This is a genomic window from Flavobacterium aquidurense, from assembly GCF_001404985.1.
GTDB lineage: Bacteria > Bacteroidota > Bacteroidia > Flavobacteriales > Flavobacteriaceae > Flavobacterium > Flavobacterium aquidurense_B.
In genome coordinates this window covers 115,343-167,477 of record NZ_JRLF01000008.1, presented here as the reverse complement: position 1 = coordinate 167,477, position 52,135 = coordinate 115,343, and the positions used below count along the sequence as shown (strand labels likewise).

At 35.1% G+C, this 52,135-nt stretch carries 39 protein-coding genes and 1 riboswitch; of the genes, 21 read left to right on the top strand and 18 right to left on the bottom strand.

All coding sequences use genetic code 11. The features are described 5' to 3' along the window. The 3 genes from RC62_RS06025 to RC62_RS06015 all read left to right on the top strand — a co-directional run. Positions 1-2,160, top strand: a 2,160-nt coding sequence (locus RC62_RS06025) for a gliding motility-associated C-terminal domain-containing protein (RefSeq protein ID WP_157472387.1), incomplete at its 5' end; no start/stop codon positions are given. A gap of 58 nt (positions 2,161-2,218) precedes the next feature. Next, on the top strand, positions 2,219-3,127 hold the full coding sequence (locus RC62_RS06020) for a type IX secretion system membrane protein PorP/SprF (protein ID WP_055093584.1): 909 nt from the start codon (positions 2,219-2,221) through the stop codon (positions 3,125-3,127). 2 nt (positions 3,128-3,129) lie between these two features. Further along, entirely contained in the window at positions 3,130-5,070 is a 1,941-nt protein-coding gene (locus RC62_RS06015) for an OmpA family protein (protein ID WP_055093582.1), read from the top strand. A gap of 434 nt (positions 5,071-5,504) precedes the next feature. Here RC62_RS06015 and RC62_RS06010 read toward each other — a convergent pair whose 3' ends face one another. Both RC62_RS06010 and RC62_RS22835 read right to left on the bottom strand, forming a co-directional pair. Beyond that, positions 5,505-6,356, bottom strand: coding sequence for an outer membrane beta-barrel protein (locus tag RC62_RS06010; protein ID WP_055093581.1), 852 nt, complete (start codon positions 6,354-6,356; stop codon positions 5,505-5,507). Positions 6,357-6,405: 49 nt separating this feature from the next. Continuing rightward, positions 6,406-12,690 (bottom strand): T9SS type A sorting domain-containing protein, encoded by a 6,285-nt coding sequence (locus RC62_RS22835; protein ID WP_055093579.1) that lies wholly within the window; start codon positions 12,688-12,690, stop codon positions 6,406-6,408. Positions 12,691-12,785: 95 nt separating this feature from the next. Here RC62_RS22835 and RC62_RS06000 point away from each other — a divergent pair, with 95 nt between their 5' ends. Then, a complete protein-coding gene (locus RC62_RS06000) occupies positions 12,786-13,796 on the top strand; it encodes a hypothetical protein (protein ID WP_055093577.1) in 1,011 nt (336 codons plus the stop codon). Positions 13,797-13,811: 15 nt separating this feature from the next. Here RC62_RS06000 and RC62_RS05995 read toward each other — a convergent pair whose 3' ends face one another. The 8 genes from RC62_RS05995 to RC62_RS05960 all read right to left on the bottom strand — a co-directional run bounded on the left by RC62_RS05995 (position 13,812) and on the right by RC62_RS05960 (position 20,384). Continuing rightward, the gene (locus RC62_RS05995; RefSeq protein WP_055093574.1) at positions 13,812-14,366 is read right to left on the bottom strand and encodes a phage tail protein; all 555 of its coding nucleotides are present in this window, start codon (positions 14,364-14,366) and stop codon (positions 13,812-13,814) included. A gap of 470 nt (positions 14,367-14,836) precedes the next feature. Beyond that, complete coding sequence (locus tag RC62_RS05990; protein WP_055093572.1) at positions 14,837-15,361, bottom strand: 4'-phosphopantetheinyl transferase superfamily protein; 525 nt, start codon at positions 15,359-15,361, stop codon at positions 14,837-14,839. Next, positions 15,358-15,612: an acyl carrier protein gene (locus RC62_RS05985; protein ID WP_055093570.1), complete on the bottom strand. Its 255-nt coding sequence runs from the start codon at positions 15,610-15,612 to the stop codon at positions 15,358-15,360. The genes RC62_RS05990 and RC62_RS05985 overlap by 4 nt, the downstream gene beginning before the upstream one ends. Position 15,613: 1 nt before the next feature. Continuing rightward, complete coding sequence (locus tag RC62_RS05980; RefSeq protein WP_055093567.1) at positions 15,614-16,888, bottom strand: beta-ketoacyl-[acyl-carrier-protein] synthase family protein; 1,275 nt, start codon at positions 16,886-16,888, stop codon at positions 15,614-15,616. Then, positions 16,885-17,322, bottom strand: a complete 438-nt coding sequence (locus tag RC62_RS05975) for a 3-hydroxyacyl-ACP dehydratase FabZ family protein (protein WP_055093596.1) — start codon at positions 17,320-17,322, stop codon at positions 16,885-16,887. Before RC62_RS05975 ends, RC62_RS05980 begins: the two co-directional genes overlap by 4 nt. A 172-nt stretch (positions 17,323-17,494) precedes the next feature. Then, positions 17,495-18,547 carry a type III polyketide synthase gene (locus RC62_RS05970; RefSeq protein WP_055093565.1) on the bottom strand — a complete coding sequence of 351 codons (1,053 nt, stop codon included), beginning with the start codon at positions 18,545-18,547 and terminating at the stop codon, positions 17,495-17,497. Next, positions 18,544-19,257: a methyltransferase domain-containing protein gene (locus RC62_RS05965; protein WP_055093562.1), complete on the bottom strand. Its 714-nt coding sequence runs from the start codon at positions 19,255-19,257 to the stop codon at positions 18,544-18,546. The genes RC62_RS05970 and RC62_RS05965 overlap by 4 nt, the downstream gene beginning before the upstream one ends. Next, entirely contained in the window at positions 19,254-20,384 is a 1,131-nt protein-coding gene (locus RC62_RS05960) for an NAD(P)/FAD-dependent oxidoreductase (RefSeq protein ID WP_055093560.1), read from the bottom strand. The genes RC62_RS05965 and RC62_RS05960 overlap by 4 nt, the downstream gene beginning before the upstream one ends. Before the next feature lie 232 nt (positions 20,385-20,616). Further along, positions 20,617-20,828: riboswitch (cobalamin riboswitch) on the top strand. Between the two features lie 114 nt (positions 20,829-20,942). Here RC62_RS05960 and RC62_RS05955 point away from each other — a divergent pair. The 4 genes from RC62_RS05955 to RC62_RS05940 are packed head-to-tail and all read left to right on the top strand — an operon-like array spanning position 20,943 to position 27,680. Continuing rightward, the gene (locus tag RC62_RS05955) at positions 20,943-22,991 is read left to right on the top strand and encodes a TonB-dependent receptor (RefSeq protein WP_055093558.1); all 2,049 of its coding nucleotides are present in this window, start codon (positions 20,943-20,945) and stop codon (positions 22,989-22,991) included. Further along, a complete protein-coding gene (locus RC62_RS05950) occupies positions 22,988-24,133 on the top strand; it encodes a DUF5074 domain-containing protein (RefSeq protein ID WP_055093557.1) in 1,146 nt (381 codons plus the stop codon). Before RC62_RS05955 ends, RC62_RS05950 begins: the two co-directional genes overlap by 4 nt. Before the next feature lie 20 nt (positions 24,134-24,153). Continuing rightward, the gene (locus tag RC62_RS05945) at positions 24,154-25,371 is read left to right on the top strand and encodes a cell surface protein (RefSeq protein WP_157472384.1); all 1,218 of its coding nucleotides are present in this window, start codon (positions 24,154-24,156) and stop codon (positions 25,369-25,371) included. 26 nt (positions 25,372-25,397) lie between these two features. Continuing rightward, positions 25,398-27,680, top strand: coding sequence for a DUF5074 domain-containing protein (locus RC62_RS05940; protein WP_055093555.1), 2,283 nt, complete (start codon positions 25,398-25,400; stop codon positions 27,678-27,680). Between the two features lie 272 nt (positions 27,681-27,952). On the opposite strand, the gene RC62_RS05935 is transcribed toward RC62_RS05940, so the two are convergent. Next, positions 27,953-28,471 carry an NADPH-dependent F420 reductase gene (locus RC62_RS05935; RefSeq protein WP_055093553.1) on the bottom strand — a complete coding sequence of 173 codons (519 nt, stop codon included), beginning with the start codon at positions 28,469-28,471 and terminating at the stop codon, positions 27,953-27,955. A 439-nt stretch (positions 28,472-28,910) separates the two neighbouring features. Here RC62_RS05935 and RC62_RS05930 point away from each other — a divergent pair, with 439 nt between their 5' ends. Continuing rightward, on the top strand, positions 28,911-29,159 hold the full coding sequence (locus RC62_RS05930) for a hypothetical protein (RefSeq protein ID WP_055093551.1): 249 nt from the start codon (positions 28,911-28,913) through the stop codon (positions 29,157-29,159). Between the two features lie 81 nt (positions 29,160-29,240). Here the strand turns inward: RC62_RS05930 and RC62_RS05925 are convergent, their stop codons facing one another. Beyond that, a complete protein-coding gene (locus tag RC62_RS05925; protein ID WP_055093549.1) occupies positions 29,241-30,824 on the bottom strand; it encodes a Na+/H+ antiporter in 1,584 nt (527 codons plus the stop codon). Positions 30,825-30,858: 34 nt separating this feature from the next. Beyond that, positions 30,859-31,755, bottom strand: coding sequence for a helix-turn-helix domain-containing protein (locus tag RC62_RS05920; protein ID WP_055093547.1), 897 nt, complete (start codon positions 31,753-31,755; stop codon positions 30,859-30,861). Between the two features lie 177 nt (positions 31,756-31,932). Here RC62_RS05920 and RC62_RS05915 point away from each other — a divergent pair, with 177 nt between their 5' ends. The 4 genes from RC62_RS05915 to RC62_RS05900 all read left to right on the top strand — a co-directional run bounded on the left by RC62_RS05915 (position 31,933) and on the right by RC62_RS05900 (position 35,525). After that, the gene (locus RC62_RS05915) at positions 31,933-32,910 is read left to right on the top strand and encodes an aldo/keto reductase (protein WP_055093592.1); all 978 of its coding nucleotides are present in this window, start codon (positions 31,933-31,935) and stop codon (positions 32,908-32,910) included. A gap of 13 nt (positions 32,911-32,923) precedes the next feature. Continuing rightward, the gene (locus tag RC62_RS05910; protein WP_055093545.1) at positions 32,924-33,307 is read left to right on the top strand and encodes a nuclear transport factor 2 family protein; all 384 of its coding nucleotides are present in this window, start codon (positions 32,924-32,926) and stop codon (positions 33,305-33,307) included. Between the two features lie 24 nt (positions 33,308-33,331). Next, positions 33,332-34,312, top strand: a complete 981-nt coding sequence (locus RC62_RS05905) for an aldo/keto reductase (RefSeq protein ID WP_055093543.1) — start codon at positions 33,332-33,334, stop codon at positions 34,310-34,312. A 157-nt stretch (positions 34,313-34,469) separates the two neighbouring features. After that, positions 34,470-35,525, top strand: coding sequence for an NAD(P)-dependent alcohol dehydrogenase (locus RC62_RS05900; RefSeq protein ID WP_055093541.1), 1,056 nt, complete (start codon positions 34,470-34,472; stop codon positions 35,523-35,525). A 111-nt stretch (positions 35,526-35,636) separates the two neighbouring features. Here the strand turns inward: RC62_RS05900 and RC62_RS05895 are convergent, their stop codons facing one another. Next, positions 35,637-37,145 carry an ATP-binding protein gene (locus RC62_RS05895; protein WP_055093539.1) on the bottom strand — a complete coding sequence of 503 codons (1,509 nt, stop codon included), beginning with the start codon at positions 37,143-37,145 and terminating at the stop codon, positions 35,637-35,639. 371 nt (positions 37,146-37,516) lie between these two features. Between RC62_RS05895 and RC62_RS05890 the strand changes: the two genes are divergently transcribed. The 6 genes from RC62_RS05890 (at position 37,517) to RC62_RS05865 (ending at position 48,263) form a co-directional block, all read left to right on the top strand. After that, positions 37,517-38,074, top strand: a complete 558-nt coding sequence (locus RC62_RS05890) for an RNA polymerase sigma-70 factor (RefSeq protein WP_055093537.1) — start codon at positions 37,517-37,519, stop codon at positions 38,072-38,074. A gap of 114 nt (positions 38,075-38,188) precedes the next feature. Continuing rightward, complete coding sequence (locus RC62_RS05885; RefSeq protein ID WP_055093536.1) at positions 38,189-39,109, top strand: FecR family protein; 921 nt, start codon at positions 38,189-38,191, stop codon at positions 39,107-39,109. Between the two features lie 259 nt (positions 39,110-39,368). Next, complete coding sequence (locus tag RC62_RS05880) at positions 39,369-42,707, top strand: SusC/RagA family TonB-linked outer membrane protein (RefSeq protein ID WP_245176793.1); 3,339 nt, start codon at positions 39,369-39,371, stop codon at positions 42,705-42,707. A 20-nt stretch (positions 42,708-42,727) separates the two neighbouring features. After that, a complete protein-coding gene (locus RC62_RS05875) occupies positions 42,728-44,263 on the top strand; it encodes a RagB/SusD family nutrient uptake outer membrane protein (protein WP_055093532.1) in 1,536 nt (511 codons plus the stop codon). Positions 44,264-44,800: 537 nt separating this feature from the next. Next, entirely contained in the window at positions 44,801-46,624 is a 1,824-nt protein-coding gene (locus RC62_RS05870; RefSeq protein WP_055093530.1) for an alkaline phosphatase, read from the top strand. Between the two features lie 589 nt (positions 46,625-47,213). Beyond that, positions 47,214-48,263: a beta-ketoacyl-ACP synthase III gene (locus RC62_RS05865; protein WP_055093528.1), complete on the top strand. Its 1,050-nt coding sequence runs from the start codon at positions 47,214-47,216 to the stop codon at positions 48,261-48,263. 70 nt (positions 48,264-48,333) lie between these two features. Here the strand turns inward: RC62_RS05865 and RC62_RS05860 are convergent, their stop codons facing one another. The 3 genes from RC62_RS05860 to RC62_RS05850 form a co-directional block, all read right to left on the bottom strand. Then, positions 48,334-48,552 (bottom strand): hypothetical protein, encoded by a 219-nt coding sequence (locus RC62_RS05860; RefSeq protein ID WP_055093526.1) that lies wholly within the window; start codon positions 48,550-48,552, stop codon positions 48,334-48,336. A gap of 144 nt (positions 48,553-48,696) precedes the next feature. After that, the gene (locus tag RC62_RS05855) at positions 48,697-48,912 is read right to left on the bottom strand and encodes a hypothetical protein (protein ID WP_055093524.1); all 216 of its coding nucleotides are present in this window, start codon (positions 48,910-48,912) and stop codon (positions 48,697-48,699) included. Positions 48,913-49,233: 321 nt separating this feature from the next. After that, positions 49,234-49,884, bottom strand: coding sequence for a DUF1349 domain-containing protein (locus RC62_RS05850; RefSeq protein ID WP_055093522.1), 651 nt, complete (start codon positions 49,882-49,884; stop codon positions 49,234-49,236). Positions 49,885-50,047: 163 nt separating this feature from the next. On the opposite strand from RC62_RS05850, the gene RC62_RS05845 reads away from it, so the two are divergent. Further along, complete coding sequence (locus RC62_RS05845) at positions 50,048-50,815, top strand: helix-turn-helix transcriptional regulator (protein ID WP_055093521.1); 768 nt, start codon at positions 50,048-50,050, stop codon at positions 50,813-50,815. A gap of 40 nt (positions 50,816-50,855) precedes the next feature. Here the strand turns inward: RC62_RS05845 and RC62_RS05840 are convergent, their stop codons facing one another. Next, the gene (locus RC62_RS05840) at positions 50,856-51,524 is read right to left on the bottom strand and encodes a response regulator (RefSeq protein WP_055093519.1); all 669 of its coding nucleotides are present in this window, start codon (positions 51,522-51,524) and stop codon (positions 50,856-50,858) included. Positions 51,525-51,832: 308 nt separating this feature from the next. On the opposite strand from RC62_RS05840, the gene RC62_RS05835 reads away from it, so the two are divergent. Beyond that, a complete protein-coding gene (locus RC62_RS05835; RefSeq protein ID WP_157472381.1) occupies positions 51,833-52,060 on the top strand; it encodes a hypothetical protein in 228 nt (75 codons plus the stop codon). Positions 52,061-52,135 lie beyond the last annotated feature (75 nt).

Below are 52,135 nucleotides of genomic sequence, written 5' to 3'. Positions count from 1 at the left end.
CCAGCAAACGGAGTTCTGGCATTAGCAGGAGTTCCGGTAACTGTAAATCAGGTTTTAACACCGGCTGAAGCAGCGCTACTTACTTATGATCCAAGTGGAACATTTACAGGTAATGATACTTTTACTTTTACTGCGACAGATGATCTAGGTGCTGTAGCTTTACCAAGTGCCACAATCACAATTCCGGTTGGGAATAATGCACCAGTTGCTCAAGATGATACTAATGCAGGTATTCCTTCAAGAGCAGGAGCAACGCCTGTCAATGCTTTAAAAGCTACAGATACTGATGGTACAATTGTAAGTTATACTGTTTTAAGCTTACCTTCTCATGGAGTTTTAGCCTTATCAGGAACACCGGTTTCAGTAAATCAAATACTTACACCATCAGAAGTTGCTATGCTTACTTATGATCCAAGCGGGGCATTTTCAGGTAATGATACCTTTACTTTTACAGCGACTGATAATAACGGAGCGATCGATGCAACTCCGGCAGTAATAACAATTACTATTGATAAAACAGTTCTTATTGCAGTATCTGATCCTATAAACTCAGTTGTAGGAATCAATAAAACGGTAACGGTTACAAATATTTTTAATAATGATACTTTAAATAATAGTCCATTAGATCCTTTAGACGTTAATCTATATATACCAACGCCGGATCCAACAGGAATACTAACTTTAAAACCTGACGGTACAGTAGAGTTAGCTCCAAATGCACCGGCTGGAACTTATTCATTGACATATGAAATTTGCGAAAAAGCGAATCCTTCTAATTGTAGTCCTGCTACAGTTTCAGTAAAGGTTGTTTCGCCTACTATGACGATAACAGCAAATAGTTATTGTTCTAATAATACACCATATGTGTCTTATAGTGTAACAGCAGATAATTTTACTCCAACAGATTTATTAACAATCAACTGGATAGATAGTGCTAATAACATCGTAGCAACACAAAGCAATATGCCACTTAATGGTAACGTATTGTGGCCTGGAGCAACTATTGATGGTAATAACAACCCAACAGACTGGCCGGGATGGGTATTAGTAAATGGACAATGGACACAAGGAAATGATGGTTTTGAATTGACAAGACCGGCTGTTACAATGCAGTTTACATTAAACCCTACAAAATCTGTGGTTGTAAATTATCCTTCGGCAATATCGGGCTGTAATGCAATGCCAACTTTTGGTATTCAGGCTGGTAATGATGATGATGTAACGCTTGCTGACGGACTTAATGGTGCATTAGAAGTGATCAACGTTCTTGCTAATGATAAATTGAATAGTGTTCCTGTAAAACCTTCAGATGTTATTTTAAAAGGTCTGGATTTACCAAAAGGAATTACTATTAATGCAGATGGTACGCTTGATGTAGCACCAGGTACAAAAGGTGGAAATTATACATTAACATATCAAATATGCGAAGTAGCAAATTCATCGAATTGCAGTACTGCAACAGTTAAGATTTTTGTTGAAGTTCCGGCAATTGCAATTGTAAAAACAGTGGTACTCAATGATACTAACAATAACGGATATGCTGAAGCAGGAGAGACCTTAACTTATGAATTCACGATTACGAACAAAGGTAATGTTGATCTTGAAAACATATTAGTCGCTGATCCTTTACCAGGAATCGTGATGAGCGGAGGCCCAATTACTTTAGGCGCTGGTCAAAGTGATAACTCCTCTATTACAGGAATCTATACCTTAACTCAGGCAGATGTAATTGCAGGAAGTATAAGCAATCAGGCAACTGCATCAGGAATTACGAAAAGCGGAATTATTGTGATTGACAAATCAGATTCAAGCGATGTGAATGGAGAAAAACCAACTGTTATAACATTAAGTGGTTGTGTGATCAAAATCTTTAATGCTGTTTCTGCAAATGGAGATGAAAAGAACGAAAGATTCTATGTACAAGGTCTGGAATGTTATCCTGATAATACGGTACAGATCTATAACCGTTGGGGAGTTTTAGTGTTCGAAAGAGATCATTATAATAATAATGACATCGCTTTTAGAGGTATATCAGAAGGTCGTGTTACTATTAAAGACTCAGATGGATTACCTGAAGGAACTTACTACTACATCATCAAATATAAAGATATGCAGTCTAATCCGCATCAGGAAGCAGGGTATTTATACCTTACTAAGTAACACTATACAAATTAAAATGGCTTAGTTACGGCTAAGCCATTATTTAAAAATAAAATAAATGAGAAAATTAGTTTTTATTTTAATGTTTTGTTCCGTTGCAGGTTTTGCTCAGCAAGATGCGCAGTTTACACAATACATGTATAATACCATTAATATAAATCCTGCTTATGCCGGTTCAAGAGGCGTTATGAGTGTTTTTGGATTGTATCGTACACAATGGGTTGGATTAGACGGAGCACCGGAAACAAGTAGTTTTTCTGTAAACACACCGGTTGGGAATAATGTTGGACTTGGAGTTTCATTGGTTAATGATAAAATTGGTCCCACAAATGAGAATAACTTATCGGCGGACTTTTCGTATTCGATTCCAACATCAGCAACAGCTAAACTTTCTTTTGGTATAAAAGGATCTGCTAATATTTTTAAACTGGATCCTACTAAATTAAGACCGGAAAATCAGGGAGATCCGCAATTTCAGGATTTCGAAAATAAATTTACACCCAATGTTGGGGCAGGAGTATACTGGCACACAGACAAAGCTTATGTAGGTTTATCTGTTCCAAATTTTATTCAGACCAATCGTTACGATGATAATGATATCGCGATATACAAAGACCGCATCAACTATTATTTTATCGCAGGTTACGTATTTGATCTGGATCGTTATGAAACGATAAAATTCAAACCGGCCTTATTAACCAAAATGGTCGAAGGTTCGCCATTGCAAGTCGATGCATCTGCAAATTTTATGTTCAACGATAAATTCGTAATTGGTGTTGCTTACAGATGGAGCGCATCGGTAAGTGCATTAGCAGGGTTTCAGATAACGGATAGTTTATACATAGGTTATGCTTATGATCGCGAAACAACGAAACTGGTAAATTATAATTCAGGATCGCACGAGATATTCCTGCGTTTTGAATTCTTAAATAAATATGGCCGAATAACTTCACCAAGATTTTTCTAATTATGAAAATTAAAAATTTAATTTATACTGCTTTTTTGTCTTCTGTTTTCTTTAACGGAATGGCCCAAAAAACAGTATTAAATAAAGCAGAGAAAGAGTACAATCAATATGCTTATGTAGACGCTATTTCTATTTATGAGAAAGTAGCCGAAAGCGGGTATAAAGAGGAGAAAATGTTCCAGAGATTAGGAAACGCTTATTATTTTAATGCTGAATTAACAAAAGCTGCAAAGTGGTATGATGCTTTATTTGCGTTCAATAATCAGCAGGAACCAGAATATTATTATAGATATGCACAGGCTTTAAAATCTGTTGGGGATTATGCCAAATCAGATAAGATGCTTGAGATTTTTAATGCTAAAGTCAAGACAGATTCAAGAGGAGTTTTATTTGAAAATAATAAAAACTACCTGGAACAGATTAAGTCAAATTCAGGCAGGTTCGAAATATCTGATGCCGGAATCAATTCGAAACAATCTGATTACGGAAGTACGGTTTATAATAATAAACTTGTTTTTGCTTCTGCAAGAGATACGGGAAATGTTGCCAGAAAAACATTCAAATGGACAAACAAATCATTTACTAATTTGTTTGCTGCCGAGTTAAAAGCAGATGGAAGTTTAGAAGATCCAATTCGATTTGAGAAAAAAATTAATTCGAAATTCAATGAGTCTACTCCGGTTTTTACAAAAGACGGAAAGACAATGTATTTTACAAGAAACAATTTCCTTCGTGGAAAAAAAGGAAAAGACAACAAGAGAATTACTTTATTAAAGTTATATAAAGCAGATTTTGTAAATGATAAATGGACAAATGTTATTGCTTTACCTTTTAATAGTGATCAGTATAGTATAGCGCATCCGGCTTTGAGCATTGATGAAAAAAAGCTGTATTTTGCCTCTGATATGCCGGGAAGTTTCGGACAATCTGATTTGTATAGTGTAACTATAAATGCAGACGGAACGTTTGGAAAACCTGAAAATCTTGGTGCCTCAATTAATACTGAAGGAAGAGAAACTTTCCCTTTTATCGCCGCAGATAATGAACTTTATTTTGCCAGCGACGGTCGTCCGGGATTGGGAGGGTTGGATATTTTTGTAGCAAAAATAAAAGAAGATTCCACTTTTGATCAGGTACAGAATATTGGAGAACCGGTAAATACTAAGTTTGATGACTTTGCTTTTATAATAGACAGTAATACACGAAAAGGTTTTTTCTCATCAAATAAAGAAGGCGGAATAGGGAATGATGATATTTATAAATTTACAGAGACAAGAAAACTGGATTGTGAAAAAAAATTATCAGGAACTGTATTAGATGCTAAAACGAATGAAGTTTTGGGTGATGCAAAAGTGATGTTGCTTGACGACAAATTTCAGCAAATTTCAGAGGTAGTTTCAGGTACGGACGGTACTTACAATTTCGATGTTAAATGTAACAAAACATATTCGGTAAGAGTCGCAAAGAAAGATTATGAAACCAATGAAAATACAATTACAATTCAGCCATCAAATGATAAAGCAGAATTAAATGTAAAACTGGATAAGCAAATTGAGCAAATTGGTGTTGGAACAGATTTAGCTAAAACATTAAATATTCCGATTATTTATTTTGATCTCGATAAGTCATTTATTACAGAAAGAGCTGCTTTTGAATTAGAGAAAGTTTTAGCCGTTATGAAACAATATCCAAATATAAAAATAGATGTTCGTTCTCATACAGATAGCAGACAAACTGAAAAATACAATATGATTCTTTCTAACAAAAGAGCAAAATCAACAATTGAGTGGTTGGTAAAACAAGGAATTTCGGCTGATAGAATGTCCGGAAAAGGATATGGGGAAAGCCAATTGAAAAATAATTGTTCTGATAATGTAGCTTGTACAGAAGAGGAACATCAGTTAAACAGAAGAAGTGAATTTGTAATTGTTTCAATGCAATAAATGGTATTCTGTTGTTATTAATTTTTTTAAAAATTGTTAATTTGAAAAGCTGCAAGTGATCCTTGCAGCTTTTTTTATGGCTATTTAGTAAAGGTGTCGCTCCGCTGGAGCTTGATTGACGCACACATTTCATTTTGCTATAGATATTGCGCTCCGCTGGAGCTTTGATTGACGCACACATTTCATTGGCTATAAATATTGCGCTCCGCTGGAGCTTTGATAATATGAATTCCATAGAATTTTTAAATTCCAGCGGGATGTCATATTTATAGAAAATAGAATACGTGCGTTTATTAAACCCCAGAGGGGTGAGATAGAATGTAGACGTATAATAAATCCATTAAAAAAACAGCATTTTTTACAAATAAAAAAGCCGGTTCCCCCCATGAAACCGGCTTAATTAATTCATCCTTACAGAATAAAACCATATAAATTTAACGTAAAGCGAATCTTAATTTGAGTCCGTATGATACCAATCTGACATTATTTGCGAACGGAGAGTCAAGTACGCTATTGTTTTTTAGTACAACAGGCAATTCCGGAGTATATTCTACCAGAGGTTTGTTGTTGCTTTTGTCGTAGATATTATTTAAACCATAGTCTAAATAAACTCCAATATAAATAGCACTTCTGTCTCCAATGCTTTGTTTTAAACCCGTTTCAAAAGTTGCTGAATAAGATACTTCTGTATCAATATCCTGTTTGCTTGTTTTTACATTGTTTGTGCTGGCAAAACCGGCAAATGCAGGAGAAAACAATGTAACATTATATTGCGGATAATAACCGCTGGTAGTCAGATTGTCCATTTTTGATTCGTAACTTCCACTTGTGGCAAATCCTATTTTGGCACCGGCAGCAAGATATAACTTTGATGATCCCTCAGTTTCAAACTGAATACCAATTGGAATATTTACGTATCCTAATTTTTGTTCTTCTCTTAAATTTGTTGCTCTGTATCTAAATTGAAAAGCCTCATCTTCGGAATCAACAGTATTATATTGTCCGCCAATAGACTGAAATTTTACATCAGAATTATAGGTCTGATATTCTACCCCAATTCCAATACTTAATCCTTCATTTAAATAGTAAGAATAACGAATTCCTGCATTTATTCCGTTTCCGGGTACGATGTCTCCTGGTGTATTATACTTTAGAAATGAAGAAGGTCCGCCAACTGAAATTGAAATTTCTTGTTTTTTGTCCTGAGCATAACTATTTAGGCAAGATCCTAAAAGTAGAGTAAGCATTGATATTGATGCTATATAGTTTCGTATATATTTTTTCATCTTAATTTTTTTTTAAGTCAGTGCTGTCCGAAAACAGCACTGACAGATTTTATTTATTTACTATTACTTTTAGAGTTTTCTTGATATTTGGAGTTTCCAGAACTACAATATACATATTGCTCTCAGCATCAGGTAACTGAATTTCAGTTTTTACCGTAGAAGATTTCAATGTTTTTACCAATTGACCAGAAACAGAATATAAGCTTATTTGCATATTTTCTAATTCATCCTCAGGGAAATCTGCTTCAACGGTAATCACTTTTCCTGTTTGAATAGGGTTAGGATAAAGCTTAGCTGATACTGGTTTTTGAATCGAAATTTTAGTACTGCAAGTGCTTAATACTTTTCCATCCTTAGTGGTCATTTTAACACTAAAGTCTGCAGATGTATCCAGGGTATTAGATAAATCATCTCCCGCTGAATAATACTGTCCGGTTCCTACCAATACACCATTTTTAAACCATTGATATGCTACAAATTCGTAACCGCCATTAGTTTGAGGGTTGTTGTTTACAAGCAATACATTATTGAATTTTTGATGAACAATGTCATAGAATCCAAAAGGTTTTTCTACTGTTATAATATAGTTTGCCGTTGTGCTTCCGTCCTGAGAAGTAACACCTACATTTTGTGTATAAATTCCCGGTTTAGGAGGTGTGATCGTAAAATTAGCCGATGGTGTTATAATAGCATTGGTTAGATTTGTGATCGCAACATTTACGTTGTTCTCACCACATTGCATTACATATTTAATTTCCTTCGCTGGATTTGGATACGATTTAGTTCCAATTTTAATCTCAGTAACGCTAACATCATTGTTTTTGATTACAAGAACTTGCGAAACATCTGCTGCAGGTAAATAATTAGCATTACCATCCTGATGTGCTACAATTAGTAATTCTCCTGATCTTAACAAATTAACCAATCCAAGTGCTGTAACATTAGCTGGTGGAAGCGAAGAAGTATAAGTAAAAGAATAACGAATTGGTAATCCTGAATTAGCAGCAGCTTCTAAATTGAAGGTGTTAAGTAAATCAAGAGTTTTTGGAGGAATCGCTGCAAAAGTAATAAGCTGAGCTGCTTTTTTAATAGTAAGCTGAGCTGTCAACGTAATTGGTGAACAATTAGGAGAACTTACTGCCGGAGATACTATCGCAGTAACTGTATAAACTCCTGCATTGATTGCACCATTAGTAGTACTTGCAGTTGGTGTAATAGAATAAACTACACTTGCTCCTGCAGGAAGATTCGCAACTTGTGCTGCATGAACACTTCCATTATAAGTAAATTCAGCATTGCTAAAAGTTACCAGATTTAAAGGAGAAGCTGTTACATTAACCGTTTGATTTTGATTTGAAACATTACCATGTCCGTCATCATAAGTCCAAGTGATTACATAACTGCCTGTAGTTGTGTAATTTAGAGGATCAGATGTTGTAGCATTTATAATTCCGGCACAATTGTCTGTTGCTGTAGGCACAGGAATCTGAGAGGCTGAAATTGAACAATCACTATTAATAGCTGGTAAATTTGCTACATCAGGAATTGGTGCTGTTACATCAGGGGTTGTTAATATGCTTACAGATTTTATAGCGTTACATCCGTTAGCATCTGTAACGATTACTGTATAATTTCCTTCAACTAATCCCGTTGCTGTTGCAGTAGAACCACCCGTTGGAAGCCATTGATACGTATATCCGGCAGTTCCGCCCGTTGCGTTTACAGTTGCAGACCCGTCAGCAGCTCCAATACAAGTTACATTATTTTGTGTAACTGTTGCATCAAGTACTGTTGGCTCAGTAACCATAACAGATTCAGTTATTGTACAGCTATTAGCATCCGTAATAGTTACCGTATAAGTTCCTGCGGCTAATCCAGTTGCTGTTGCAGCTGTACCACCAGTAGGAGACCATGAATACGTGTAAACACCAGTTCCGCCTGTTGCGTTTACAGTTGCACTACCATTACTTCCTCCATTACAAGTAACACTTGTAGCAGTAGTAATAGCGGTAAGAGCAGCAGGTTCTGTTAAAGTAAAACTTTGTGTTACCTGACATGCATTGGCATCAGTGATTATTACTGTATAATTTCCTGCTGTTAATCCAGTTGCAGTTGCAGCTGTACCACCAGAAGGGGACCATGAGTAAGAATATGCTCCGGTTCCTCCGGTTACATTTACTGAAGCAGTTCCGTTAGTTCCGCCATTACAAGCTAAATTAGTTTGAGATGGAGTCACTACTAAAGCAGCCGGTTCTGTAATAGTAAAGTTTTTAATTATTGAACAACCATTACCCGCAGTTATAGTTACTGAATAGTTACCCGCAGTAAGATTATTTGCTGTATCTGCTGTACCACCAAAAGGTGCCCATAGATAAGTAAAAGGTCCTGCTGCTCCAGAAGGAACTACTGTAGCAGATCCTGTATTAGAACCATTGCATAAAACATTAACCTGTGATGTAGTAGCAACTAAAGTATTTGTTGTAGTTACTGTAAAGTTCTTAACGATTGAACAACCATTATTATCTGTAATTGTAACACTAATGTTTCCGGCAGATAATCCTGTTACTGTTTGTGTTGTTTCACCATTAGACCATAAATAAGTATATGGTGAAGTACCTCCAACCGGACCTACAGATGCCTGACCCGCTGTTGAGCATGTTGCATTTATTAAAGTCGTAGTTGCATTTAAGGCTGCTGGCTGAATAATAGTAAAGTTTTGAAAGTAACTACATCCATTGTTATCTGTAATTATACAAGTATAATTTCCTGCTGTTAAACCTGTTGCCGTTGCAGCTGTACCTCCGGAAGGTGACCATACATACGTATATCCTGGTGTTCCTCCTGAAGCAACTACAGAAGCTGTTCCTGTGGCTCCACCATTACAAAGTACATTGGTTTGAGAAGATACTACTGTTAAAGCAGCAGGCTGATTTATAGTAACATTTACTGTATAGGTGCAAGTATTTGCATCTTGAACAGTAACCGTATAATTTCCGGCTGCTAATCCTGAAGCCGTAGCCCCTGTACCTCCTGATGGAGACCATGAATAAGTGTAAGGAAATGTTGCTCCCGTTGCTGTTACTGTTGCTACACCATTAGTACCTCCATTACAGGAAACATCTGTTTTTGAAACTGTTGCAGAGAATTGAGCAGGTGTGCTAATCGTGATATTTTTAACTAATGTACATCCGTTAGCATCTGTAATCGTACAGGTATAGTTTCCTGCAGGTCTGCCTGTAACTGTTGCTGTTGTACCTCCTAAAGGTGCCCATGCATACGTATATCCGGGTGTTCCTCCTGATACAGTAACGCTTGCAGAACCATTTGATCCTCCAAAACAACTAACTCCCGTTGAGGCTGTAGTTGCAGAAAGAATTGCTGCAGGCTGAGTAATAGTAAATGATTGAGTTGCCTGACATAAGTTGGCATCTGTAACGGTTACCGTATAAGTTCCGGCAGCAAGACCACTTGCTGTAGCTGCAGTTCCTCCAGATGGTGACCATGAGTATGTATATGTACCAGTTCCGCCAGTTGCATTAACTGTAGCAGATCCGGTTGCTTCTCCACGGCATCCTATATTCGTCATTGATACCGGTGATGCAACTAATGCTAGTGCCGGTTGCGTAATAGTAACAGTTGCTGTTGTCTGGCATGTATTAGCATCTGTAATAGTTACAGTATAAGTTCCAGCTGTTAGTCCTGTAGCCGTTGCTGCAGTTCCTCCTGATGGAGACCATGAATATGTATAGGTACCAGTTCCTCCTGTTGCTGTAACAGTTGCAGATCCGGTTGCAGCGCCATTACATAATATATTGTTTTGAGTAGTTGTTGCGGCCAATAGAGTTGGCTGTGTAATAGTAAATGCCTTTGTTGTCTGACATGAATTAGCATCTGTAACAGTTACTGTATAAGTACCTATTGAAAGTCCGCTTGCTGTAGCTGCAGTTCCTCCTGATGGAGACCATGAATACGTATATCCACCAGCTCCTCCGGTAGCTATAACAGTTGCAGATCCGTTAGATCCTCCGTTACAGCTAACATTGTTAATTGTTCCTTGAGAAGCGGTTAAAAGAGGTGGTTGTGTTATAGTAAAATTTTGTGTAATTGCACACGTATTAGCGTCTGTAATAGTTACACTATAGTTTCCTGCTGAAAGACCAAATATTGATGATGTTGTGGCACCATTTGACCATAAGTACGTATAAGATCCTGCACCTCCGGTTGGAGCAACAGTTGCAGATGCGTTGGCACCGCCATTACAGCTTACATTAGTTTGTAATGCATTAGCATTGATAACTGTTGATGCTCCAACAATAATATTGTTTACAGTTCTTGCACAAGCATTAGCATCAGTAATAGTTACACTATATGTACCAGCTATAAGTCCTGTTGCTGTTGCAGTAGTTGCTCCGTTAGACCATAAATAAGTATATCCCGGTGTTCCTCCTGAAGCTGTAATTGTAGCTGTACCATTAGTTCCTCCAAAACATGAAACTGATGTAGTAGAAGGTGTTCCGTTAAGAGCAGCAGCAGGTTGTCCTACAACAATGTTATTTATTATTCTTGTACAAGCATTAGCATCTGTAATAGTTACACTGTAAGTTCCAGCTGCAAGTCCTGTGGCTGTTGCTGCAGTTCCTCCTGATGGAGCCCATGAATATGTATATCCTGGTGTTCCTCCTGTAGGTGCAATGGTTGCTGTACCATTATTGCCTCCAAAACAAGAAGCTGCCGTTGTAGACGCAGTTCCGTTAAGAATTGCTGCAGGTTGTCCTACAATAATATTGTTTATAGTTCTTGGACAAGAATTAGCATCAGTTATAGTCACGCTATAAGTTCCTGCAATTAATCCTGTTGCAGTAGCCGTTGTAGCTCCGTTAGACCATAAATAAGTATATCCTGGTGTTCCTCCTGCAGGTACAATAGTTGCTGTACCATTAGCTCCTCCAAAACAAGAAACATTTGTTACGCTGGGAGTTCCGTTAACAGTTGCCGCAGGTTGTGCTACAGTAATATTGTTTATAGTTCTTGGACAAGAGTTAGCATCTGTAATAGTTACACTATAAGTTCCTGCACTTAGTCCGCTTGCCGTTGCAGTAGTTGCTCCGTTAGACCATAAATAAGTATATCCGGGAGTACCTCCGAAAGCCGTAACAGTAGCTGTACCATTAGAACCTCCAAAACAAGAAACTGCTGTTGTAGATGCAGTTCCGTTAAGGGCTGAAGGCTGTACTATTGTATAGGTTCTGGTAATTTGTGTTGATTCATTATCAGTAACAGTTACTGATATAGGCCCAACACCAAGTCCTGTTGCAGTAGCCGTTGTAGCACCATTAGACCATAAATAAGTATATGGAGTTGTACCACCAATTGCATTGACAGTTGCTGTACCGTTAGATCCGCTATTACAGCTCACATTAGTTTGTGGTGTAGATGAAGTTCCTAAAGCCGCTCCTGTAGTAAGTGTTAGTTCAGTTCCATAAGAAGTACCTGCACTATTCGTTGCATAAGCTCTGTAATAAATAAGTGATCCGGGAGTTAGACCAGTTACAGTATTTGCAAATGATCCAGTCCCGGTGCCAATTTGAAATTTATTGCTTAAAATAGTTGGATTAGGTGTTGTTGCCCAAACGATACCTCTTTGTATTGTGGCATCACCGCCATCTGCAGTTACATTTCCGCCAATTACAGCAGAAACTGATTTAACAGTTGTAGCTGCTGTCGTAGTAACAGTAGGAGCTACAGCTCCATTTGCAAATGTAAAATTATCAATAGCAAAATAATCGTAGTTCGCACTTAATTGAACTTCAAGCTGATCAATAATAATATTGGTATAATCGCCAGCACCATCTGTAGCGAAATTTGCGTATATAAAACCATTACCAGGTAAAGTATAACCAATATTAGCGCCTGTAGTATTTTTTACTATAGTAAATTGTGTAACACCTCCTAGTTTACCTCTAAAGGTAATAGATCCAGGAGCTCCATTGCTCGTAACTCCTGCATTTTGGTTAGCATCTCCTGAAACATAAATCCAAAAGTTGGAAACCTTAAAACTCCCTGCTGCCGCAGTAAAAGTACCAAATTGCCCTAAAGCTTCTGGCCCCGCAGAATCGGAAACCTGTATAAATCGGTTAGAAGTAGCATAACCAAGACCAAGACCATTATATACAGTAAATGTACCATAACTGCTGGTCAGATTAAATGTTTTGGGGCCGCTTGTAAAAGTTGCTACAGAAACGGGAGCACTTTCAAATGTTTCCAGTGTTGTTTGCGCAGTTATATGCTGCGTTGCAAAAAACAGAAAAATTAATAATAAGTAAAGTTTTTTCATAATGTTTTGATATTAGATTTATCATTTTGTATTCTTGTTATTTATTTTATAGTTATATCCCGAACTTCAATCATTAGAATTAAAGCAGAAATATTATGTATAAACAAGAGCTTGCGATCATTGTTCAATCTATCATTGCGTCAAATACTGTTGATGAACATATAAAACATGCTAAGGAACTCTCTGGTTTCTACGGTAAAATTTCTACAGTCCAGCATTCAAAAAACAATGAAACTCTTATTAAGGGCGGCATCGCTTTGTCAAGTTCAGGAGCTGCAGATTGTGTCGATGATTACCTTCGTACTGTCTTTTTTATTAAAGGCATTTACAAGGCTTTAACCAAGTTGAGCAATGATTTTCCTGAAAGAAGTATTAATATCCTATATGCAGGCTGTGGGCCTTATGCAACATTAATTCTGCCTTTACTTTCCTTATTTGATGAAGATAGAATTAATGCTATTTTATTAGATATCAATGCAAAATCAATAGAATCAGTATACCATCTTTTGTCGGTTATTGGTCTTGATCAATACCAATTGCAATTAATAGAAACTGATGCAACCACTTATACTAAACCTGAAAATTTTACTATAGATCTTGCCATTTCAGAGACCATGCATTATGCACTCACGAGTGAACCACAAGTAGCCATAACACGAAATATTGTTTCTCAATTACCGGCTCATGGAATTTTGATTCCGCAGGAAATAAGAATTGATCTCGCGTATACCTTTTTTGATTATGAGCCATCGCTTAAAAATGCGAAACAAGAGGTAAAGGGCCACAAACAAATGCAGCCCTATCCTCATAATGTATTTGTTGATAGATTATTTACAATAAACAAAGAACTTTTTGGCAGTGTAATTCACAATTCAAAAATTGAAAGTAACTTTTATGACCTGCCGGCACACTTTGATAATCATCCTGATATTTGCATTTTTACTGAACTTAAGATATTTGACAACATCGAGTTAAAAACCGCTGAGTCTTATATTACAAACCCGTATTGTGTTGTATCTCTTTACAGTATAAAGGATTATTCAGGCATTCAGTTCGTGTATGATTTTAGCGAAATGCCAAAATGGTCCTACACCCTAAAAGATTAATTGTAATAAACCCTATTAGTTTCTTGACGGAAAAATACCTTCCAGACAAATAATGTAACTTAATGCCACATAAGGCTGCATTACAGAAATAGGAATATTAGAACCCGTTGCACCAGTTGTAACATTACTTGTTAAATCAACACTTGGAGTTGCCGTTGCATATCCTAATGTTGGAGTAAAAACTCTTGAAACAACAGATCCCGGTATAGCTATCGACGCACCAGCTACAGGTGTTGAATCTGTCGCATTTGATGCACTTACAGATATTTTACCAGGTCCTGCGTGAACGTGTGCAGGTAAATTGCTTGTTAAAATAGAAACATTTGGTGCACCTGCAACTTGTCCAAGAACGTAGTTTGATCCACCACCATTTCCCCACCCAATAGCTGTAGAACCCTGAAGATTAGGCAGTGCAAAAGTCGTTTGCCCGTTACCACCGTACGTGGTTCCTAAAATAGCAAATAAGGCACTGTTTTGTGCGATAGATAATAGTTGTCCGTTACAAAAAGCCCAGCCTCTTGGCGCAAAATTTCCAGCAAATAGCTTTACGATTCCAATGAATTCATCCATAGTTTAATAGTATTAGGTTATTGATTATAGTTAATTGTTTTATCTGTATATATGTTGTAAGAAAACATCATGAAAGAATTTTTCTACAATGCTAAAGTAGTTTATATAAGTATCTCAGGAGCAAGGGTTTTTACGTGTTTTTAGGATTACTTTATATTTTTTTTAACTTTATTTTTTGTTTTAATTAGGTTAAAATTATGGATGCATTGATTAATGAAACATAAATATGTTACAGAACAGGTATTTTATGTCATGAAATCTCTATTTTGATGTCATGTAAATTTTAAAGGAAGAATTAGAACGAACTAATTTCTCTGCAATTGAGCGATCAACAGGTTTTTATAGAAAATAGAGTATAGAAAATAGAATGTAGAAAAAGTGAAGCTAATAAGATAATTAGCTTTGAAAAGTAAATAAAGTGGAAGGAATGCAGACAAATAATATGTGAAAGAAATATGTTTCGTATCTCTTTAAACAGATCTTTTATCTTTATTTTTTTTAATGATCACCACTTTTTCAAAACGACCGTGATGACTTATAGAAACATCTTTTGTATTATGCAAGGAAGATGAAGACAGATAAGGAATACCATCTTCATCTTTAAGAATGTCTTTTTTTTCAATCTCAATAACGTTATTCAGATCCTCAACAAAAGTAACCGCTATTGTATGCAGACTATTTGGGGTAATAGTTGTTTTTGTATGGTAAATAGTCTCACCACAGATAACCTGACCCGTACTATAATCATCTGTTATCGATGCAATAGTACAAACCAGTTTTTTAGGAATATATTCCCTTATTTTAGTTTCCCGGTTATAAATTTTATAGGCAGCTTCTTTCATGCTCCAAAGCAGCCAGATTATAATTTCAGGATTTGGGTTTTGAGCAATAATCAATTGTTCGGCAGGAGCAAAGAGCTTTTCAATAAAACCTTTGCGCTGCCAGTTGCTTTCCTGACGTGATTGTATAATATCGATCACATCGTTTCCTATCATTTTGCTGCAAGTTTGGCAGCTATAATTTCTACCGAAGTTTTAACATCAAGCATTCGTTCCATATCAGTATTATCAATTACAATATCAAATGTTTCTTCGATATCCAGTATAATATCGACCAGATTTGCAGAGTTGATACTTAAATCGTTTATAAAATCAGTATCTTCAGTAAGATTATCATAAGCTTCTGTATTTGTAGTATAAGGCTTTATGATCACTTTTAGTTGGGCAATAAGTTCTTCTTTAGTCATATTAATTATCAAATTTTTTAAATATTATACACGCATTTACGTCACCAAAACCAAAGCTTGCCTTAGCAATTATCTTCGGATTAGTGTTTATTGTTTTTAAAGGTATTTTTGATGCTGATACAAGTTCCGTAATTTCAGGATGAAGATCTTCGCAATTTATGTTACCAAAAATAAAACCTTCATATAATTGCAAAACGGCAGCTATACTTTCGATGCTTCCGGCGGCGCTAAGACAATGTCCCGTCATGCTTTTTAGAGAATTGATATAAGGAAAATCTTTGCCGTTTCGATTTAATGCTTTCGTCCAGTTTTCGATTTCCAGGCTGTCTTTTGTAGTTGCAGTAAGGTGCCCATTTATAGCATCGATATCATTAGCTGAAATTCCGGAGTTATTGATAGCACTTTTAATACATTGCTGAACCGCAGTGCTATTAGGAGCCGTCATACTTCCGTTACCGCGTTGTCCTCCTGAGTTTACATTTCCGCCTAATATTTCGGCATAAATTGTCGCACCACGTTTCAGGGCACTTTCCAGTTCCTCTATAACTAATGCTCCAGCTCCGCTGCCGGGTACAAAACCTGCTGCAGTTGCACTCATAGGGCGTGAACCTTGTTCAGGCGTTTCATTATATTTAGAACTGCAAACCCGTAAAGCATCAAAACCTGCCCAAATATAAGGACCGCTGTCACCGGTACTTCCTGCGAGTATTCTTTTTGCCTGTCCGGATTGTATACGGTCATATGCCATCATAATAGCTTCTGTTCCTGTTGCACAAGCAGATGAATTTGTAGTAACCTGATTGCCTAGTCCTAATTTTCCTCCCAGATAAGCACTTACCCCACTATTCATGGTTTGGGCTACAACAGTACTGCCCAATCTGCGGGTTTGTAATTCGTCTATTTTGTAAATGCTTTCGCGAAATTTATCGATTCCGGAAGTTCCGGACCCAAAAATAGTTCCGCTGTCCCAATCCGGTTCTTCGTTGTTTTCTATTGGTAATCCGGCATTTTTCCAGGCTTCAATTCCGGCAATAACACCATAAAGAATTCCGGTACTATTAAATCCGCGTAATTCAAGCTCAGTAAAATATTGATTTTTAAGTTCATCCGAAACTTCTGGTTGACCCGCAATCTGACACGAAAACTGTAATTCCTGTAATTGGGCATCATGTCTTATGCCTGATAATCCGTTTTTTATGGCGTGTGTAAACGCAGGAATACCAACCCCATTTGGAGCCGCCACGCCTAAACCTGTTATTACAACTCTCTTGCTCATAATTTGTTCGTGATCATTCCGGCCAATATGCCTTTGCAGACTTCTTGACCTGCTTCGTTTTTCATAATTACATCACACTTCAGTTTTCCAAACCTGAAAAAGGATTTATGTGAAGTTACCGTAACTTTTTCGTTTGGATAAACAGGTTTTAAAAACTGCATATCTGCCGATGTAAAAGCAATAACAGTTTCCTTATTAAAAGCATCACCCAGCAAATAAATTCCCAGACAAACCATACCAATCTGCGCCATGGTTTCGGTTAAAATTACACCCGGAGTTACGGGATTATCTTTAAAATGACCTTTATAAAAATCAAGATCTTCGGTATAAGTATAAGTTCCCGTAACACTGTTTTCATCTGCATGAAGTAATTCATCTACAAACAAAAAAGGTTTACTGTACGGTAATTTTGCTAAAATATTTTTTAAAGTCATAATTTGTTTCATTTAATAAGTTGAACGCTTATAAAACGGATTTTTTTTTAATTTGAAGTAAACAAAATTTCAATATTTTAAATTAATTAAATCTGTTTTAATCCGCGTCTTCGCGTGGCGAATCAGTAAAATCTGCGTCTAATTTTATATAACAATAATCAACACACAAATATTACCATTGTAATAAAACGCGTTGAGCCGAAAATCCCGGACCAAAACTTAACATTAATCCTCTTTCTCCGGATTCCGGATTTCCATCCATAATACGTTCTAAAACATATAAAACCGTTGCACTCGACATATTGCCATATTGCTTAAGCACTTCTTTTGTATGATCGATATTTTTACCCAATCCGGAGAACAGAGATTCAACCGTTGTAACTATTTTTTTTCCGCCCGGATGAAATATCATATGGTCAATATCCTGAATTTCAAGATTGTTTTTTTTCAGGAACGGGTGAATTATATCGCCAAAATGAGAAGCAATTGTATCCGGAACTTCAATATCCAGTACCATTTGCAAACCACTATTGGTCAATTTAAATCCCATCATATGCTCTGCATCATAAAAATGATACATTTCTTCATCCAGAATTTCTGGTCCCTGATCTTCTTCATAAGAGGATAGCAGGGCACAGACAGCTCCATCGCCAAAAATTGCAGCACTCACAATATTGGGCATAGAAAAATCGTCCAGCTGAAATGTTGCAGTAGGAGATTCAACCGCTATAACTGCAGCACGTTTTCCGGGATTTGCTTTCAGGAAATTTTTAGCATAAATAATACCTGATATTCCGGCAGCACAACCCATTTCGGTCACTGGAAGCCGAACAATATCCTGTCTCAGTTTCATTTTATTGATGAGGTAAGCATCTAATGACGGAATCATAATTCCGGTACAGCTAACCGTAATAATATAATCAAGCGTTTGCGGGTCCCAGCCTGATTTATCTAGTGCATTTTGCAATACCTGCTCGCCCAAAATAATAACTTCGCGACTGTATATATCATTTTTGTCTTCAAAAGATGTTGCAGTAAAAACCTCTTCGGGATCCATAATAGAGTAGCGCTTGTCTACCGCTGCTCCTTCAAATATTTTTTTTACTTTTTTTATAAAACGTTCGTCCTGTCCCTGCAGCCAAATATCCAGAAACGGAAGTATATCTGCAGTTTTACGCGAATATTGGGGTAGTTGCTTAGCAACAGTTATAATTTTTACACTCATTTTTTAGCAATTATCCATTGGTAACGAAAAGCCCATTTCCAGTTTATGGTATAGTTTTTTAAATTTAGTTTTTTGGAGAAATCCTCCAGTTCCTTTTTCTTAAATCCCCTTAATATAGATACAAGACCATCTTCACGAGACATTCTGTTTAAATTAAAAATAATACAAATCAATTCAAAGAGACGATAGGCTAATGTACTGCGATGTAAATCGTTAATAACAATCCCAATCCTGGCATTGCTATTAAAGGTAGTAATTATATTTAATATTTGTTCATCAGAAAAATGATGTAATGTAAGCGTACACAAAACAATATCATATTGAATCAAGTCAAAATCATCACTGAAAATATCCATACACATATATTCAATATTTGGGTATTGGGATGATAATGATTGCGCATAATTAACCGTAAAAGCATTTGCATCTATACCAATAAGTTTAAAGTCGAGATTATTCTTTTTTCCGTAATCAGCCATCATTCGCAGCATATCACCATTTCCGCATCCTATATCTGCAATTGTGATTACCTGAGAAGTATCTGTTTTTTTTAATAATTTTTTTATTCCGTGCAACGTAAGTTTATTGCCTCCTAATAATTGATTGATGTGGGCAATTTTATCAAGAGCTTCCTGTAATTCTTTTCCCTCCAGAAAAAAATCATCCATAATCTCAGTTTCCTGTGTTCTGTATTTGGTATTTATGCTCATGAATTTATCGATATGGATTTACCATGTGTTTGTTTTATTATTGCGGGCAGAAGTTTAGGCAGTGCAACCGTAATTGTAATTAAAGCATTTGTAATCGTTTTGTTTCTTAAAACTTTTGCTAAAATCCTACCCATAAATATGCGTTTACCAAAATGTTTTTTCCAGTCTTGCTTGTATTTTTTTTCCAGTTCTTCCCGTGATTTAATTTTTCCATTATAGAAATCCAATATTAATTCTGATGCTATTTTAGCGCTGTGTATTGCCATAGCCATTCCGTTGCCACATAAAGGGTGAATAAGTCCTGCCGTGTCGCCAACCATTAATATATGATTTTCAACAGGCAGCTTTTTATCAAAAGAGATTTGGCTTATTGTGATTGGTTTATCAAAAAGGAGGGAACTATTTTCGAAAACAGTTTTAAGATGCTTGTTTTTATACAATACATTTTGCTGATAATCTTCGATGTTTTTATATTGCTTAAAAGTAGCATAATCTGCCAGATAACAAATGTTTATAATATCATTTTCAACTTTTGAAACCCCGCAATATCCGCCTTGAAAATTATGAAGCGCGACAACATCATTATCGAGAGTACCTTTATAATGAGCCTTAACAGCTAACCAAGGTGATTTTTTAATAAAGAAATCACGCGATAATACCTGATCAATATTTGATCGTTTACCATAAGCACCCAGAACTATTTTTGCCTTTAAAATTTGACTTGGAGTTGTAATTGTAAACAAATCATTATCGAAAGAAACTGTGGTAACCGTTTCATTGATAATAGTACAGCCATTCTCGATTGCTTTTTGATAAAGAAAATTATCCAGTTCATATCTGCTGATGCCAAAACCTCCTAACGGAAGATTTGCCAAAGCCATTTTTCCGTTACGTGTTGAAAATTGAAATTTAGAAATAATTGTGGGACCTAATTTTGAAACATCGGCGTTAAGCCATTTTAGATAGGGCAGGATTTCATTAGAAACATATTCGCCGCATACTTTATGTTTGGGATAACCTGATTTTTCGATCAGTATTACTTTTAATCCCTTCTGGGATAAGTGTAAAGCTCCAGCCAAACCAGCAAGGCCTCCACCAATAATAAGTACATCCGGATTTGTTTTCATACTACAGCAATTTAACTATTAAATTTAAGAAGTAGTTATAATATTAAGAAGAGTTTATTTTAAAATTTTCATGTAATGCATCAATTTAGATAGGCGAGGAAATGTATTTGTAATGCATTTAGTTTAGAAATTATCGTTAGTATGATTTTGCATATTATGTAGTGGAATTCTTTTTTTATTGAAAGAATCATAATATTATACAATAACTTTTATTCTTTCTAAAGATAATTATATATTTGCACCAGATTTTGGTCTGTTGTTTTTGAAAGTAATTCAAAAGTAACAGTTAAAAGGGAATCAGGTGTAAATCCTGAGCAGACCCGCTACTGTAAGTTCTATATAAGTCTTTAAACGTTACTAATGCCATTGTTCGCCAACGCGGATGAGAAGGTTGTTTTAAAGATAGAATAAGTCAGGAGACCTGCCACAATCACATAGTTTAAGACTTTCGTGGAATAAAGTTGAACAACAAGAAATTGACCTGTTATTGTATAACGGGATTCTCTCTTTTTGCTTTTTGATAGGTACAGCCACGGAATTTATTTAATTAAATCAGTGATGTATAATACAAAAAAAATACTCTTATTCATTTTTATATTTTTTGTTCCGTTTGTGATTCATTCACAAGTATCTAACGATAGTTTGCGGGTTTTAAAAGAAGTAATCCTAAAAGGAAAACCGTATCAGGAAGTGATTCCGGTACAAAGCCTTTCAGGAAAATTACTCGAAAATTTAGCCAGCCATAACGTCGCTGATGCCCTGAGATATTTTGCGGGAGTTCAAATTAAGGATTATGGCGGACTTGGCGGACTTAAAACTGTAGATGTCCGTAACATGGGTACGCATCATGTAGGTGTTTTTTATGATGGTGTACAACTGGGAAATGCCCAAAACGGAGTTACGGATTTAGGCAAATATTCTCTCGATGATATGGAATCCCTGACGATGTACAACGGACAAAAAAGTGAAATTTTTCAGTCGGCTAAAGATTTTTCTGCGGCATCTACCATTTACTTAAGAACCAAAAGACCTGTTTTTGATGGTGATAAAAAAACAAATTTGTTAGTTAGGTTCAAAACCATGTCGATCAATTACTTTGATCCGTCGTTTAGACTAGAACAAAAATTAAGTGATAAAGTAAGTCTGAGTGTAAGCTCAGAATATATTAAGTCTAACGGACAATATAAATTTAGGTATAAAAGAAAAAATCTGGATGGTACCACAGCTTATGATACTACTGCCACCAGAATGAACAGTGATATAGAAGCCTTAAGATTTGAATCCGGTCTTTACGGAAAAATGAATAATGGTTCCTGGGACGCCAAAGTATATTATTATGATTCAGAAAGAGGCGCTCCGGGAGCAATTGTAGAGAATAAATTTTCAGACGGTTTCAGACAATACGACAAGAATTTTTTTGCACAGGGAACTTTAATTAAAGATTTTACTAAAAGATATAAATTTCAGGCCAAAGCAAAATATGCGTATGATTATACCCATTATGTAGCCAGGGATACTACCAATATATTAGGAGAAACCGTTACCGAAGGTGCACAATCTGATGACAGTTATTTCCAGCAGGAATATTATGTTTCAGCAGTTAATATGTACAGTATATTACCCACTTGGGATATTTCACTGTCTACAGATTTTCAGTACAACAGGCTAAATGCAACCCGAAGAGGCATACAAACCCAATTTTCATTTCCTGAGCGTTATACGGCATTATTTTCTCTGGCAAGTTCTTACAGATTAGGTGCATTTAAGGCTTTGGGTAGTATTGTAGGAACTCATGTTCAGGAAGAAGTGCGGTATAATGCAAAAGCACCGGATAAAACCGAATTTACTCCAGCATTATTTTTAGGATATACGCCTTTTAAAGCTTACGATTTTAATGTCAGGGCATTTGCAAAACGTATTTTCAGAATGCCCACTTTTAATGATTTATACTATACAATGGTTGGTTCTAGTACTTTAAGGCCAGAATATATGAACCAATATGATGTTGGTTTTACCTATAATATAGTGGTAGAAAAAGGTTTTTTTGATAAACTGTCCTTTCAGGTTGATGGATATTACACCAATACCAAAGATAAAATTGTAGCTGCGCCAACAGGAAACTTGTTCCGATGGATGATGACCAATATTGGGCAGGTAAAAGGAAAAGGAATTGAAACCGTACTTAATATGGGAATGCATATTGACAACGTAAACCTGACAACCAATCTTACTTATACCTATTCAGAAAGTCGTGATTATACCAAATTTGCAGGCTTGGAATTATCATCTTACGGAGACCAGATTCCTTACACACCGTGGCATAGCGGATCCGGAATTCTAAATGCAGATTACAAAACCTGGAATTTTAACTACAGTTTTATATACGTAGGGAAACGATACAATGGTAACGTCAATAATATAAAAGTCAACGAAGTGCAGCCTTGGTACACGCATGATCTGGCAGTACAGAAATCTTTTGCTTTTGAACATTACAAAATGAAAGGCGCAATAGAACTCAACAATGTTCTCAATCAACAGTACGAAGTAATTTATAATTATCCGATGCCGGGACGTACGCTAAAATTTATAATCAGTATTGAGCTATGAAAAAGACAGCCACAAAATTATTCCTCAGCTTATTTATAGTACTGGCTTTTGTTTCCTGCAGGGAAGAAGAAACCGTTTTTCCATCGTCTGACAAAAGCGTTGCCGCACCCAGAAGTGATGGCAATATAGAAGGTTTTTATCTTCTTAACGAAGGCAATATGGGAATGAACCGTGCCAGTATCGATGTGTTTAATTACAGAACAGGAAACTATACCACAGATATTTATTCGGAACGAAATCCTGAAGTTGTAAAAGAATTAGGAGATGTAGGCAATGATATAAAAATATATGGCAATAAAGTCTATGCCGTAATCAATTGTTCGAATAAAGTAGAAGTAATTGATAAATGGTCTGCAAAACGCATTAAAAAAATAGATATTCCCAATTGTCGTTATGTGGCTTTTTATAAAAACAAAGCCTATGTAAGTTCGTATTCAGGTCCTGTAGCGATTAATCCAAATGCTGAAATTGGTTTTGTTGCAGAGATCGATACCACATCATTAGAAATAAAACGCAAAGTCACTGTAGGATATCAACCGGAACAAATGGTCGTGCACAATGGCAAATTGTATGTAGCAAATTCTGGCGGTTACAGAGTTCCTAATTACGACAGAACCGTATCTGTAGTTGACCTTGAAACTTTTACCGAAACAAAAAAAATAGATGTTGGCATAAACCTTTCGAGTATGCAAATAGACAGCAGAGGCGATATCTATGTAAGTTCAAGAGGAGATTATTATACGATACCTTCTAATCTTTTTGTAATTGACAGTAAAACCGACGAGAAAAAACTACAGCTTGATATTCCCGTTTCCGGAATGTGCCTTGTAGATGATTTACTTTATTTCTACAGTGTATCGTGGAGTTACCTCACAAACAGCAATAAAGTAACATATGGAATTTTAGACACAAAAACGAAGAAAATAATTAGTGATAAAGTCATTACAGACGGAACAGATAAACAAATTATGATTCCGTACGGACTTCAGGTAAATCCGGAAACAAAAGAAATTTATATCACAGATGCCCAGAATTATGTCGTAACAGGTTACATCTATTGTTTTACGCCCGAAGGCAAATTAAAATGGAAAACTACTGCGGGCAATATTCCTGCACATATGGCATTTATAACTAAAAAATAAAAGCACAAAAATAAATTTTTATGAATACGAAAATAAATTCTTTTAAAATTTTAAAAATCATCTTAGGATCTGTTTTTTTACTGCAATTTATTGCCTGCGGAACTGATAATGAAGAAGATATGGTAATTGAGCCTCCTGTAGAAGTACTTAAAGAATCCTATACAATCGACCGGTTTAAGGTTTTGAATATAGCCCCGAATATAACAGCAAATTCTCAGGTAACGTGGAGTGTTAATGATTCCGTAATCTCACAAAGCGCAGCATTGGATTTTATAAGTCCATATCAAAAAAATTATCCATTGACTTTAAAAGTAGAAAATAATGGAGTGGTTAAAACGTATACTTCTATTATAAATGTGACAAAAGAAACGGGAACTTACAGCAAATACATCGCAAATGTATTGGATTTTCGTCCGGCGATAGGGCAGTTTACAAACGAGATTCCGCAATATGTATCCGGAAATACAGAAGCCAATATTATTAGTGCAGCAAAAAAAGCACTTGTTGGTTCCAATACCAGCATCATATCCCTGGGAGGTTTTGGAGGATATGTTGTATTGGGATTTGATCACACAATCCCCAATATGAACGGACGCGATTTTAAGGTTTTAGGAAACGCGTTTTGGGGAAGTGAAGCCAGTGAAGCGCGTTCAGGATCTTGTGAAGCCGGAATTATCGTAGTGGCTTACGACAAAAATAAAAACGGAAAGCCGGATGATGATGAATGGTATGAAATTGCAGGAAGTGAATATTTTAAAAACACAACCTTAAAGAATTATAGTGTTACTTATTTCAAACCTGATCCCAACAAAGCGGCAATTGCAGGCGAGGAATTCTGGCAAATGGATAAAGAATATGTCAAATGGCAGGATAATCTGGGTACTACAGGATATAAATCTAAAAATGCTTTTCACGAACAAAGTTATTATCCACTCTGGATTGCTGAAGCATCTTATACTTTGAAAGGAACTAGAATTCAGGATAATTTTTATGATCAAAGCGGTACAGGAAATTATTGGGTTGGTAAATCATTCGATTTTGGTTACGCAGATAATGCCCCTAATAATGACGAAGCTTCAAATATTGATATTTCCTGGGCCGCAGATAAAAACGGAAATTATGTAAAACTTCCCGGAATAGATTTCATAAAAATATATACCGGAATCAATCAGGAAGCCGGATGGCTGGGAGAAGTTTCTACAGAAGTAGCCGGAGCATATGACTTACATCTTAAATAATAATAAATTTTTAAATTAACTATAACATGAAGAAAAATTACTTTTTACTAGTAATGCTGTTTTTTGCCTTTATTGGCAATGCACAGGTAACAGTGCAAGGAATACCGCGACCAGATCTTAAACAAAATACAACAGCCAAAAGCACTAAAAAAGCTGCTGTAAATACAACCACATTTGCTGACATTCAATATTGGGTAGGTACAGGTTCTAATCAGGCTGCATTTGTAATACAGTGGAATGACGGTAAAAATTCTGATGCTTTAGTTTGGGGATTCAGATGGGATGGTACTGCAACGGGTGAAGATATGATGAAAGCAATATTAAAAGCAGATCACCGCTTTTTTTCTTTACTTTATCAGGGAACACAATTTGGGACTGCTCTTGGGGGATTAGGCTACGACCTAAATGGTGCAAATAGTAACGGACTTTATAAAGATGGAAATGTAACGTATCCTTATTATCCGGTAAATGGTATTATAAATACTACCGTTTATGATTTTGATAATTATACCGCTATAGATGCAAATGATCACTGGCAATCAGGATGGTACACAAATGGCTATTGGTCATATAATGTGAAAGATCCTGCTGATGCTGGTTTTGGTTACTCAAGTTTAGGAGTAAGCAGCCGTGTTTTAGAAAATGGTTCCTGGGATGCCTGGAGTTTTAGACCATCATTTGAGGAGTTTCCTATTCAATCTACATTTACTCCTGTTACGCCCTATGTTATGGCAACAGATTTTACCAATGGATTTTTTGTAGTAAATGAAGAGTGGTTTGGACATACAAACGGATCTGTAAATTTTGTTAATAATGATGGAAGTATCAACTATAGAGTATATAGTACTGTAAATAGCAGTCAGGCATTTGGTGCAACTACACAATACGGAACAATTTACGGAGATAAATTTTACTTTATCTCAAAACAAGCCGCAGATGGCGGAGACAGTATGTATACTCCTGGTGGAAGACTGGTTGTTGCCGATGCAAAAAACATGCAGAAAATTGCCGGATTTAATACCATTGGCGGAGGTGACGGACGCTCTTTTGTAGGGGTTAATGAAAATCTTGGCTACGTTGGTGCTTCAAACGGAATTTTTACTTTTGATATTGCCAATATGCAAGTAGGATCGCTGATACCAACAACAGGTGGCGGAAGTCAGTACGCAGGACAAATAGGGAATATGATTCGTACCTCTCAATATGTGTTTGCGGTAAAACAAAATGCAGGAATTTTAGTAATCGATCCCAATACAAATACGGTAATTAAAACTATTGCAGGCTCATTTCACTCTATTGTTCAGGCAAAAGACGGAAGTATCTGGGCAATTCAGGATCAAAAAATAGTCAATGTTGATGCGGTTACTTTTGCAACAACATCATATAATATTCCCACAACTAAATATATTGGCGCATGGGGAGCCTGGAACGCAGGGACTTTTACCTATAGTACCCAACAAAATGCTTTATACTGGATCAACTCGATTAATAGTTTTAATTCAGGATCACAAATCGTTAGATTTGATGTTACGGCAAAAACATTCAATGAGAATTTTGCAGCGGTTCCGGGACAAACCGGAACTTACAAACAAATTCCGTACGGAGCAGCATTACGCGTAGATCCGGTTACTGATAACTTAATTCTGAATACTACAGAAAACGGATTTGGCGCACATTACCAAAAAAACTGGATTCATACTTTTAATACTTCAGGAACTTTAATCAATACCAAAGTTTTAGATGACTATTACTGGTTTCCGGCCATTACGGTTTTTCCTGATAATGTGTCACCTGTTGTAAGTACTGCATTGCCGTCGCAGGTTTCAGTAAATACGCCAACAGTAATCGACTTAAAAACAGTTGTTTCTGATACTGATAATTTATCGGTTGCTATTGTAAAAACGGTTAAATCAAATAGTGATACTGAAATTGTATCAGCAGTTATAAATACGAATGACGAATTAATCCTGACACCAAAAAATCAGGGTAGCGCCACCGTAGTAATAAGCTTTAATTCTAATGGTAAAGTAGTTGAAAAAAGTGTTGCAGTAAATGTGAATACAACTTTAGGAACAGGTGAATTTAAAAAATTAAACCTGGCCATTTATCCTAATCCGGTTTCAGAAATTCTAAACATCCAAACGGAAGATGAAGTTCTGGAAGTATCTGTTTATGATGTTACAGGAAAAACTATACAGGCAACAGTTTCAAACAACCAAATCAATGTAGGTAATTTTATAAAAGGAATGTACATCATTAATGTCGTGACTGATAAAGCTAAATACACGCAGAAGTTTATTAAAAATTAATGAGGATAATATTTCCCTGAAGAATAAAAGAAAACCCCTTTACTAAATCTGTAAAGGGGTTCTTTATTATATAAGTTTTCGCTTTATCATTTAATGTTTCGCAGAAAACAATCATTTTAAAGCTCAGGAGATATATTTTATAGCAAAACATTTTCAGCTTTTATTAGTATTTCAGCTCCGTAGGAGCAATATATTTATAGCAAAACGTTTCATTTTTCATAAGCATTTCAGCTCCGTAGTAGCGTCATATTTATAGATTATATCAAACTACGCTAAGTATTTAATTCTGAAAGATCAATTCCCGACAAATTTAATGTGTACAGAAAAGCTTTAACGTTATTTTTTGCCTTTTGATTTTCTCCTGTAAAAAATATTTTAGTTCTGTTATGGTTCATCACGATAGGCTCTAACGGATTGAAAACTTTTACAACATGAGATGTAGGCAATAAAGAAGCTAAAACAGAGCATGATGATTGGTCTGACGCCGTAGATGAAATAGTATTTACATTAAATATAGGATTGTTTGTATGTAAAATTATTTTCCCGCTCATATCCGGTAAATCATTTATAGAAACTTCAAGATTCTCACGAGGGAGAAATATTATTATAATTTCGGCTGTTGCAGCTTCGCAGGTTTTGACCAGTTTTACATTGGTTCCCATATTTTGCACCAAATCTCTTATAGTACTTGTACCACGCGGATTACTTATTAATACTTCATGTCCGGATTGTGCAGATCTGTTGGCTAACTCCAATGTTATATTTCCAACTCCAATGATTCCTATTTTCATGATTTTCCTCAGTTTTATTCTTATAACACAAACTATGAAATAAGAAATGTTCATAATTATACATAGTCTTAAAGCTTAAATACCTTGTTAATAATTAAGAAAAAAACTACTTTCTTAATTGGTTTGAAGTTATAAATTTATTATGAACCATTTTCACGTAAAAACACCTGTTTTTGTAATAATAGCCTGATAATAAGTGAATACCTCTCTAAAGTGAGTAAATGAATGCAATATCAGGGTGAAACGATATAAATTGATAGTTTTTTAACTTAAAACAACATGAAATTTGTCAAATATTTAAAATAAAATAAAACTGACAATTGTATTTGTAATGTGTTGATAAGTAGTGTATTGTATTTTAAATTTTAACACTATTTGAAACTTTTTAATTTTTATATTTGAGAATAATTCCTATAAAATTAATTTAAAAACATTCAATATGGAAAAAGCTATAAAACTAAAAGTCCGCAAGGAATTAGATGGTCAACAACAGTTGAATATCATTAAATTAAAGGGCACTTTAATTTCAAAAGGATACACAGAAATTATACACATTCTCGATCAGGACGATGAGTATCATATCAACTCTTTCGAAACGCCACTTGAAACTAAAAATGAAGTTCATGAATTCATTACTGAATTCATCAACAGAGAGAATCTGGCAGATACCATAACTCTTTTCAGGTAATTTGCTTTTTTAGTTTATGTACAGCAGGACTTAGTAACTTTTTTAAATATTAATACGGACAAATTAAGTACGTTGTAAAATTTAAATATAACGTAACTTTTCTTCTTCAATATCCAGATAATGCATTTGTCGTCTGATAATAGATTCATCCAGAGTCTGATCTGCCCTGTTTTTATTTATCAGCCATTGCCTTTGCTGGTTTAGTAAATCAATATAAATATGTTTTAGATCTTTACTAATAGATTCATTATCAATTTCATTACTCAGCTGTTCCCATTTTAGGATTAATTGCTGTAATGAAATATTAGTTTCGACATGATCGTTATAATTTGTTTTCAGATAGTCTAAAGCATATTCTGCTAACTCTTTTCGTAAGGCTTTGTAAGCTTCATCTTTTGATAAGCCATCATCGTAAACATCATTAAGTTTAATTTTACGGATAAAATAAGGCAGTGTTAATCCCTGAATTACCAGCGTTAAAAGAATCACTATAAACGTGATAAACAAGATCAGGTTTCGTTGCGGAAAACCGTTGCCATTATTAAGATAAACAGGTATAGATAAAGCAGCCGCCAATGAAACCACACCTCTCATTCCGGTCCAGCCCAATATAAAAGGAGTTTTTAAGCCCGGATTCCTTCTGTCTGCAACCGTTATAAAATTTCGTGCAATCAACGTAACCACTACAGCACCATAAGTAGATAATATCCTGCTGACTATTAGAACACCTGTAATAAGAACTCCATACCCAATTGCTGCTGACATACTAACGGCTTCAACTTCAAGGCCTTTTGTAATTTGTGGTAAATCTAAACCTATGAGCATAAAAACAAAACCATTTAATATAAAGCAAAAACTTTCCCACACATTTATACCCTGTAAACGGGATTTGCTGCTAAGGAAACGATGTCTGTTATTGGATAATAGCAATCCGCCACATACCACCGCTAATACTCCAGAACTGTGAACCTCTTCAGCAGCGAGGTAAATAATATATGGAGTAAGCAATGATAAAACGATATCGACATTAGCATCTGTAGGCAAATATTTATGGGCTTTCATAAAAAGCCAGCCTATTAATAAACCAATTGCCACGCCGCCAATAATCATCCAGCTAAAACTGGCTGCCGCTTTATAAAATATAAACTGCTCTGTTGCCACGGCAATCATGGCAAATCTAAAAATGATTAACGACGAAGCATCATTCAGTAAACTTTCGCCTTCTAATATCGACGAAATTGTTTTGGGAACTTTTACAAATTTTAAAATAGCACCCGCACTTACTGCATCCGGAGGCGATACAATACCGCCCAAAACAAAACCTAATGCTAGTGAAAAACCCGGAATAATATAATTTGCAACTAAGGCTACTGATAATGCCGAAACAAAAACAACAATAAAAGCAAAACTGGTGATGATCCTGCGCCAGCGCCACATTTCTTTCCAGGAAACTGTCCATGCGGCTTCATACAATAACGGAGGCAGGAAAATAAAAAAGATCAGTTCAGGTTCGATATTTATAATAGGGACTCCGGGAATAAAACTAATTGCCAATCCGGCCAGTACAAGTAATATAGGATAAGCAACTTTTATTTTATTGGCTAACATAATCAGCAATAAAATAACAATTAATATACCCAGGTAAAAAGGAAAGTTATCAAGCATTCTGGTGGTTTATAGTGTTTGGTTTATGTTGTTTTTAATTTAAGCTTCTGTATTCAATTGGCGTGTAACCGGTATTCTTTTTAAACATTCGATTAAAATGCTGCGGATACTTAAAACCCAGTTCAAATGCTATTTGACTTATCGATTTATCAGTATCAAAAATTCGTTCTTTGGCTAAGTTAATTAATTTTAGCTGAATATGTTCCTGAGCAGTTTTACCGGTTTCTTTTTTAATTAAATCACCAAAATAATTGGGAGATAAATGTAAAAGATCCGCAAAATAACTCACAGAAGGCAAACCTGCATTTTGGGCATTTTCGGATAGAAAATAATCGTTTAATACATTTTCAAACTTTGATAAAATATCAGTATTAATATTTTCACGCGTTATAAATTGCCTGTCGTAAAACCTTACACAATAATTTAGCAAGAGCTCAATCGTATTGGTAATGATACTTTTGCTGTGTTTATCGATAGATTGGTTTAATTCATACTCTAATTTACTAAATAAATCTTTTATAATTTGCTGTTCCTTTAAAGATAAATGAAGCGCTTCATGCGAATCGTAAGAAAAAAAAGAATATTGGTTTATATTTTTTGCCAGCGTGGTACCTTTTATAAGATCAGGATGAAATAAAAGTGCCAGTCCTGTTGGCTGATAATCATCCGGATTATTGACTTCAAGAACTTGTCCGGGAGCAATAAAAACCATTGTACCATCATCATAATCATAATTATTACGTCCGTATTTTAACTCACCGCAATTACCTGCTTTTAAAAATATAGCATAAAAACCAAAATGCATACGCGTATGATTGGGTAATGCTTTAGTATTGGTATTATCAAATACACTTATCAATGGATTTTGGGTTTCAACATCCTTTAATTGATTGTATTGAGCAATTTTTTCAAGTTTTATAATAGGATCCATTTTGTATTCTTTAAATTTATAGTACAAATATAGTATTCAGATTATTAGGATTTTAGCCTGATGATCCAAATCAGTAAAAATGGTAATAATACCAGTAATCTGTATAAAAGAAAGCTTTTGATATTGAAGGAACTTTGTATCGCAAAGAATATACAAATTACCAAAAAAAAGATCAATATGAAAACAAGAATATTAGGAACACAAGGATTAGAAGTATCAGCTCTGGGAATGGGCTGCATGAATCTAAGTTTTGGAACCGGAAAAGCCACTAACATCAATGAAGGAATCAAAGTAATACGTTCTGCGTATGAAAAAGAAATCACTTTTTTTGATACTGCTGAGGCTTACGGACCTTTTACAAACGAAGAACTGGTGGGAGAAGCACTGAAGCCTATTCGTAAAGAAGTAATTATTGCAACAAAATTCGGAATGATTTCTGACACCGGCATTAACAGTAAACCGGAACACATTCGTAAAGTTGTTGAAGCTTCTTTAAAAAGATTGCAAACTGATTATATTGATTTATTGTACCAACACCGCGTAGACCCAAATGTACCTATTGAGGATGTTGCCGGAACAATAAAAGATTTGATTCAGGAAGGAAAAGTAAAATATTTTGGACTTTCAGAAGCGGGTGCAGAAACGATTCAGCGTGCTCATAATGTTCAGCCCGTTTCAGCAGTTCAAAATCAATATTCGATCTGGACAAGAGAACCGGAAGCGAAAGTTTTACCACTGTGCGAAATATTAGGAATTGGTTTTGTACCGTGGGCGCCAATAGGAACCGGATTTTTAACCGGCAAAATAACACCTGATACCAAATTTGATTCGGATACAGATTTAAGAGCTGTTTTTCCTCGTTTTACGCCAGAAGCAATCAGAGCAAATATGCCTGTTGTAGCGTTACTTACAAAAGTTGCCAATAGAAAAAACGCAACGCCGGTTCAAATTGCATTAGCCTGGTTATTGGCTCAAAAGCCATTTATAGTACCCATTCCCGGAATGGACAAAAGCGAATATGTAGCCGATAATATCAAAGCGGTAAATGTTGATTTATCATCTAATGATTTACAGGAAATTGAAGAAGGACTTGCCAATATAACTTTTCAGGGAGCCAGATTAAATGAAGGATTATTAGGCTTATCAGAAGAATAGAAAAAAAGTTTGCATGGAAAAAGATAATACAGAAGTTGATAAAATGCAAATTCTCAGGATAACCCGCCAACTGACTGATTTGATGATCGAAAAAAATCTTGCAGCAATGAACAAGATTCTCGACTCTCATTTTACGCTCACGCACATTACAGGATATGTACAGTCTAAAGACGAATGGTTCTCTGAGATTGAAAGCGAGAGAATGAAATATTACGCTTATACAGAAGTAAATACTGCTGTAACAATTGATAACAATAACGCTGTATTTGTGGGTCAGAATCTTTTAGATGCCCGAATTTGGGGAACACGAAACAAGTGGCGCCTGCAGCAAACAATGCATCTTGAAAAAAGAAACGAAAAGTGGGTGATTCTAAAATCTGTAGCAACCACATTTTAAAGAAATTAATATAAAACTGAAATTATGGAAAAGAGAATATTAGGAACACAAGGATTAGAAGTTTCTGCCCTGGGTTTAGGTTGTATGGGATTAAGTTATGCTTACGGTCCTGTATTAGACAAACAACAAGCTATAAAAATAATCAGGGAAGCGTACGAACAAGGTATTACCTTTTTTGATACTGCCGAAGCATACGGAATCGCTAATGAACAATTAGTAGGCGAAGCATTAAACCCGTTTAGAAAAGAGGTAGTCATTGCAACCAAATTTGGTTTTAAAGGTGGAGATGCAACTAAAGGCTTAGACAGCCGTCCGGAAAACATCAGGGCTGTTGCCGAAGAATCTTTAAGAAGGCTAAACACAGATGTTATCGATTTATTTTACCAGCACAGAGTAGATCCAAATGTTCCTATTGAAGATGTTGCCGGAACAATTAAAGACCTTATTCAGGAAGGAAAAGTAAAATACTTTGGACTTTCAGAAGCTAGTGTTTCCTCAATCAAAAAAGCCCATGCAGTTCAACCCGTAACGGCTTTGCAAAGCGAATACTCGATTTGGTGGAGAGAACCTGAATTGGAAATTTTACCGGCACTTGAAGCATTAGGAATTGGTTTTGTACCTTTTAGTCCTTTAGGAAGAGGATTTTTAACCGGAGCCATAACTGAAAGCACCAGTTTCGAAAGTACTGATTTCAGGAATACCCTGCCTCGTTTTAGCGAAGAGAACAGAAAAGCAAATCAAAAACTGGTAGATCTTTTAGCTGCAATCGCCTCTCAAAAAGAAGCAACTCCTGCACAAATTGCCTTGGGTTGGTTATTGGCACAAAAAACCTGGATCGCACCAATTCCGGGAACCACAAAATCCCATCGATTAACAGAAAATATTGGCGGGGCATCAATTGATCTTTCGTCAGAAGATATTAAGAAAATCGATGATGCTTTTGCTCAAACCACCATTCAAGGAGATCGTTATCCTGCTCATTTGCAAAAAGCCGTAGGCAAATAAAACGCAAAACCGCATATTTACAAGGGAAATCTGGTGCTAAAAGAAGATGATATTATTTGAATTGTTTGAATTTCTTAAGTAAATGTTTCTTTTCTGTTATTTTTCAGGATCAAAGTAGTTTTAAATTTACATTTTATAATAATTAAAATTAATAGATATGAGTACAAACACAAAAGCATATGGTACAACAGCGCCTGATGCATCTTTAGAACAAATGAGTATTGCCCGCAGAGATGTACAGGCAAAAGATATAGAGATCGAAATTTTATATTGTGGTGTATGTCATTCTGATTTGCATACAGCAAGAAACGATTGGGGAGGATCACAATATCCAGCAGTTCCGGGTCACGAAATTGTAGGTCGCGTAACTAAAGTAGGAAGCGATGTTACCAAATTAAAAGTAGGTGATCTGGCAGGAGTAGGGTGTATGGTAGATTCTTGCCACACTTGTGAAAGCTGTAAACAAGATCTTGAGCAATATTGCTTAAATGGATTTACAGGAACTTATAATGGTAAAGACAAACATCTGGGCGGACATACTTTTGGCGGATATTCTGAAAAAGTAGTAGTAGAGGAACATTTTGTATTAAAGATTCCGGCAAATTTAAATCTGGCAGCAGTGGCTCCGTTATTATGTGCAGGAATTACAACCTGGTCTCCATTAAGACACTGGAATGTAGGTAAAGACAGTAAAGTTGCCGTAGTAGGTTTAGGCGGATTAGGACATATGGCCATAAAATTGGCAAAAGGTCTTGGAGCGCATGTTACCTTGTTTTCAAGAACACCGGATAAAGAAAAAGATGCTTTAGAATTAGGTGCAGATGCTGTAATTATCTCTACAGATGATTCTCAAATGAAATCTGTAAGTGGTAAATTTGACCTGATTATAGACACAGTTCCTTATGTACACGATGTAAATCCATATGTGGCTACATTAAACATTAACGGAACATTGGTTTTAGTGGGATATTTAGGTGGTTTAGAACCAATATTAAATACCGTACCTATGATTATGGGAAGAAAAACTGTAGCAGGTTCGGTAATTGGCGGAATTGCTGAAACACAGGAAATGCTTGATTTTTGTGGAGAACACAATATCGTTTCGGAAATTGAAATTATCAAAATGCAGGAAATCAATGAAGCATACGAAAGAATGCTGAAAAGTGATGTTCGTTACCGTTTTGTAATTGATATGAATTCTCTTAAAGAATAATAATAAAAATGTTTTGTGTAATTTATTTATACATCGAAACATCAATAAAAAAAGGCATTCGTGATTATCATGAATGCCTTTTTTTATTTTGGTACACAAAATATATTTTTTCTAAATCGTTTCTGCTAATTGTTTTAGTGGTAATGTTAGTATAAACTCAGCACCATTATCGATCTCGCTAACACAGGAAATGATACCATTATGTCTTTTGGCTATTTTTCTGCAAAGAGCAAGTCCAAGGCCATTTCCTTCGTATTGGTCTTTAGAATGTAATCTTTCGAAAGCATTAAATATTCTGTCGGCAAAAATTGGGTCTACACCAATTCCGTTGTCTTTTACAATTATTTTAGCATAATCGATGCCATTATTTTTAATGAGACTAAAAGATATCGTAACTCTTGGAGGCTGATCTGCTTTTGAAAATTTTAATGCATTATGAATCAAATTATAAAAAAGCTGATGAATAAGAATAGTAGCACCTTCGATTTCCGGAAGCTCACTAGTGATTAAAATAGCATCTTTTTCTTTTATAATAAGTTCCAGATCTGTTTTGATATTTTCGACAATTTCATCCAGATTGATTTTTTCAATTGGCTGCGTTGATTTATTCAGGGTAGAGTAGGCGAGGATTCCCTCTATAATAGTCTGCATTCGTTGAGCAGACTGATCTACTTTGTTGAGGTATTTTTTTGAATTTTCATCAAAGTGAATTCTGCTCTCGTTCCTTAACATACTATTAAAGATCTTAATTTTTCTAACAGGTTCTTTCAGGTCATGGCTCACCACATTGGCAAAATGAAGAAGATCATCATTCGATCGCCTTAACTCTTCAATATTCTCTGTAACTTGTTTTTTTAATTCTTCCTCAAATCTTCTTTGTTCATGAATATCCTGAATAATCCCGATAATTGTATTGGGTTTTCCATTTTCATCATTGATTATTTTACCATTAACTTTAACCCACTTAATAGACTGGTCCTCATTTACTATTCGTGCTTCATACGACATTTTACCTGTTTCAAGAGCATTTAGATGTGCTTCTTCACGCAATAGCTGATCATCAGGATGTAATTTTTTTATCAGTTCGTCATTAGGGATTTCATCATCAATAGACCATATTGCATTAAAATTACCTGAAGTTTTTATTTTTTTTGTAGCCAGATCTATCTCATATGTTCCCATGCCAGAAGCTTCAATTGCAATTCTAAGTCTTTCCTCAGCACTTTCCATATCTTGTTTGGCCAAATGAAGGTCCGTAACTTCTGTACCCGTATTCATTACGCCGTATATATTTCCCTGAGTATTAAAAAGAGGGATAAAACAATAGTTAAAATAATGCGGTTTCATGACGCCATCAATTACCAAATCGACCCTTTTATCATTTGCATGAAAAGGTATTCCCGTATTCAGCACATTCATTGCCTGATCAAAAATTTGCTGACTTTCAATTTCAGGAACAATATCCAGATATTTTTTTCCTATTACCTGATCGCCTTTTCCCCAGGTTTTTATCATGGCCGGATTAGCTAATTTCACTTGAAGATCTTTTCCTACATATACAGCTATTGGCAAGGGTGCATTGTCCACAATGTCTTTTAGAAGTAACAGATTATCGTACATGGGGCTGGAGATTTAATTTTTTCTACGAAGCTAATATCAAATTCAGCTTACGTTGTTATACTTCTTTTATCATTTATTTCAAAATTACAATCTAAGCCGTTTTATTTCAGAACACTTGTAATCAAAATTTTATATGCACGTGATAACATTTGCGAGACGAAATGTTAATATAATGTTTTATAAAATGACCTTTTTATTAATGTAAACGTAACCTTATCGACCTACCCTCATTTCTAATTTTGGAGACATATTATAAAACAAAACAATGTAGTATATGTCATTTTTTAAATTAAGAATACATCGCAAAAAAAGAAGTAATAACGGTGTTTTAGCAAATACCATTTGTTCGCTAAATGCAAAAGTGACCTATTATGTATAAAGGATTTACTGATGAGCAGCTTGTTGAATTATTGAGACAGGGAAAAGATAAAGCGTTTGATGAATTGTATTTTAGATATCGGGATCTCTTAGTTCGCTTTGTTTATATGCGAATGAAATCTGTTCCCGTTTCAGAAGAAATTGTCCAGGAAGTTTTTACCACAATCTGGGAACGTCGTAAAACTTTAGTGATTCAAAAGAAATTCTCGGCTTACATCTATACTTCAGTACGTTATGTGGCCTTAGATTATATAAAATCACACACCATTACAGATCAGTATATCAAAGAAGTTTCTGATCGCAGCAATAATGATTATAACAACAGCAATACAACCGAAGATTCTATTTATTATCAGGAACTGCAGCAAGCGGTAGATAAAGCGACTTTATTACTCCCTAAAAAATCAAAAGAAGTTTTTATCCTGAGCCGTATCAAACAATATTCGAACAAAGAAATTGCCGAAGAACTTAATGTCTCGCACGAAACCGTAAAGTATCATATTGCTTACGCGCTCAAATTTATGCGAAACTATTTAGGTGAATTCAACTGATATTGTTTTCAAAAATTAAGGAGGAACGTTTTTTCTTAACAAAAGCGTAACCTTATCTGCCTACCTGAAAATAAGATTTCCAAGACATACTATTAAAGAGATAAACAAATTATAATGCCTGAAAAATTACATCAAGATATACAGCTTTTTTTAGAAGGAAAGCCTTCTGAAAAAGGAGAAGAATTATGGAATAACTGGTACGATCATCCGGAACAAATTTTAGATCCTGCTATAATAATACAATCAGACCGTTCGAAATTAAAACAAGAAATCAGAAAAATTAAGAAAACAGACAACGTTATTTCTCTTCCATATAGAAATTGGGCTATGGCAGCTTCTGTAGCTTTTTTAATGGGATTGTCCTGCTTCTTTTATTTTTCATCTGTGCATACAATTTCTAAAGAATATACAACAAAATTAGGTGAACATGCTAAAATAACGTTGAGTGACGGAACTCAAATTTGGCTAAATGCCGGAAGTCTTTTAAAATATCCAATTGAATTTAAAGGAAGAACACGCGAAGTGTACCTTACAGGAGAAGCTTTTTTTGATGTAGCCAAAGACAAAGAACATCCTTTTATAATTCATACTGATAAAATGGATACCAAAGTATTAGGAACCAGTTTTAATGTTCAGGCATATCCGGATCACGCCACACAAGAAGTTTCTGTTCTAACCGGAAGAGTGAATGTAAAATCGACTGCTACAGAAGAAAATGTGTATGTAACGCCGGGACAAAAAGTAGTTTTTAAATCACAAAACAACAAAATTCAGGCTTTTACAGATATTCCGGTGAATTCTATTTCGTTATGGCGAAAAAACATCATTGTTTTTGAAGATGCTCCTCTACCGGAAGTGATCGCAACAATTAATCGGAATTATAATGTAGCGATTCAGATCGAAAACAAAAACCTCAACAATCTAAAAATCAGTGCATATTTTAAAGAGTTGCCCGTTAATCAGGTCGTGGCTTTAGTATGCAATATTATTAATGCCAATTATAAAATCGAAGCAGGAACTTATATCATTCAATAATTAAAATAGATTTAAACAAATCGGGTAATCTTTTAAATCAAAGCCACAGATTAAAAAGATTAAAAAAAATCTGCTCAATCTGCCAAATCTGCGTGCAAAAATGATAAACACAGAGAAGCAGGAATTTTATTAAAAACAATTAAGTAACAAATAAAATATCTACGTAGAAACCAAGCAATAATCCAAACACAATTAAAACTCCAAAAACATGAATCAAAAACAAAGGCGGTATGTTGTAAACTGTCAGAGCATTAAAAAAATGGTATTAACGAAAGCACTTTTGCTTACGGCTTTATTTTTTATCAGCTTCACAACGAACGCAGCAAGCGTTAATATTGGCAAGCGAGTAACCTTAAAAGTTGATAACGAAAGCATAAAAAGTGTTTTTCAGAAAATCGAAAAGCAGGCTGATGTACATTTTATGTACGAGACAAATCAGGTCAATACCAATCAGAAGATTAGTTTAAAACTAAACAATGTAACTTTAGAACAGGCATTAGATAAGATATGCAGCAATTTTTTTCTGAAATATGAAATTGTAAGCAATAATATTGTCATCAAGAAAAATCAAAAAGTTGCTGACTCAGGACAAGGAAAAATCAGTATTTCAGGAACTGTTTTTGGTGGTGATGACGGAATGCCTTTGCCGGGAGTTGGTATTAAAGATAAAGATTCTGATGCGGCTGCAACAACAGATTTCGACGGAACTTTCAAGATGGAAATCAATTCGTCTCAGGCAGTACTTATTTTTTCGTACGTGGGTTATGTTACTCAGGAAGTAAAAGTAAGCAGTTCAGATAAAAAAGTAAGCGTTAAGTTATTAGCCGACATGAAACAACTGCAGGAAGTTGTAGTTATGGGATATGGTTCTGTAAAAAAGAACGAAGTTTTAGGTGCTGTTGGAACTGTTTCGATGAAAGAAACGTCAAGCAGAACCTACAACAGTGCAGCCGAATTATTGCAAGGTACAGTTGCAGGTGTTACGGTAATTAATAATGGTGGAGATCCAACGGCGGAACCAACAATCAACATTCGCGGTATTGGTTCTTTGAATGCCGAAACACCTTTAATCGTATTGGACGGAATCATTTACAGCGGATCTTTAAATACATTAAACCCAAATGATATTGCATCGATCAGTGTGCTAAAAGATGCGGCCTCGGCAGCAATTTATGGGGCAAGAGCTTCTGGTGGTGTAATTTTAATTACGTCTAAAAAAGGAACTTCTGATCACATTAATGTAAATGTAAATTATCAGGGAGGTTTTCAGAGTGTGGCAAAAAAACTGGATGTTCTTAACGCAGCCGAATATGCTGATGCTATGAATACGGCAAGAGATAATGCAGGAATGCCTAGAATTCCCGCTTTTGATCCCGCATTTGAGCCAACAGCAAGAACAACAAGAACGAACTGGATGGATGAAATTTTCCGTACAGGTGAAATACAGGATTTATCTATTTCAGTAAATGGAAAAACCGAAAAATCGAATTTCTTTTTATCAGGAAGTTATAGAAAAAACGAAGGTATTTTATTGAATACTTTCGGAACGCGATATACAGCAAGAGCCAATTCCTCTTTTAAACTTGCGCCCAACTTTACTTTAGGAGAAAATTTGTCGTATTCCTTAACAGATGGTCAGGCGGCAAATACAAACAGCGGATATACAGGTGCTATTTTAGCAGCGATTTTTTATCCGCCAAATGCCACAATTTACAGAGAAGATGGTTCAGGACAATTTGGTGGCGTTCCTGAAAAATATATCGGTTCTTACGGAGACGTAATTAATCCGGTAGCATATTTAAAAAGACTGGACAACAGAAATCCTATTTCGACTATTTTGATTAATCCTTATGCGGAATGGGAAATTATTTCAGGATTAAAATTAAAATCAAACTGGGGTTATACCAGAATTCAAAACAATTCGACTGATTTTGCGGTTAAAATTACAGAACCGGGTAAGATATTTGATTTCAATAGATTAACGCAAACTAATGCAACCACTACAGATTTATTGAGCGAGCAAACGGTTTCTTACGAAAAATCATTGGGCAAACACAACTTTAAAGCTTTAGCGGGATATACGTACCAACAAACCAAAAGAGATTTTTATACCATACAAGGGACAGGTTTCGATAACGAAGATCCATCGCAGCGTTATTTATTAAATGCAAAATTAGTACAGCAATTAGGCGCAGGTCTTTCTGAAGAAATTATTTCATCTTATGTTGGAAGGCTGAATTACGACTTTAATCAAAAGTACTTAATATCAGGAATTGTGCGTCGCGACGGAACTTCAAAGCTAACATCAGAAAACCGATGGAAAGTATATCCTTCTGTTTCGGCAGGTTGGTTAATCTCTGAAGAAGGATTCATGAAAGGTATTAACCCAATTATCAGTAACCTGAAATTACGTGGAAGCTGGGGACAAATAGGAAATTTAGGAAATCTTGGACCTTACCAATTTAGTGTACCATTAAATCAAACCCAAGCTCTTGTTGGGTCAACTCCGGTAATTAATTACGGATACTCAGAAAGCGAATTATCGAACCCTAATTTAAGATGGGAAAGCTCTGAGCAAACTAACGTTGGACTAGATTTCACCATGTTCAATAATGCTTTGTCAGGATCTGTAGATGCTTATGTAAAAACAAACAAAGACATGTTAGTTCGTGATCAGCTTCCGGGTGTTTCGGGAACTCCGCTGGGTCGAATTGTAAACTCCGGAAATGTTGAGAACAAAGGAATCGAAGCAAGTCTGACATACCAAAAAACACGTGGTGATTTTAAATTTGATGTAACTGCCAATGCAGCATTTTTAAGCAATAAAATTGTTTCGATCAAAGACGATTTAACATCTCTTGAACCTTTGAATTTAAGCCGTGTTCGTAGTTTGCCTTTAGCTAATATTTATCAGGTAGGAAGTCCGGTTGGCGCTTTTTACGGATATTCTACAGACGGATTATTTCAAAGTAATGCTGAAGCAAAAGCATATGTAAATGCCAAAGGCGAAGTGTATCAGCCAAATGCCGTTGCGGGAGACATTAAATTTAAAGATGTAAACGGAGACGGCGTAATCAACAATAGCGACAGAGTAGTGTTGGGAAGCCCATTTCCTAAAACCACTTTCAGTTTAAATATGAACTTTAAGTACAAAGGTTTTGATATGAATGTGTTTTTTAGCGGAGCAGCAGGAAATAGCGTTTTTAATGCCGTAAAACATACTGGTCTAAACGGTTCTTTTCCAGGATATAATTTATTGGCAGAATCTAAAAATGCGTGGTCGCCAACAAATACTGACACCAATATTCCGGTGCTTTCATCAACGGATAATAACAATAACTTCGGACGAATCTCTGATTTTTATATCGAAGATGCTTCTTTCGTAAGATTAAGAAACCTTTCGATAGGATATACGGTGAAGGATCAATGGCTGAACGGAAAAGCGAAATTGAGATTCTTTATCTCAGGGCAAAACCTTTTTACGATCACGAATTATTCAGGAATGGACCCTGAAGTTGGATTGAACAACTTTGGTATGGACTTAGGAAAATATCCTCTTTCCCGTATTTATATGACGGGTGTAAATGCAACTTTTTAAAAAAACATAAAACAAATAAAATGAAAAATTTAAGTCTTTTAGTATTGAGTTTTGTGCTTTTATTAGGCGTGACAGCTTGCGAAAGCGAACTTGATCTGGTTCCGCAAGGAGCTCCGTCAAGCGGAAATTTCTGGAAAACCCCTGCAGATGCAAAAGCAGGAGTAAACGCGATTTATGCTTTATATTCTGATGATAATATGTATGGTCGCGGATTTTTCTGGCTAAACAATGCAAGTGATGATATTGGTACAAAACCAAGACAAAATGCAGAACGTATCAAGAATTTTATTGTTGATGGTGCAGAATCTGATACCAAAGATATCTGGAGAATTCACTACGAAGTAATGAAACGCTGTAACGATGTTATTCGCAATATCCCGAAGATTTCGCTAGACGAAAAAACAAAAAATATGATGTTGGGCGAGGCTTATTTCAACCATGCCGTAATGCATTTGGAACTAGCGTATCATTACGGAGATGATCGCGCCGGAATCCCAATTCAGGATCGTGAAGATCCAACAAATGTATATGTACCAAGAGCTAAAAATGTAGCTGAAAACTATGCCTATATCGCAGCAGATCTAGTAAAAGCAGCAGATTTATTGCCTTATTTTAATGAGCTAAGCTCAGACAATTACGGTCGTGCACACAAAACAGCAGCTTGGGGATATTTGGTTCGTACGTATTTGTATGCCAAAGACTGGGACAATGCCATTAAGTATGCAAATATGATTGTAAGCAGCGGAAAACACAAATTGCTCGATAATTTTGAAGATGTATTTAAAATCAAAAACAACTGGTCTTCAGAGTATATCTGGTCAGTAACTTCAAGTGCCGAAAACACTTCTTTGGGTTCTATTTTCCCTGGAGTTTGTCTTGAAGATAAAGGTTGGGGAGTTTACAACGGTTGGGGAAATTTTTATCCTACCAAAGAATTGTTTGATACTTATGATCCAACAGATAAAAGACGCAGCGCTACTATTTTGCAAAAAGGAGATAAGTTTATGTATTTTGGTGAATTAGTGACTTTCAACGAAGGCAAATATATAGTAAGTTCAAGTAACAGAACCGGATATCAGTTCAATAAATATATGGAGCCGTTTGGTTACCCAAAAACAACTTCTGGCGGAATCGACATTCGGTATGTAAACGCTAATGGAGACAAACCTTCAACAGCTTTAAACGTACCTCTTTTGCGTTATGCCGATGTGATTTTAATGTTGGCTGAAGCCAAATTAATGAAAGGCTTAAACGCCGATACCGAAATCAATATGATTCGTCACCGTGCAGGTCTTGGTGATCTTGCCGGAGCAACAATGACAGACTTAAAAAGAGAAAGACGTTGCGAATTGGCCGGAGAATGGACAGACCGTCATTTCGACTTAGTACGTTGGGGCGATGCTCAGGCAACATATGCAAAACCTTTACACCATTATAACGGAACGGTGATTTATCCGGCCCGTAATTTCAACCCGGCCATTCACCATGTTTGGCCAATACCACCAGATGAAATCGCAGTAAGCAAAGGAGCACTTACGCAAAATAAAGGCTGGTAATTTGTAGTTTCAGTTAGTTTGTTTTGTTTTTTCTACACTGCAAGCTTGTCGGAGCTTGCAGTTGTAAGAAAAAAAGAAATAAATTTTTAGATATAAAAACAAACCGGTCTTTTTTACAAAAAGGCTGGTTTGTTTGTTTTTTCGCCACTGATTAAAGGATTAAAGTGATTTTACCCCATGAAACTAGATAAACTATACGGACTATATGTGTTCAAACAAGTCCCAGTGGGAAGTCATATTTATAGAAATTTAATGGGATAAAAGAATCTGAACCCCATAGGGGTGACATATATATATATCGCTCCTCTGGAGCTTTAATGGGGGAATCTATAATTGCTATAAATATTCCGCTCCAATGGAGCTTAAAATTAATTAACATAAAATGAGAAAAAACTTTGCGCCTTTGCGAAATTAAAACTGACATAGATTATCGATTTTCTTTGTGGAGTTTCTTGCGAAGATTTCTCGTTCCTCGAAATGACAAAAATGAGATAAATCAACTACAACTTTAAAAAATAAACAAACCCAGTTTTTCCAATGAAAAAAATAATCACCCTTTTTTGCCTCCAATTCTTCCTGTTTGCACAAGCGCAGGAATATAGTTCATCCAATATTCATTCGCATAATGACTATGCGGGTAAACTTCCTTTTTACGAAGCTTATTCTAATGAAACAGGTGTTATCGAAGCTGATGTTTTTTTAGTAAATAATGAACTTTTTGTGGCTCATACTTCTAAAGAAATCACACCACAAAATACCCTTAAAAGCCAATATTTGGATCCGCTTTCTACTAAATTGAAAAGTCTGGGAGGAAAAGCTTATCCAGATAATAAACCATTGATTTTAATGATCGATATCAAAACAGAAGCCGATGCCACTTTAAAATTAATCGCCCAACAAATCAAAACCTATCCTGATATAATTTCGAACAAAAATCTAAAAGTGGTGATTTCAGGAAACCGACCTTCTCCAACAAACTGGAAAGAGTATCCTGAATTTATTTATTTCGACGGAAGATTAAATGAAAATTATTCTCCGGATCAATTGTCACGTGTCGAAATGATCAGCGAAGATTTAAAAGAAATCACCATTTGGAATGGGAAAGGTGTAATGACACAAGCCGATGCTGAAAAAGTACAAGCCATCATTAAAAAAGTACACGATCAGAACAAAAAAGTACGTTTTTGGGCAACACAGGATAACGTAAATACGTGGATGACGCTGATGAACCTAAAAGTTGATTTTATAGGTACTGATAATGTTCCGGAATTAACGCATTTCATCAACAATATCAAATCTACATTTTATCAAAATGCCGAGTTTCACCAGGCATATATTCCTAAAAATGCTTCGGCTTTCGCCAAAAAGAAACCGAAAAATGTTATTCTTTTAATTGGTGACGGAATGGGTTTAACACAAATATATTCAGGTTACACGGCGAATAAAGGGCAATTAAGTTTATTTAATATTCCGACTCAGGGATTTTCGATCACCAAATCTTCAGACAGTTATATTACCGATTCGGCTGCGGGAGCAACTGCAATGGCTACAGGACATAAAACCAATAACCGTTTTATTAGTGTCGATGAAAACGGAAAACCTCTTGAATTAATTACGCAACAATTGGCAAAGAAAAACTATAAAACGGCAATCATTTCTGCAGGAAATATTACCGATGCTACGCCTGCGTGTTTTTATGCACATCAGCCGGAAAGAAGTTACAGTGAGCCAATAGCTGAAGATTTTTTATCAAATCCATCGGATATTTTGATTGGTGGAGGACCAAAAGAATTTATTTCGAGAAAAGATGGTAAAGATCTTTCTAAAGAATTAAAAGAAAAAGGATATACTTTTTCGGATAAATTCAGTTCTCTCGATACCATCAAAAATAATAAATTTATTGTTTTAGACGATGCTTCGGTAGTTTCAATGAAAAACGGAAGGGAAGATTTTTTAACCAAATCTTTGGCGAAAGCGACTTCAATTTTAGCGAAAACAAAAAAGCCGTTTTTTATCATGGCCGAAGGCGCGCAAATCGATTATGGCGGACATCAAAATAATGTAGAATATGTAGTTAGGGAAATGCTTGATTTTGATAAAGTTGTAGGACAAGCAATGGAATTTGTAGACAAGAATCCGGAAACATTATTAATCGTTACGGCAGATCATGAAACAGGAGGACTTTCGTTAATTGACGGAAGTATTGAAAAAGGATATGTACACGGAAGTTTTAGCACAAACGATCATACCGCAGTTCCGGTTCCGGTTTTTGCTTATGGACCAGGTGCAGAGAATTTTACAGGAGTTTATCAAAACACCGAAATTTACACTAAAATAATGGAAGTTCTTTTTAAGAAGTAAGATTCAAAATTTAAATATAAAAGCCGCTTTTCATAAGAAAGCGGCTTTTTGTATAAATAGTAACAATAGTTGAAGGGAAACCATTTTGTAAAACGAGCAAGAATATTGTAGGTAATTTAATAGATTAAAATTTAGCTTAAGTAGAATTCAGAATAGTATTTTTTATAAAATGAAAACAGTTAATTAAGAAATTTCATCGAAATAAAAACTTAATTATGCTGATTTGCGAATTTTAGTCAAAGAGCCTGAAAAAATGATGAATCATAGTATAATACGATAAATTAGTGCTGAATAAAAAAAAAGAATGCAAATTTTAGAGCGTTAATGTTTTTATAATAGCAAAACCTAGTGTTAGAAGTAATGAGATAAGGAGTAAATTAACATTAATAATGCTGATATCTTATTATTAATGTATTAAAAATAGGGTATTTAGAATTCTGGCGTATATATTCAAGACAACCATAATCATGACGGGTTTAGTGACATCATTGTTGTCTTTTACAATTTTCTGACGTTATTTTGTAGTATCTTTTTTTTTACTACATCAAAAACAGAAAAAAGAAAATCAAAATAACAAAAACAAAAATAAATGAAGGCAACAATTACAGCTATAGGTGGCTTTGTACCAAGTTCTATACTTAGTAATGAGATGATTTCAAGAATGGTTGAAACTACAGGAGAGTGGATAGTAAAAAGAACCGGAATAAAAGAACGAAGATTAGCTAAGGATGAAAATCAGGGAACATCTGATCTTGCTTGTGCAGCAATCGAAAATCTATTCGAAACTTATGATATAGATCGTTCAGAAATTGATGGTTTAGTATTGGCAACTGCTACGCCAGATCATCTTTTAACACCAACGGCAAGTAAAGTTTGCGAGAAAAGCGGATTTACCAATGCATTTGGGTTTGATCTTAATGCGGCTTGCAGTGGCTTTTTATATGCACTGGAAATGGCTACAACGATGATTGAAAGCGGACGCTACGAAAAAGTTGTGGTAGTTGGAGCTGATAAAATGAGTTCAATCGTAGATTATGAAGATCGTAATACCTGTATTCTTTTTGGAGATGGAGCAGGAGCGGTACTTTTAGAGAAAACAGAATCTGAATACGGAATGATGAAAAGTATCCTGAGAACTGACGGCAGTGGTACATCGGCACTTTTGGTACCTGCAGGAGGTTCGAAACTTCCGGCAACAGCTCAGACAATTGCAGACAAAAAACATTTTGTGAACCAGGAAGGTGCATTTGTATTTAAACGAGCAGTTGAATCAATGAGTAATGTATCGAGAGATGTGCTTGCCAGTAACGAATTAACGGTAGATGATATTGATTGGGTTGTGCCACACCAGGCTAATCTAAGAATTATAAATGCGGTTAGCGAAACCCTGAATATTGCAGCTGAAAAAGTAAAAGTAAACATAGACAGATACGGTAATACAACTTCGGCAACAATTCCGTTATGTTTATGGGATTTTGCAGCTGATTTTAAAGAAGGCCAGAATATATTGATTACAACCTTTGGAGCTGGTTTTTCCTGGGGTGCAACTTGCCTGAAATGGGGAGTGATGCGAAATCTTAGAAATTTACAAGCTATAAAAACCGAGAAGGAATTAGAACATGATTTAGTATGCAGCTAAATTTTCTGAACATAAAAAAACTCCATTTTATAAATGGAGTTTTTTTATGTTTGGCAATCTTTACAGACTGTTAGATATTTTCTGCACCTGTATCTGTTATACTTTCATTCGTAGTCTGGTCTTGACAGCTGTTATCCAGATGAGCATTTTCGACTTTGTCATCCCAATGTCCCCAATCTCCCTTGTACGACTTTACATATATTAAATCAATATTATTTGTCGTGTAAACCTGACTTTCATACGGACATTTTTTAAGGCTTTCACTGTTGAAACTGTTTGAATTTTTCATGACTTGAGTGTTTAAGTATTGAGCTCAAAGTTAGATCATTAGCTTACGTAAGTGTTATATTATAATTTGTATTTGTTATTGAATTAACATCTGGTAATTTATAGATTACCATTTATAATTACTTAAGCATTACCACAAATGATCTTATTTTTTAGAATTTTTTCGGCTTTGACTTCTCATTAAACTGTAGTCGCACATTCCGTTTACAGTATATTCTATTTTAAATTCAGCAAGAAGTTGCGTAACTATTTGCATTGTGGCGTTTTCATCCAGTCCAATTTGTTCACCAAGATCTATAATGTTATGATGTCCGTTACTTTTTATTAAGACATTCAGAAAATTCTCTTTATCTCTCTTCATTTTTATCTTTTTTATTAATGTACATGTCTTTATTATAAAGCGATACATAGGCGTCAATTCCTGATTTCATGAAATTCTCTCCTGATGTCGACCAGCGTATTAAAAATGCTGCCAGTTTTTATCTTTATAGTTTGATGTGTGAAGTTCATATCCTCTTTTTGTTGGCAAAAAACCTTTTGATAAGCAGCAAGTATTAACAATATTAAGTATAATAAAAATTTGGTTTTCATAATCAGAATTTATTTAGTGCTGGTTTATGCCGCTATTAAGAATGACAATAAGAGAGACTTGCTATTTATTACAAATGTTAGACTAAATTGCTTATTGATTGTTTTTTAACCATTCTAAACGTCTTTGATCAGGAAGATGTGTGATTTTAAAATCTTCAAAAGTAGCGGTAAACCCTTTTCCGTCTGGACTTGCAGCCATCATTCCAACCTGCACGGTTTTATGTTCCGGAAAATATACGGTATTAGTCATCGTGTAATTTACGCCATCTATAGAGTAAAAAATTTCTACAGCATCGAGTCGGCGTACCGCTTTCATCCATACATTTTTTGGTTTTTCCTTAAGTCCCATTACACTCCATGAACTTTTATCAATAGTGTGTACAGTACTTATATTATATACGCCGTCTACGTATTCTACACCTGTTTTGATATAATTGTTTTCATCTATTCTGAGCATTAGGCAAACCTGGTCGAATCTGGTTTTATACGCTCCGCTCATTTTTACAACAGTTTCAAACTCACCGCTTCTTTCTGTATAAAGAAAAGGTCCGTCATATACTGTAAATCCGTAATGGCTTTTGTTCCAGTAATCAGATTGAGGTGTAACCTGCATAATAAGTTTGTTATCTTTTATTTCCCACTCAGCTGGTTCATTAAGCCAGTTCATTGAATTTAATTTTTGGGCGTTTACTTTTACAGACATAATAAGTAAAAAGATTAGAACGAATTGAATTCTCTTCATGATGTAGTAATTTGAATTTTATTAATAATTTACAAAGTAGATGATTCATTATTTTTACAGCAATAGTTATTTATAACCATTTTTTAGAAAACCACATTTTTTTTCTATTTTTATCGATCTCTATGGTAATTCAATACTACTAGAAAATAAATGAATTAGTGTTATGAATCCCATCACCAAATTAGAAGATCATTTTTCTTTTGAATCTATTGACAGTCCGGATAAACGTGAAGAAGCATTGAAGGATGTAATTAATATGATGAAAGAATATGTAAAAATTGATCATTCGGTAGCTGTATTATCAGATCTTGCAGCTAACAAAAGTTATATTTTTACGGGTAATTTTGGTAGTTTTTTCGAAATGGATATTTCAGGTTACTTAACAATTGATTCTATTTGGGAGGAAGATATTTATAAACGCATTCATCCCGAAGATCTTTTTGAAAGACATCTTCTGGAGCTTGAATTTTTTAATTTCTTAAAAGTGCTTGAACCGGAAGATAGATTGAATTATAGTACCAAATGCAAAATAAGGACGCTAAACAGTAAGAAAGAATATCAGCATATACTGCACCGAAGTTTTTATGTAAAAAACAGTTCAGAAGGAGGTTTGTGGCTGGCAGTTTGCCTTTACAATTATTCGTTTGAAAAATCAGGTAGTGTAAGAGGTATTGACGGAAGAATTGTTAATACCAAAACAGGAGAAAGCTTGTATGTAGATACTTATGTAAACTGTATTAATTTATTGACTTCTCGTGAGAAAGAAATTTTATTACTAATCAGCAAAGGCGAAATCAGTAAAGAAATCGCGAGTCAGCTAAATATTAGTATTAATACAGTAAACAGGCACAGACAGAATATTCTGGAAAAACTAAATGTAAATAATTCTATTGAAGCAGTGCGTACAGCAGATGCTTTAAATTTATTGTAGTGTTATAAAGTAGATTTACATCATATAAAATTCTCATCTTTTAGATTAATCCTAAAGTTTTGGCTTTCTCAATTAAATCCTTATCACTTCCTTTTCCCTTTAAAAGCTGATCTTTTATGTTAGCCTTTCGTTTTTCTATGGCGCTCATAGAAAGCGGAATATAATCCGGAAGATTTACTGTTTTTACGCCTTCAGAAATTAAGATTAAAATTTGGTTATCGTGATTGTCCCAATTTATATTTTTCTTAAACAGTTCTCTTTGTGATTCAATTATTGTAGTACTTCTGAATATTTCTCCATCAATAATATTTTTACAGATTACAGGAAACAATTCAAAATTAATATCACTTTTTGATATAAAACCTTCAGGTTTTATTCCCTTAATGATTTTATCTACAGTCAAAGGTTCACTGCGCATTGTCAGGAGAACTACCTTACAATTAACAAATTTCTCTCTGATAAGAAATGCGAGATCAATACCATTGTTAATATTTAGTTGTTTATAGGGAGGCAAATTAATATCAAGTAAAGCAAAATCAATATTAATGTTTTGCTTGTGGTGAAGCATGATTTTATTATAAGCATCTTCACAATTATGACTTTTTATAAAGTTTGGGAGGTTTTCTTGAAATTCACCATCAGATAACAGGTTAATATAACTATCCACCGTCATTGGATGGTCATCGACGATCAAAATATTAAGATTCATAATTTGTTTTAATTCTGTTTAAAACAAATCTAATAAATATTACGGACTTTCCGTACAATTTAAAAAAATCATAAAAAAATTTTTTTGCTTCAATTCCAAATAATAGTTTCCTAAAAAAAAGCTGAAATATTACGGAGATTCCATAACCTGAGAATAAGTATTTTACAAGATGGCTTAAGTGTTGATTAATAATTAGTTAAAGTTTGTTTTTTTGTCTTAAATAAGTGAAATGTTACGGATTTACCGTACCTGATACATCGATGTTATATGTTTTTTTGCTTTATCAAATAACTAAAAAAAATATTTTTATGAAAAGCAAATTATTTATTCCAGGATTATTGATTTCTATTGCGCTAGTAACTTTTTCATGTACTACTGATGATTATGATGTTCCTGCAACTCAGGGTGTCAATTTAAAAACGATTACAAAAGAGGAATTGAAAAAAGAAGTAAATACTACCGTAATTGACTCAATAACTATTAGTACACCAAATGATGATGGTGAACCAAATAATCCAAAACCACCAAGAACATAATTAAATAATGCTATGTTATTTATTTTTAAATTACATACTCTTGTGCGCTTCAAAATAGTATATTTGAAACTGTTA

What these genes read in the sequence shown, in the direction of transcription:
- RC62_RS05955 (WP_055093558.1), top strand. Translation starts at nt 20,943, where the DNA reads ATGTATAATACAAAAAAAATACTCTTATTCATTTTTATATTTTTTGTT.
- RC62_RS05895 (WP_055093539.1), bottom strand. Translation starts at nt 37,145, where the DNA reads ATGTACGATAATCTGTTACTTCTAAAAGACATTGTGGACAATGCACCC.
- RC62_RS05840 (WP_055093519.1), bottom strand. Translation starts at nt 51,524, where the DNA reads ATGAATCTTAATATTTTGATCGTCGATGACCATCCAATGACGGTGGAT.
- RC62_RS05905 (WP_055093543.1), top strand. Translation starts at nt 33,332, where the DNA reads ATGGAAAAGAGAATATTAGGAACACAAGGATTAGAAGTTTCTGCCCTG.
- RC62_RS05970 (WP_055093565.1), bottom strand. Translation starts at nt 18,547, where the DNA reads ATGAGTGTAAAAATTATAACTGTTGCTAAGCAACTACCCCAATATTCG.
- RC62_RS05835 (WP_157472381.1), top strand. Translation starts at nt 51,833, where the DNA reads ATGAAAAGCAAATTATTTATTCCAGGATTATTGATTTCTATTGCGCTA.
- RC62_RS05875 (WP_055093532.1), top strand. Translation starts at nt 42,728, where the DNA reads ATGAAAAATTTAAGTCTTTTAGTATTGAGTTTTGTGCTTTTATTAGGC.
- RC62_RS05860 (WP_055093526.1), bottom strand. Translation starts at nt 48,552, where the DNA reads ATGAAAAATTCAAACAGTTTCAACAGTGAAAGCCTTAAAAAATGTCCG.
- RC62_RS05990 (WP_055093572.1), bottom strand. Translation starts at nt 15,361, where the DNA reads ATGATAGGAAACGATGTGATCGATATTATACAATCACGTCAGGAAAGC.
- RC62_RS05885 (WP_055093536.1), top strand. Translation starts at nt 38,189, where the DNA reads ATGCCTGAAAAATTACATCAAGATATACAGCTTTTTTTAGAAGGAAAG.
- RC62_RS05890 (WP_055093537.1), top strand. Translation starts at nt 37,517, where the DNA reads ATGTATAAAGGATTTACTGATGAGCAGCTTGTTGAATTATTGAGACAG.
- RC62_RS05865 (WP_055093528.1), top strand. Translation starts at nt 47,214, where the DNA reads ATGAAGGCAACAATTACAGCTATAGGTGGCTTTGTACCAAGTTCTATA.
- RC62_RS05985 (WP_055093570.1), bottom strand. Translation starts at nt 15,612, where the DNA reads ATGACTAAAGAAGAACTTATTGCCCAACTAAAAGTGATCATAAAGCCT.
- RC62_RS05870 (WP_055093530.1), top strand. Translation starts at nt 44,801, where the DNA reads ATGAAAAAAATAATCACCCTTTTTTGCCTCCAATTCTTCCTGTTTGCA.
- RC62_RS05960 (WP_055093560.1), bottom strand. Translation starts at nt 20,384, where the DNA reads ATGAAAACAAATCCGGATGTACTTATTATTGGTGGAGGCCTTGCTGGT.
- RC62_RS06010 (WP_055093581.1), bottom strand. Translation starts at nt 6,356, where the DNA reads ATGAAAAAATATATACGAAACTATATAGCATCAATATCAATGCTTACT.
- RC62_RS05850 (WP_055093522.1), bottom strand. Translation starts at nt 49,884, where the DNA reads ATGAAGAGAATTCAATTCGTTCTAATCTTTTTACTTATTATGTCTGTA.
- RC62_RS05935 (WP_055093553.1), bottom strand. Translation starts at nt 28,471, where the DNA reads ATGAAAATAGGAATCATTGGAGTTGGAAATATAACATTGGAGTTAGCC.
- RC62_RS05925 (WP_055093549.1), bottom strand. Translation starts at nt 30,824, where the DNA reads ATGCTTGATAACTTTCCTTTTTACCTGGGTATATTAATTGTTATTTTA.
- RC62_RS06000 (WP_055093577.1), top strand. Translation starts at nt 12,786, where the DNA reads ATGTATAAACAAGAGCTTGCGATCATTGTTCAATCTATCATTGCGTCA.
- RC62_RS05950 (WP_055093557.1), top strand. Translation starts at nt 22,988, where the DNA reads ATGAAAAAGACAGCCACAAAATTATTCCTCAGCTTATTTATAGTACTG.
- RC62_RS22835 (WP_055093579.1), bottom strand. Translation starts at nt 12,690, where the DNA reads ATGAAAAAACTTTACTTATTATTAATTTTTCTGTTTTTTGCAACGCAG.
- RC62_RS06020 (WP_055093584.1), top strand. Translation starts at nt 2,219, where the DNA reads ATGAGAAAATTAGTTTTTATTTTAATGTTTTGTTCCGTTGCAGGTTTT.
- RC62_RS05880 (WP_245176793.1), top strand. Translation starts at nt 39,369, where the DNA reads ATGGTATTAACGAAAGCACTTTTGCTTACGGCTTTATTTTTTATCAGC.
- RC62_RS05945 (WP_157472384.1), top strand. Translation starts at nt 24,154, where the DNA reads ATGAATACGAAAATAAATTCTTTTAAAATTTTAAAAATCATCTTAGGA.
- RC62_RS05975 (WP_055093596.1), bottom strand. Translation starts at nt 17,322, where the DNA reads ATGACTTTAAAAAATATTTTAGCAAAATTACCGTACAGTAAACCTTTT.
- RC62_RS05965 (WP_055093562.1), bottom strand. Translation starts at nt 19,257, where the DNA reads ATGAGCATAAATACCAAATACAGAACACAGGAAACTGAGATTATGGAT.
- RC62_RS05855 (WP_055093524.1), bottom strand. Translation starts at nt 48,912, where the DNA reads ATGAAGAGAGATAAAGAGAATTTTCTGAATGTCTTAATAAAAAGTAAC.
- RC62_RS05920 (WP_055093547.1), bottom strand. Translation starts at nt 31,755, where the DNA reads ATGGATCCTATTATAAAACTTGAAAAAATTGCTCAATACAATCAATTA.
- RC62_RS05910 (WP_055093545.1), top strand. Translation starts at nt 32,924, where the DNA reads ATGGAAAAAGATAATACAGAAGTTGATAAAATGCAAATTCTCAGGATA.
- RC62_RS05940 (WP_055093555.1), top strand. Translation starts at nt 25,398, where the DNA reads ATGAAGAAAAATTACTTTTTACTAGTAATGCTGTTTTTTGCCTTTATT.
- RC62_RS05845 (WP_055093521.1), top strand. Translation starts at nt 50,048, where the DNA reads ATGAATCCCATCACCAAATTAGAAGATCATTTTTCTTTTGAATCTATT.
- RC62_RS05980 (WP_055093567.1), bottom strand. Translation starts at nt 16,888, where the DNA reads ATGAGCAAGAGAGTTGTAATAACAGGTTTAGGCGTGGCGGCTCCAAAT.
- RC62_RS05930 (WP_055093551.1), top strand. Translation starts at nt 28,911, where the DNA reads ATGGAAAAAGCTATAAAACTAAAAGTCCGCAAGGAATTAGATGGTCAA.
- RC62_RS05900 (WP_055093541.1), top strand. Translation starts at nt 34,470, where the DNA reads ATGAGTACAAACACAAAAGCATATGGTACAACAGCGCCTGATGCATCT.
- RC62_RS06015 (WP_055093582.1), top strand. Translation starts at nt 3,130, where the DNA reads ATGAAAATTAAAAATTTAATTTATACTGCTTTTTTGTCTTCTGTTTTC.
- RC62_RS05995 (WP_055093574.1), bottom strand. Translation starts at nt 14,366, where the DNA reads ATGGATGAATTCATTGGAATCGTAAAGCTATTTGCTGGAAATTTTGCG.
- RC62_RS05915 (WP_055093592.1), top strand. Translation starts at nt 31,933, where the DNA reads ATGAAAACAAGAATATTAGGAACACAAGGATTAGAAGTATCAGCTCTG.